This is a genomic window from Paenibacillus sp. 102 (assembly GCF_039549175.1).
Taxonomy (GTDB): domain Bacteria; phylum Bacillota; class Bacilli; order Bacillales; family Bacillaceae_G; genus Bacillus_A.
Genome location: NZ_JBCGHT010000003.1, coordinates 402005 through 459675 on the forward strand (window position 1 = coordinate 402005; position 57671 = coordinate 459675).

61 protein-coding genes and 3 pseudogenes (2 of these 64 running past the window's edge) are annotated in these 57671 nt (G+C 34.2%); 47 read left to right on the forward strand and 17 right to left on the reverse strand.

Features of this window, described 5'->3' with window-relative positions; translation table 11 throughout:
- From AAIE21_RS11230 to AAIE21_RS29590, 9 genes and pseudogenes are all read left to right on the forward strand, one after another.
- Nucleotides 1-344, forward strand: the 3' end of a protein-coding gene (locus AAIE21_RS11230) for an aminoacyl-histidine dipeptidase (RefSeq protein ID WP_343266836.1). The gene continues 1123 nt to the left of window position 1, outside the view; 344 of the gene's 1467 nt are visible here — the last part of the coding sequence; the start codon falls outside the window, past its left edge; its stop codon occupies nucleotides 342-344.
- A gap of 371 nt (nucleotides 345-715) precedes the next feature.
- A complete protein-coding gene (locus AAIE21_RS11235; protein WP_343266837.1) occupies nucleotides 716-994 on the forward strand; it encodes an ArsR/SmtB family transcription factor in 279 nt (92 codons plus the stop codon).
- A 109-nt stretch (nucleotides 995-1103) separates the two neighbouring features.
- Nucleotides 1104-1487: a VOC family protein gene (locus AAIE21_RS11240; protein ID WP_343266838.1), complete on the forward strand. Its 384-nt coding sequence runs from the start codon at nucleotides 1104-1106 to the stop codon at nucleotides 1485-1487.
- A gap of 1089 nt (nucleotides 1488-2576) precedes the next feature.
- A complete protein-coding gene (locus AAIE21_RS11245; protein ID WP_343266839.1) occupies nucleotides 2577-2828 on the forward strand; it encodes a hypothetical protein in 252 nt (83 codons plus the stop codon).
- Nucleotides 2829-3027: 199 nt separating this feature from the next.
- Nucleotides 3028-3753: an ABC transporter ATP-binding protein gene (locus AAIE21_RS11250; protein ID WP_343266840.1), complete on the forward strand. Its 726-nt coding sequence runs from the start codon at nucleotides 3028-3030 to the stop codon at nucleotides 3751-3753.
- Nucleotides 3750-4769, forward strand: a complete 1020-nt coding sequence (locus tag AAIE21_RS11255; RefSeq protein ID WP_343266841.1) for an ABC transporter permease — start codon at nucleotides 3750-3752, stop codon at nucleotides 4767-4769. The genes AAIE21_RS11250 and AAIE21_RS11255 overlap by 4 nt, the downstream gene beginning before the upstream one ends.
- A 24-nt stretch (nucleotides 4770-4793) precedes the next feature.
- Nucleotides 4794-5453 carry a TetR/AcrR family transcriptional regulator gene (locus tag AAIE21_RS11260; RefSeq protein ID WP_343266842.1) on the forward strand — a complete coding sequence of 220 codons (660 nt, stop codon included), beginning with the start codon at nucleotides 4794-4796 and terminating at the stop codon, nucleotides 5451-5453.
- 409 nt (nucleotides 5454-5862) lie between these two features.
- Nucleotides 5863-6450, forward strand: coding sequence for a hypothetical protein (locus AAIE21_RS11265; RefSeq protein WP_343266843.1), 588 nt, complete (start codon nucleotides 5863-5865; stop codon nucleotides 6448-6450).
- Between the two features lie 92 nt (nucleotides 6451-6542).
- Nucleotides 6543-6717 (forward strand): annotated as a pseudogene (locus AAIE21_RS29590) (N-acetylmuramoyl-L-alanine amidase); the annotation flags it as partial.
- Nucleotides 6718-6913: 196 nt separating this feature from the next.
- Here the strand turns inward: AAIE21_RS29590 and AAIE21_RS11270 are convergent.
- The 3 genes and pseudogenes from AAIE21_RS11270 to AAIE21_RS11280 form a co-directional block, all read right to left on the reverse strand.
- The gene (locus tag AAIE21_RS11270) at nucleotides 6914-7129 is read right to left on the reverse strand and encodes a bacteriocin immunity protein (protein ID WP_343266844.1); all 216 of its coding nucleotides are present in this window, start codon (nucleotides 7127-7129) and stop codon (nucleotides 6914-6916) included.
- A gap of 12 nt (nucleotides 7130-7141) precedes the next feature.
- Complete coding sequence (locus AAIE21_RS11275) at nucleotides 7142-7453, reverse strand: colicin (protein WP_343266845.1); 312 nt, start codon at nucleotides 7451-7453, stop codon at nucleotides 7142-7144.
- Nucleotides 7440-7532 (reverse strand): annotated as a pseudogene (locus AAIE21_RS11280) (TIGR04197 family type VII secretion effector); the annotation flags it as partial. The pseudogene AAIE21_RS11280 and the gene AAIE21_RS11275, both read right to left, overlap by 14 nt.
- Nucleotides 7533-7965: 433 nt before the next feature.
- Here AAIE21_RS11280 and AAIE21_RS11285 point away from each other — a divergent pair.
- From AAIE21_RS11285 to AAIE21_RS11330, 10 genes are all read left to right on the forward strand, one after another.
- Nucleotides 7966-8934: a YbgA family protein gene (locus AAIE21_RS11285; protein WP_343266846.1), complete on the forward strand. Its 969-nt coding sequence runs from the start codon at nucleotides 7966-7968 to the stop codon at nucleotides 8932-8934.
- 215 nt (nucleotides 8935-9149) lie between these two features.
- Nucleotides 9150-10295, forward strand: coding sequence for an acyl-CoA dehydrogenase (locus tag AAIE21_RS11290; protein WP_343266847.1), 1146 nt, complete (start codon nucleotides 9150-9152; stop codon nucleotides 10293-10295).
- Between the two features lie 14 nt (nucleotides 10296-10309).
- Nucleotides 10310-11647, forward strand: coding sequence for an acetyl-CoA carboxylase biotin carboxylase subunit (locus AAIE21_RS11295; protein ID WP_343266848.1), 1338 nt, complete (start codon nucleotides 10310-10312; stop codon nucleotides 11645-11647).
- A 27-nt stretch (nucleotides 11648-11674) separates the two neighbouring features.
- Nucleotides 11675-11890 (forward strand): acetyl-CoA carboxylase biotin carboxyl carrier protein subunit, encoded by a 216-nt coding sequence (locus tag AAIE21_RS11300; protein ID WP_002056745.1) that lies wholly within the window; start codon nucleotides 11675-11677, stop codon nucleotides 11888-11890.
- A 22-nt stretch (nucleotides 11891-11912) separates the two neighbouring features.
- On the forward strand, nucleotides 11913-12824 hold the full coding sequence (locus AAIE21_RS11305; RefSeq protein WP_343266849.1) for a hydroxymethylglutaryl-CoA lyase: 912 nt from the start codon (nucleotides 11913-11915) through the stop codon (nucleotides 12822-12824).
- 4 nt (nucleotides 12825-12828) lie between these two features.
- The gene (locus AAIE21_RS11310) at nucleotides 12829-13617 is read left to right on the forward strand and encodes an enoyl-CoA hydratase (protein ID WP_343266850.1); all 789 of its coding nucleotides are present in this window, start codon (nucleotides 12829-12831) and stop codon (nucleotides 13615-13617) included.
- A gap of 2 nt (nucleotides 13618-13619) precedes the next feature.
- Nucleotides 13620-15161: an acyl-CoA carboxylase subunit beta gene (locus tag AAIE21_RS11315; RefSeq protein WP_343266851.1), complete on the forward strand. Its 1542-nt coding sequence runs from the start codon at nucleotides 13620-13622 to the stop codon at nucleotides 15159-15161.
- 48 nt (nucleotides 15162-15209) lie between these two features.
- On the forward strand, nucleotides 15210-17150 hold the full coding sequence (locus AAIE21_RS11320; RefSeq protein ID WP_343266852.1) for an AMP-binding protein: 1941 nt from the start codon (nucleotides 15210-15212) through the stop codon (nucleotides 17148-17150).
- Nucleotides 17151-17302: 152 nt separating this feature from the next.
- Complete coding sequence (locus tag AAIE21_RS11325) at nucleotides 17303-17476, forward strand: hypothetical protein (protein WP_343266853.1); 174 nt, start codon at nucleotides 17303-17305, stop codon at nucleotides 17474-17476.
- Nucleotides 17477-17493: 17 nt separating this feature from the next.
- Nucleotides 17494-17667, forward strand: coding sequence for a hypothetical protein (locus AAIE21_RS11330; protein ID WP_343266854.1), 174 nt, complete (start codon nucleotides 17494-17496; stop codon nucleotides 17665-17667).
- Nucleotides 17668-17727: 60 nt separating this feature from the next.
- On the opposite strand, the gene AAIE21_RS11335 is transcribed toward AAIE21_RS11330, so the two are convergent.
- Complete coding sequence (locus tag AAIE21_RS11335; protein WP_343266855.1) at nucleotides 17728-18408, reverse strand: ArsR/SmtB family transcription factor; 681 nt, start codon at nucleotides 18406-18408, stop codon at nucleotides 17728-17730.
- Between the two features lie 95 nt (nucleotides 18409-18503).
- Here AAIE21_RS11335 and AAIE21_RS11340 point away from each other — a divergent pair, with 95 nt between their 5' ends.
- The 5 genes from AAIE21_RS11340 to AAIE21_RS11360 all read left to right on the forward strand — a co-directional run bounded on the left by AAIE21_RS11340 (nucleotide 18504) and on the right by AAIE21_RS11360 (nucleotide 21693).
- A complete protein-coding gene (locus AAIE21_RS11340; RefSeq protein ID WP_343266856.1) occupies nucleotides 18504-19124 on the forward strand; it encodes a flavin reductase family protein in 621 nt (206 codons plus the stop codon).
- Nucleotides 19125-19170: 46 nt separating this feature from the next.
- Complete coding sequence (locus AAIE21_RS11345; RefSeq protein ID WP_343266857.1) at nucleotides 19171-19695, forward strand: GNAT family N-acetyltransferase; 525 nt, start codon at nucleotides 19171-19173, stop codon at nucleotides 19693-19695.
- A 219-nt stretch (nucleotides 19696-19914) separates the two neighbouring features.
- On the forward strand, nucleotides 19915-20649 hold the full coding sequence (locus tag AAIE21_RS11350; protein WP_343266858.1) for an alpha/beta fold hydrolase: 735 nt from the start codon (nucleotides 19915-19917) through the stop codon (nucleotides 20647-20649).
- Between the two features lie 15 nt (nucleotides 20650-20664).
- Nucleotides 20665-21129: a DinB family protein gene (locus AAIE21_RS11355; RefSeq protein ID WP_343266859.1), complete on the forward strand. Its 465-nt coding sequence runs from the start codon at nucleotides 20665-20667 to the stop codon at nucleotides 21127-21129.
- 36 nt (nucleotides 21130-21165) lie between these two features.
- Nucleotides 21166-21693, forward strand: coding sequence for an AAA family ATPase (locus tag AAIE21_RS11360; protein ID WP_343267003.1), 528 nt, complete (start codon nucleotides 21166-21168; stop codon nucleotides 21691-21693).
- A gap of 83 nt (nucleotides 21694-21776) precedes the next feature.
- Here AAIE21_RS11360 and AAIE21_RS11365 read toward each other — a convergent pair whose 3' ends face one another.
- Complete coding sequence (locus AAIE21_RS11365; RefSeq protein ID WP_343266860.1) at nucleotides 21777-22787, reverse strand: D-alanyl-D-alanine carboxypeptidase family protein; 1011 nt, start codon at nucleotides 22785-22787, stop codon at nucleotides 21777-21779.
- Between the two features lie 346 nt (nucleotides 22788-23133).
- Here AAIE21_RS11365 and AAIE21_RS11370 point away from each other — a divergent pair, with 346 nt between their 5' ends.
- Entirely contained in the window at nucleotides 23134-24501 is a 1368-nt protein-coding gene (locus AAIE21_RS11370; protein ID WP_343266861.1) for a short-chain fatty acid transporter, read from the forward strand.
- A gap of 183 nt (nucleotides 24502-24684) precedes the next feature.
- Nucleotides 24685-25002 carry an antibiotic biosynthesis monooxygenase family protein gene (locus AAIE21_RS11375; protein ID WP_343266862.1) on the forward strand — a complete coding sequence of 106 codons (318 nt, stop codon included), beginning with the start codon at nucleotides 24685-24687 and terminating at the stop codon, nucleotides 25000-25002.
- A 106-nt stretch (nucleotides 25003-25108) separates the two neighbouring features.
- On the opposite strand, the gene tatC is transcribed toward AAIE21_RS11375, so the two are convergent.
- From tatC to AAIE21_RS11395, 4 genes are all read right to left on the reverse strand, one after another.
- Nucleotides 25109-25852, reverse strand: a complete 744-nt coding sequence (tatC, locus tag AAIE21_RS11380; protein WP_343266863.1) for a twin-arginine translocase subunit TatC — start codon at nucleotides 25850-25852, stop codon at nucleotides 25109-25111.
- Between the two features lie 56 nt (nucleotides 25853-25908).
- Nucleotides 25909-26112: a twin-arginine translocase TatA/TatE family subunit gene (locus AAIE21_RS11385; protein ID WP_343266864.1), complete on the reverse strand. Its 204-nt coding sequence runs from the start codon at nucleotides 26110-26112 to the stop codon at nucleotides 25909-25911.
- Between the two features lie 183 nt (nucleotides 26113-26295).
- Entirely contained in the window at nucleotides 26296-27705 is a 1410-nt protein-coding gene (locus AAIE21_RS11390; RefSeq protein WP_343266865.1) for an amidohydrolase family protein, read from the reverse strand.
- Between the two features lie 126 nt (nucleotides 27706-27831).
- Nucleotides 27832-29052, reverse strand: a complete 1221-nt coding sequence (locus AAIE21_RS11395) for an amidohydrolase (protein ID WP_343266866.1) — start codon at nucleotides 29050-29052, stop codon at nucleotides 27832-27834.
- 187 nt (nucleotides 29053-29239) lie between these two features.
- Between AAIE21_RS11395 and AAIE21_RS11400 the strand changes: the two genes are divergently transcribed.
- Entirely contained in the window at nucleotides 29240-30121 is an 882-nt protein-coding gene (locus AAIE21_RS11400; protein ID WP_343266867.1) for a LysR family transcriptional regulator, read from the forward strand.
- Between the two features lie 465 nt (nucleotides 30122-30586).
- On the opposite strand, the gene AAIE21_RS11410 is transcribed toward AAIE21_RS11400, so the two are convergent.
- Nucleotides 30587-31744, reverse strand: coding sequence for a sensor histidine kinase (locus AAIE21_RS11410; RefSeq protein ID WP_343266868.1), 1158 nt, complete (start codon nucleotides 31742-31744; stop codon nucleotides 30587-30589).
- The gene (locus tag AAIE21_RS11415; protein WP_343266869.1) at nucleotides 31734-32429 is read right to left on the reverse strand and encodes a response regulator transcription factor; all 696 of its coding nucleotides are present in this window, start codon (nucleotides 32427-32429) and stop codon (nucleotides 31734-31736) included. The genes AAIE21_RS11410 and AAIE21_RS11415 overlap by 11 nt, the downstream gene beginning before the upstream one ends.
- A gap of 171 nt (nucleotides 32430-32600) precedes the next feature.
- On the opposite strand from AAIE21_RS11415, the pseudogene AAIE21_RS11420 reads away from it, so the two are divergent.
- The 6 genes and pseudogenes from AAIE21_RS11420 to AAIE21_RS11445 all read left to right on the forward strand — a co-directional run bounded on the left by AAIE21_RS11420 (nucleotide 32601) and on the right by AAIE21_RS11445 (nucleotide 39640).
- Nucleotides 32601-33023: pseudogene (locus AAIE21_RS11420) on the forward strand (DUF3885 domain-containing protein).
- Between the two features lie 69 nt (nucleotides 33024-33092).
- Entirely contained in the window at nucleotides 33093-33800 is a 708-nt protein-coding gene (gene mtnN, locus AAIE21_RS11425; protein WP_343266870.1) for a 5'-methylthioadenosine/S-adenosylhomocysteine nucleosidase, read from the forward strand.
- Nucleotides 33801-33829: 29 nt separating this feature from the next.
- The gene (locus tag AAIE21_RS11430; RefSeq protein ID WP_343266871.1) at nucleotides 33830-34465 is read left to right on the forward strand and encodes an SDR family oxidoreductase; all 636 of its coding nucleotides are present in this window, start codon (nucleotides 33830-33832) and stop codon (nucleotides 34463-34465) included.
- A 26-nt stretch (nucleotides 34466-34491) separates the two neighbouring features.
- On the forward strand, nucleotides 34492-35343 hold the full coding sequence (locus AAIE21_RS11435; RefSeq protein ID WP_343267004.1) for a GNAT family N-acetyltransferase: 852 nt from the start codon (nucleotides 34492-34494) through the stop codon (nucleotides 35341-35343).
- Nucleotides 35344-35505: 162 nt separating this feature from the next.
- Complete coding sequence (locus tag AAIE21_RS11440; protein WP_343266872.1) at nucleotides 35506-36003, forward strand: SRPBCC family protein; 498 nt, start codon at nucleotides 35506-35508, stop codon at nucleotides 36001-36003.
- Between the two features lie 466 nt (nucleotides 36004-36469).
- Nucleotides 36470-39640 (forward strand): ATP-binding cassette domain-containing protein, encoded by a 3171-nt coding sequence (locus AAIE21_RS11445; RefSeq protein ID WP_343266873.1) that lies wholly within the window; start codon nucleotides 36470-36472, stop codon nucleotides 39638-39640.
- Nucleotides 39641-39865: 225 nt separating this feature from the next.
- Here AAIE21_RS11445 and AAIE21_RS11450 read toward each other — a convergent pair whose 3' ends face one another.
- Both AAIE21_RS11450 and AAIE21_RS11455 read right to left on the reverse strand, forming a co-directional pair.
- A complete protein-coding gene (locus AAIE21_RS11450) occupies nucleotides 39866-41551 on the reverse strand; it encodes a M3 family oligoendopeptidase (RefSeq protein ID WP_343266874.1) in 1686 nt (561 codons plus the stop codon).
- A gap of 17 nt (nucleotides 41552-41568) precedes the next feature.
- Nucleotides 41569-42507, reverse strand: a complete 939-nt coding sequence (locus AAIE21_RS11455; RefSeq protein ID WP_343266875.1) for a DMT family transporter — start codon at nucleotides 42505-42507, stop codon at nucleotides 41569-41571.
- Nucleotides 42508-42631: 124 nt separating this feature from the next.
- Between AAIE21_RS11455 and AAIE21_RS11460 the strand changes: the two genes are divergently transcribed.
- From AAIE21_RS11460 to AAIE21_RS11475, 4 genes are all read left to right on the forward strand, one after another.
- Nucleotides 42632-44005 carry an aminotransferase-like domain-containing protein gene (locus AAIE21_RS11460; protein ID WP_343266876.1) on the forward strand — a complete coding sequence of 458 codons (1374 nt, stop codon included), beginning with the start codon at nucleotides 42632-42634 and terminating at the stop codon, nucleotides 44003-44005.
- A gap of 22 nt (nucleotides 44006-44027) precedes the next feature.
- Nucleotides 44028-44369 carry a hypothetical protein gene (locus tag AAIE21_RS11465; protein ID WP_343266877.1) on the forward strand — a complete coding sequence of 114 codons (342 nt, stop codon included), beginning with the start codon at nucleotides 44028-44030 and terminating at the stop codon, nucleotides 44367-44369.
- An 18-nt stretch (nucleotides 44370-44387) separates the two neighbouring features.
- Complete coding sequence (locus tag AAIE21_RS11470) at nucleotides 44388-45266, forward strand: SDR family oxidoreductase (protein WP_343266878.1); 879 nt, start codon at nucleotides 44388-44390, stop codon at nucleotides 45264-45266.
- A gap of 209 nt (nucleotides 45267-45475) precedes the next feature.
- Entirely contained in the window at nucleotides 45476-45715 is a 240-nt protein-coding gene (locus AAIE21_RS11475) for a DUF3947 family protein (protein WP_343266879.1), read from the forward strand.
- Between the two features lie 31 nt (nucleotides 45716-45746).
- On the opposite strand, the gene AAIE21_RS11480 is transcribed toward AAIE21_RS11475, so the two are convergent.
- Nucleotides 45747-45962, reverse strand: a complete 216-nt coding sequence (locus tag AAIE21_RS11480) for a spore germination protein (protein WP_343266880.1) — start codon at nucleotides 45960-45962, stop codon at nucleotides 45747-45749.
- A 327-nt stretch (nucleotides 45963-46289) separates the two neighbouring features.
- On the opposite strand from AAIE21_RS11480, the gene AAIE21_RS11485 reads away from it, so the two are divergent.
- Nucleotides 46290-46721, forward strand: coding sequence for a CHRD domain-containing protein (locus AAIE21_RS11485; RefSeq protein ID WP_481858671.1), 432 nt, complete (start codon nucleotides 46290-46292; stop codon nucleotides 46719-46721).
- Nucleotides 46722-47061: 340 nt separating this feature from the next.
- The gene (locus tag AAIE21_RS11490) at nucleotides 47062-47616 is read left to right on the forward strand and encodes an undecaprenyl-diphosphatase (protein ID WP_343266882.1); all 555 of its coding nucleotides are present in this window, start codon (nucleotides 47062-47064) and stop codon (nucleotides 47614-47616) included.
- Between the two features lie 198 nt (nucleotides 47617-47814).
- Here AAIE21_RS11490 and pdxR read toward each other — a convergent pair whose 3' ends face one another.
- Nucleotides 47815-49257 (reverse strand): MocR-like pyridoxine biosynthesis transcription factor PdxR, encoded by a 1443-nt coding sequence (gene pdxR / locus AAIE21_RS11495; protein WP_343266883.1) that lies wholly within the window; start codon nucleotides 49255-49257, stop codon nucleotides 47815-47817.
- Between the two features lie 147 nt (nucleotides 49258-49404).
- Between pdxR and AAIE21_RS11500 the strand changes: the two genes are divergently transcribed.
- The 3 genes from AAIE21_RS11500 (at nucleotide 49405) to AAIE21_RS11510 (ending at nucleotide 51748) form a co-directional block, all read left to right on the forward strand.
- On the forward strand, nucleotides 49405-50322 hold the full coding sequence (locus AAIE21_RS11500) for a DMT family transporter (protein WP_343266884.1): 918 nt from the start codon (nucleotides 49405-49407) through the stop codon (nucleotides 50320-50322).
- A gap of 220 nt (nucleotides 50323-50542) precedes the next feature.
- Nucleotides 50543-51073: an isochorismatase family protein gene (locus AAIE21_RS11505; RefSeq protein ID WP_343266885.1), complete on the forward strand. Its 531-nt coding sequence runs from the start codon at nucleotides 50543-50545 to the stop codon at nucleotides 51071-51073.
- 210 nt (nucleotides 51074-51283) lie between these two features.
- Nucleotides 51284-51748, forward strand: coding sequence for a GNAT family N-acetyltransferase (locus AAIE21_RS11510; RefSeq protein WP_343266886.1), 465 nt, complete (start codon nucleotides 51284-51286; stop codon nucleotides 51746-51748).
- 192 nt (nucleotides 51749-51940) lie between these two features.
- On the opposite strand, the gene AAIE21_RS11515 is transcribed toward AAIE21_RS11510, so the two are convergent.
- Nucleotides 51941-52585 carry a YczE/YyaS/YitT family protein gene (locus tag AAIE21_RS11515; RefSeq protein ID WP_343266887.1) on the reverse strand — a complete coding sequence of 215 codons (645 nt, stop codon included), beginning with the start codon at nucleotides 52583-52585 and terminating at the stop codon, nucleotides 51941-51943.
- 114 nt (nucleotides 52586-52699) lie between these two features.
- Here AAIE21_RS11515 and AAIE21_RS11520 point away from each other — a divergent pair, with 114 nt between their 5' ends.
- From AAIE21_RS11520 to AAIE21_RS11530, 3 genes are read left to right on the forward strand one after another with little or no spacing between them, the layout of a single operon-like run.
- Nucleotides 52700-53152, forward strand: coding sequence for a MarR family winged helix-turn-helix transcriptional regulator (locus AAIE21_RS11520; protein ID WP_343266888.1), 453 nt, complete (start codon nucleotides 52700-52702; stop codon nucleotides 53150-53152).
- 25 nt (nucleotides 53153-53177) lie between these two features.
- A complete protein-coding gene (gene paiA / locus AAIE21_RS11525) occupies nucleotides 53178-53696 on the forward strand; it encodes a spermidine/spermine N(1)-acetyltransferase (protein ID WP_343266889.1) in 519 nt (172 codons plus the stop codon).
- 22 nt (nucleotides 53697-53718) lie between these two features.
- Nucleotides 53719-54342 (forward strand): FMN-binding negative transcriptional regulator, encoded by a 624-nt coding sequence (locus AAIE21_RS11530; RefSeq protein WP_343266890.1) that lies wholly within the window; start codon nucleotides 53719-53721, stop codon nucleotides 54340-54342.
- A gap of 326 nt (nucleotides 54343-54668) precedes the next feature.
- On the opposite strand, the gene secY is transcribed toward AAIE21_RS11530, so the two are convergent.
- Nucleotides 54669-55973 (reverse strand): preprotein translocase subunit SecY, encoded by a 1305-nt coding sequence (gene secY / locus AAIE21_RS11535; protein ID WP_343266891.1) that lies wholly within the window; start codon nucleotides 55971-55973, stop codon nucleotides 54669-54671.
- Nucleotides 55974-56505: 532 nt separating this feature from the next.
- Here secY and AAIE21_RS11540 point away from each other — a divergent pair.
- Both AAIE21_RS11540 and AAIE21_RS11545 read left to right on the forward strand, forming a co-directional pair.
- Nucleotides 56506-57501, forward strand: coding sequence for a phosphotransferase enzyme family protein (locus AAIE21_RS11540; protein WP_343266892.1), 996 nt, complete (start codon nucleotides 56506-56508; stop codon nucleotides 57499-57501).
- A gap of 77 nt (nucleotides 57502-57578) precedes the next feature.
- Nucleotides 57579-57671 carry the 5' end (the start) of a hypothetical protein gene (locus AAIE21_RS11545; RefSeq protein WP_343266893.1) on the forward strand. 666 nt of this gene lie beyond the right edge of the window, so the window shows 93 of its 759 coding nt (coding positions 1-93); its start codon is at nucleotides 57579-57581; the stop codon falls past the right edge of the window.

Consider the following 57671-nt stretch of genomic DNA (forward strand, 5'->3'; position numbering starts at 1 on the left):
AGCACATTACAAATGAGATTAAGTATATTGCAGAATTGGTTGGTGCAAAGTTTGAAAAGGAATCAGAGTATCCAGAATGGCCGTATAATCCAAATTCACCAATTCGTGATTTATTTGAAAACGTGCATAAAGAAAAATATAACAAAGATGTTGAAATTTTTGCGGTACACGCCGGTATTGAATGTAGCGTATTCGTTCAAAAAATGCCTGAATTAGATGCGATCTCATTTGGGCCAGATATTTTCAACGTGCATACACCAGATGAGCATATTAGTATTTCATCAGTTATAAATAATTGGGGATTCTTTGTTGATGTAATGAAAGAAACGAAATCATTAGCGTAAATAAGAATGAGCGGAACTGCCTAAGAGGAACCTTAGGCAGTTTTTTGTTGTAGCTTTATAAAAAAGTTCGATTATTGAAAATAAAGATTGATAATTTATAATAAAGTTTTTTTCTTTAACTATAGAAGTAGGATAGTTGAATAAGAACGTGTTAAAAATAAAAGACATACAAGATGCTTATAACTTTAACTTGATCCCCATTGAGGATTGATGCACTTTTTTGTTGAAATTCAGTTTATATTTCTGTAATGGTTAAAAATTACAATTACGTGACTTTAACTTGTTAAGATTGCATAATACCGTTCCTTTTTCATGCAACTATACAGTTGCTTATCATTGACAGCAACTATATAGTTGCTTATACTTGATATATGAATTGGGACAAAGACGCTATATTCAAAGCACTTGGCGACTCGACTCGGCGGCTTATATTAGATGAACTATCCGAACGCAACGAGCTGACGTTGTATGAACTTACGGCACGTCTTATTATGAAGCACGACCTTTCCATTTCGCGACAGGCGATTGCTAAACATCTTACTACATTGGAAGATGCAGGGCTCGTAAAATCAATGCGAAAGGGAAAATATCGAGTACTTATGTTTAACAACGAACCACTTAAAAACTTACTGGAAGGGTGGATAGAGTAATTTTATAATATCGTAACAGGACTTTCTGACGAATGTGTGGGTTGTTTTGCGTGCAACTAGATGTTAGCACAGCACCATGCGTCATAAATAAAAAGGGAGGCAAAACAATATGAAAATTATTGTTACCAGTCTATTCGTACAAAATCAAGACAAGGCACTGGAGTTTTATTCAGAAAAGCTAGGGTTTGTAAAAAAGGAGGACGTTCCCGTCGGAAAATTTAGGTGGATAACGCTTGTTTCTCCCGATGATCAGGGCGGTACTGAGCTTTTACTCGAACCGAATGAACATCCTGCCGCCAAAGAGTATCAAAAGAAGATAGTTGCTGAGGGCATCCCAGCAACAATGTTTGGCGTTGCAGATATTTATAAAGAGTACAAACGATTATTGGAAAAAGGCGTGAAGTTTACTATAGAGCCGACAAAAATGGGCGAAGTCACAATAGCTGTCTTCGACGATACATGCGGCAACCTTATTCAGATAGTGCAGAAGTAACTTCATGACGAAGTAACCTAGTACTAAACGAATTTATTGGCAAGTTTTAAGTTAGGTGAAGTGTTTTTTATCAAAAAATAAAAATACTTATGTTAACCCTGTCCTACTTTTAGGATGGGGTTATATGTTTATAAGGTCTAAAATTAAATGAGGTTGTTATCATTCCACAATGGAAATGTAACATTGTGAATATGTTCACTTCAACTTACGACCCCGTTAGTTGAACAAGGAACATCAAAATAATCAAACTTTTTATAAAAGAATGAACCAACTGAAAATATTAAGAGCGTGTTTTGATCAATCTTTTTTTCAAAACATGCTCTTTTCTATGATCGTTTATCAAGGTTAGTAGTATCAATTTGATCAAACTTTATTTTATCTATACCGCAGCAACAAATGTTGCTGCGGTATAGATAAAATAAAAAAACTTACAGAGCGACAATGCAGTTGGTATCTGCAATTTTAGTTAAGGAGGAAGGAAATACAAGAAATTTCATGTACCGTATTAAAAAGAAAAATAAAAAAATACAAAATAAAACATTGGATGAAATGTAAATAACATAATTAAAAAGAAGTGCTAAAAATATATTTAATAGAACTTTTATAAGGAGTTTTAACAAACTAAAAATAGTAGTCGTGCAATTAAATTAAGTTGCACGACTCTTTTATTTATCTAATGCAACTATTTTGATAGAAAATAAAAACCAAAATATATTAGTAAAAGGAACTATTTATCCCGCATTAACGGGCAGTAAGCCCCCCACTTCAAGATTCAGAAAGAAACAGGAAAGATAGATGGGAATCAACTACCCGTAAAAGCCCGATTCGTGAGGGCTAATAATCAGTGGGGGATGAAGAAAACCTTCACTGATTAAAGTTTCACTTTATATGAAAAATAGGTGTTTTTAAGTACAAGTATCCATTACAATTTTGTTAAATTTGTTCTACACTACATAAAATAACAAATTTTGACGTCCTTCCTTTGATATAGTGTAAATAATTAAAATACTCAGTTTTTATCAGTTTTTAATTGAATTAGAATGTTTATGGTTTGTGCATATAAAAAACTTTTTATAAAGGAGTGTACACATGCATAAAGAATTTGAAATTGAGGAATACACAGCAATTGAAGAACAAATTCATTATTATAGTCAGTGTTTATTGGTAAATCACCCTGAACAAATTGTAAAGTACTTAGAAATAAGGTTAGAAAAGTATACAGAAACATTGAAATACGCGCATTTGTATCCTGAAAAAATCATTTTGCCTATACAACAATTAGTAATTGAGTATTCTTTTGATCTTGCTAGGATTAGAAAGTATTTAAATTTAGAAACATAGCTTATAAATAATGTTTAAAATGAAACAGAGTCGGCAATAAGAAATTTATTCTATCGTCGACTCTGTTTCATTGTTGTATGCCGAAGTTAGCTGTTAGAAATAAGAAAAAAATAATACTTATAAATAAAGTTTGACATATAATACTCCAAGAGTACAATAAAAGTGAGTACTCACTCATTTCGAAGAGGAGGAGATTTTATTGCAACAACCTTCTGTTATTTTGCAAGATGTATCAAAAAGTTTTGGTAAAAAAGAAGTATTACACAATATTTCACTATCTGTATCAGACAAAGAGATTTTTGGTTTAGTAGGTCCCTCGGGTTCTGGGAAAACGACACTTATTAAAATGATTGCTGGTATTAGTGAAGCAACGATTGGTAGTGTAATAGTTTTAGGAACGAAAATGCCTAACTTAAATGGTATGAGGCAAATAGGGTATATGGCACAGGCAGATGCGCTGTATGAGGAGTTATCAGCTTATGAAAATGCAGATTTTATCGCAACGATGTATGGATTGAAAGGCAAGCATAAGAAAGAGCGAATTGAAGAAATTCTTACATTAGTTCAATTATCACAGCATGCTAAAAAACAAGTACAGCATTTTTCCGGTGGAATGAAGAAACGTTTATCACTTGCTATCGCACTTCTACATGAGCCTAAATTATTGATTTTAGATGAACCAACTGTTGGAATTGATCCAGTTCTTCGCAAATCTATTTGGGAGAAATTTTATGAGCTCAAAGAACAAGGAACAACGATTATTGTGACAACACATATTATGGACGAAGCTGAATTTTGTGAACGTCTTGGATTAATTAGAGATGGGAAGTTAATTGCGACAGGAACCCCAAATGACTTGAAAGAACGAACTTCATCGGGACGAATTGAAGATGTTTTTCTATTGGCAGGAGGGGTTGAGTCATGAGAGTCAGCGGTGTAATTATTCGGATTATTCGTCAGTTTCTTCGAGATAAACGATCACTGGCAATGATGTTTGGCGCTCCCATGTTACTTCTTTGGTTATTATCACTTGTGTTTACACAAAAGGACTATATACCTCAGATTGCATTAGTAGATGTTCCAGCACCTATAGTGGAATCAATGAAAAAACAAGATGCTACCATCTATGAATATGGTAAAGAAGATGCACGTTCTAAGTTGGAAAATCAACAGATAGATGCCATTATAACTTTAGAAAATGGAAAAGTAAATGTATTACTGGAAGGTAGCGATTCTTCAAAAAATCGTGCCGTACTACAAGTACTGCAAAAGGGTACAGAAAAAAATGAAATGCCTGGTTTGAAAACAGAAATTGATTTTTTACATGGTTCCGCAGATTTTACGATGTTTGATGGACTCGGACCGGTATTAATTGGCTTTTTCACATTCTTCTTTGTCTTTATTTTATCAGGAGTTTCTTTTGTCCGAGAACGTTTAAGTGGGACATTGGAAAGACTGCTATCTACTCCAGTGCGCCGCTGGGAAATTGTTGTTGGTTATATAGTTGGATTTGGTATTTTTGCGTTTTTACAGTCTGTTATTATTGTAAGTTTCTCTGTTTATATTCTTGATTTATATGTAGCAGGATCACCGTGGCTTACGTTACTGATTACGTGTATGCTTTCACTAACAGCATTAACACTAGGTACTTTTTTATCGGCATACGCCAATAACGAGTTTCAAATGATTCAATTTATCCCACTTGTCATTGTGCCGCAAATTTTCTTTTCAGGATTGTTTCCAATGGAATCAATGAATAAGTGGCTACAAATGCTCGGGAAGTTATTCCCGCTCACATATGGTGCTGATGCGATGAGACAAGTGATGATTCGTAATCAAGGATTTAATGAAATTGCAAGCGATCTTGGTGTGTTACTTCTTTTTGCGCTATTATTTGCAGTAGGGAATGTATATGCTTTGAGGAAACATCGCAGAATATAATTTTTATAAAAAGGGGCATGATGAATGAAAAAAGATTGGTTGGAAGAGTTAATCGCTAGTGCAGATACAGATAAGCGTAATGAACGACAGATGCGTATATTAGAAGCGGCGGTTGATATGTTTGGAGAAAAAGGATATGCATCCACTTCAACAAGTGAGATTGCAAAGCGTGCCGGTGTAGCGGAAGGAACAATCTTCCGCTACTACAAGACGAAAAAAGATTTACTATTGGCGGTTGTCATGCCAACTTTAACAAAGTTTGCTGCACCATTTTTTGTACAAGCTTTTGCAAAAGAAATCTTGGAGAAGACGTATGCAACGTATGAAGAATTCTTAAGAAAAGCAATTCGAAATCGATTTGAATTTGCTAGAAAACATTTTCCGATGTTAAAAATTTTAATACAAGAAGTACCGTTTCAACCAGAATTAAAAAATGAAATACAACAATTAGTAGAGAAAGAACTTTTTTCTCGCTTTAAAAAATTAATTGTACATTTTCAGGAACAAGGACAAATTATTGAAATGCCAACACCTTCAGTTATCCGCTTTACTTTATCAGCTATAATGGGGTTAATTTTAACTCGATTTTTATTATTACCTGAAGAAAAATGGGATGATGAAGTGGAAATTGAAAATACAATTCAATTTATATTATACGGATTGACGCCACGAACGTTGCTATAATAACGTTTGTTGGTCTTTATTTTCGTATTTGCAAACATTGACTATCCAAAGGTAATTTTTCTGAAAGTTTTAACGGCTTCTTCTTGCATGTTGGGTAACACATGAGTAACACATGAGAGTAAACTCTTCGCAGCATGGCTAGAGTTTCTTCCTTTATTTAAGCTCACGAATAATTAGTGTTACAAAGCGAGAAAAAATACCGGCTCTTATGAGTCGGCTTTTTTCTTGTGTGTTTGTCCACGCATAGGGATTATGAATATTATATACATGTGAGTTTGATATAACACCTCATTATCAAAAGTAAATAAATTATCTAAAGTACTCTATAAATGGGACAAGTATAAGAAGCAAAATCTTCATTTTTGCATTAAATATAATAGTATAGATATAGATAAGTGAGGTGAATTTTTTGTACCCATTTAATAGAAAAAATTGCAGACCTCGTTCTGTTTCTTATCCTACTCCTTGCATCGTTTCCACAGCTACATTTAGTAATTTGTCTCCAATTGTTATACCATCCGAAGGTCTAGCAACACCATATCCATCTAGCATTAATGTTACAGGTTTATCTGGTGGGGTTGCTCAAGTTACAGTGACATTAATCGGTTTGACTCATCCATTTCCTGATGATGTTGATATTTTACTTGTAGGACCACAAGGACAAAACGTTATTCTTATGGCAGATGCGGGAGATGGGTTTGGTGTCAATAACGTTATATTAACTTTTAACGATTTTGCGCAATCTTTACTTCCTGATAACAGTCAAATTGTCTCTGGTACATTTCAACCAACTAATTATCTCGGGATTGATCCTATACTTATAGATACTTTTCCCTCGCCAGCACCATCACGACCATATGGATCGGCTTTAAGTGTTTTCAATGGAATAGATCCAAATGGTGTATGGAACCTTTTTGTATTTGATGATTTTGTTGTGTTTGATGGTTCTATCATGGGAGGCTGGACACTAAATATTACTACTACTATTTGTTCTTAAAAAATCGTTATATGGTAGTAGATGCAAAATGAACCCGTTTTTCTTGTATGTTTACCTCGTTATAGAAGGGAGAACTTCTGGCTTGTAGATGACGAATCTATGATTCTCCATCTTGGCAGAGTAAAGATGTTGTTGATACTTTAGATGCAGGATTAGGATTTACAATCGATACAAAGGTAACTGTTAATGGATCACCACAGTACAAAGTACACAACAGTAAAGGCATACTATGTTACTGCAAACGAAGCTTATGTACATGTGAGGTGAATAAAAAAAGCCAGTTCATAAGAATTGGTTTTTTGTTATATTTTGGATTTTATTTTTGATTACAATTTCCACTTAGGGGAAAGGTAGTAGAGTGTTTTAAACCATTTTTACTGAATGTATAACTCTTCTAATTTTTATCTAATAAAGCATTAACTTTATTGTTATTTATGCAACAAGAGTAAGACATTATTAAATTTTAAAGCTGTATTGGTTTATATGCTAGTGCTATATCTACTATTTGTTCTGGAGTAAGATCTTCATCATTCCAATATAGTAAATCACTTACTTCTGGATGTGGAACATTTCTTTCTACAACTTCTATCATTTCATCAATCTCTTCTTTAGTTCCTTCACATTCTACAATTTTACTCACTAGATTTATCAGTTCTTCTCTTGTTAATTTTTTTAACATATATTTCACTCCTTATTTATTAAAATGGAATCCCTTACTTAAAATTTCTTGATGCATTCTTGGAGAAGATATTACTATATTATCTAAATCATAAACGCCTCCTCCATTGTGAATAGGATTCCTATGATGTAAAACATAACTTGTTTGTTTTCCATAATATTGTGATTTTGGAGCTTTTGGTGCTAATCCGTTACTCATTCTCTTAATGTTAGATTTACTAAACTCATTTGCATAACTTGACTTTGAATATTCTTCCCAGAAAGCTTTTCTAAATGCCTCAAAATTACTAAATTCTCTACCTCTTAAGTTATCTATTTGTCGCACTTTGGATTGTATCCGAAGCATTTCTCATCTGCGTAGCGATTTGTTGTGCCGCTTGAAAATTACTTTAAAATTGTCCCATCGCATTTACCCTTTCTATATTTCTATGAACGTATTAAGGAAGGGGAGTGCCTAGTATGTATGCCCATTATTTTACTGTTCTTCATAGGAACACTCCTGGAAAAAATACTACGGATATAATTATAATAATAAATGGTTAAAGTTTCCTTGGAAAAATACAGTTTATTCCATATGTGTTTCTCGTAGTTTTTAACAGGCTGCTAAGATAATAGAGGTAAAAAGGGAGAAAAGAATATATAAAGAAGAAATATAAAAAAGTGCTAACAAGTTTGCAAACGAACTTGCTAACACTTATATGAAATAGATATAAATTATCGCTGATATGTCACTGATATATAGTCATAATAAAAAGAGACAATACAAACTAACCTTGCTTAGAATACTCATCGTAGTACAATTTATATTATACGGATTAACGCTGCGGAGGTAATAAAATGCGACAATTTGCAAAACCAACAGTTGTTGTAAGTAAATGCCTAGAATTTGATGCTTGTCGTTATACTGGGGAAATGATTTCTGATGTTACAATTCGAAATTTACAACCGTTTGTTACATTTATTCCAGTATGTCCTGAAGTAGAAATTGGATTAGGAATCCTTCGTGAAACGATTCGAGTTGTTGAAGATAGCGGAATTCACAAACTTGTACAACCTTCAACAAAAGAAGATGTAACAGAGAAAATGCAAAGTTTTTTTGATCAATTTTTAAATTCTTTACCAGATGTTGATGGTTTTATTTTAAAGAATCGTTCTCCAAGTTGTGGAACTAGAGATGTGAAAATTTATACAGGATATGAAAAATCACCAGTAAAAGAGAAGGGTGCTGGTTTGTTTGGTGGCGCTGTATTAAAAAAATTTTCGCATATTGCAATAGAGGAAGAAGGTAGATTGTCGAATTTTATTATCCGCGAACATTTCTTTACTAGGCTGTTTACAATCGCTAATTTTAAAACATTAAAACATAATAGAGACTTGAAAGATCTCATTAATTTTCAGTCTGCTTATAAATATTTATTTATGGCATATAATCAAGTGAAACAGAAAGAATTAGGGCGTATTATCGCGAATCAGAAAAAGGAAAAGGTTGAAGTTGTTTTTGGAAATTATGAGAAGACTTTGCATGAATTGTTAATGCACACACCGCGCTATACATCGAATATAAATGTATGTGAGCATATTTTTGGATACTTTAAAACGAAGTTAAAGAGACAAGAAAAAGAGCATTTTTTGGAATTACTTCACAAGTATGCTGAAAAGAAAATTCCACTTAGCAGTTTGCTTGCAATCTTAAAATCATGGGCGATTCGATTCGAAGAAAATTATTTATTACGACAGACATATTTTGAACCGTATCCAGAAGCATTAGTAGAAATATCAGATTCAGGTAAAGGCAGAGATTATTAAAGAAAAATCGCATAATTCGACACGATTATTCCTATGTTGTTGTAGAACAATGTAGGAATTTTTTTGTGCATGAGTACAGAATCTGTTTTAAAATTAAGTTATGACAGAATTATAACAATTATCTAACTACTATTCTTGTCTTTTAAAAAGCAATGTTTGTTGTACAGGCTCGTACGCTGTCGAAACTCAATATTCGATAAGGGGTGTATAGCGGAATGGAATTTACTCTAACTCGCGAAAAACAAATGATTAAAGAAATGGTACGTGACTTTGCTGAAAAGGAAATCGCACCAAAAGCTGTGTATTATGACAAAACAGCCGAATTTCCATATGAAACGTTTCAAAAAATGGGCGAACTAGGTTTGTTAGGAATCCCATTCCCAGAAGAGTATGGAGGTTCTGGTGGCGATACTTTATCGTACGCATTAGCTGTTGAAGAAATTGGCCGTGCTTGTGGCGGTACAGGTTTAAGTTATGCCGCAACTATTTCATTAGGTGCTTCTCCAATTTATTACTTTGGTACAGAAGAACAAAAGCAGAAGTATTTAGTTCCAATGGCATCAGGAAAAACATTAGGTGCTTTTGGTTTAACAGAGCCGAATGCTGGATCCGATGCAGGTGGCACACAAACAAAAGCGTTTTTAGATGGTGATGAATATGTGATTAGCGGTGAGAAGTGTTGGATCACAAATGCTGAGTATGCAAATACAATTATTGTAACCGCTATCAACGGTGTCGAAGGAAATGGAAAAAAACGTATTTCCGCATTTATTGTACCAACAACAAGTGAAGGATTAACGATTTCAAGTCCATACGATAAGATGGGTGTTCGCGCTTCTAATACTTGTGAAATCGTACTTGATAGCGTTCGTGTACCGAAAGAGAATATTCTTGGTGATGTAAATAAAGGCTTTAAGCAATTCTTATATACACTTGATGGAGGGCGTATTTCAATTGCAGCATTAGCTGTAGGGATTGCACAGTCTGCTTTTGAGCGTGCACTTCAATATGCAAAAGAGCGCCAACAATTCGGAAAAACGATTTCTAATTTCCAAGCGATTCAATTTAAACTGGCAGATATGGCTACTGAAGTGGAATTGGCGCGTAATTTAGTACATAAAGCAGCTTGGTTAAAAGATCATGATAAACCTTTTGGTAAAGAAGCGGCTATGGCAAAATTATTTGCATCTGAAGCAGCAAGCCGTATTGCGAATCAAGCCGTGCAAATTCACGGTGGATATGGTTATATGCGTGAATATGAAGTAGAGCGTCATATTCGTGATGCAAAACTTTTAGAAATTGGTGAAGGAACTTCTGAAATTCAACGTCTCGTAATCGCAAGACATTTAGGGTGTAGATAAAAGGAGGACTCACTATGTTTCAAAAAATATTAATTGCGAATCGTGGAGAAATTGCAGTTCGAATTATAAAAACTTGTCGAAAGCTTGGAATTCGTACCGTTGCTATTTATTCCGAGGCAGATGAAAATGCTCTTCATGTAAAACTAGCAAATGAGGCGTATTTAGTTGGTGGCCCGCGTGTTCAAGAGAGTTATTTAAATCTTGAAAAGATAATTGAAATTGCTAAGAAAACAAATGCGGAAGCGATTCATCCAGGGTATGGATTATTGTCAGAAAATCCTTCCTTTGCGATTCGCTGTAAAGAAGAAGGAATTGTATTTATCGGTCCTTCTGAAGAAATTATTGCTAAGATGGGAAGCAAAATTGAATCACGTTTGGCAATGCAAGAAGCAAATGTTCCAGTTGTACCAGGTATTACAACAAATATTGAAACTGCTGAAGAAGCAATTGAAATCGCAAAACAAATTGGTTATCCATTAATGTTGAAGGCATCCGCGGGCGGCGGAGGCATTGGAATGCAGTTGATGGAAACTGAGCAAACGCTCACCAAGGCGTTTGAAAGTAATAAAACGCGTGCGCAAAACTTCTTTGGTAATGGTGAAATGTACTTAGAACGATATATTGCAGATGCACATCATATTGAAATTCAGCTTTTAGCTGATACTCATGGAAATACAGTGTACTTATGGGAACGGGAGTGCTCTGTACAGCGCCGAAATCAAAAAGTGATTGAAGAAGCACCGTCTCCATTTTTAGATGAAGAGACACGTAAGGCAATGGGAGAAGTTGCTGTACAAGCGGCAAAAGCTCTTGGTTATACAAATGCAGGTACTGTTGAATTTCTTGTAGATGATAAGAAAAACTTCTATTTCTTAGAAATGAATACAAGATTACAAGTGGAGCATCCTGTTACAGAAGAAATTACTGGACTAGACCTTGTAGAACAACAATTACTCATTGCATCTGGTGACAAACTCTCCTTTACACAGGAGGATATCAATCTTAGCGGTCATGCCATTGAAGCACGTATTTATGCGGAAGACCCAAAAACATTCTTTCCATCACCTGGGAAGATTACGGATCTAACGTTACCAGAAACTGTGCGCATTGATCACTTTTTAGAAAATAATGTGACAATTACACCGTTTTATGATCCGATGATTGCAAAAGTAATTGCTCATGGTGAAACGCGTGAAGAAGCAATTAAAAAATTACAGGATGCACTTCAAAACTTGAAAGTAGCAGGTATTAAGACAAATACATCCATGCTATTGCAAGTGCTAGAAGATGAAGTCTTCCAAAGTGGTATTTATACAACAGGTTTTGTAACAAAACAACTTGTAAAAAAATAAGGTTCATGAATATTAAAGGGGGAAAAAATGATGACAAAAGTGTATGCATCGATGGCAGGAAATGTTTGGAAGATTGTTGTGGGAGTAGGAGATACAGTAGAAGAAGAACAGGATGTCGTCATTTTGGAATCTATGAAAATGGAAATTCCAATCGTTTCAGAAGAAGCTGGCACAGTCATGAAAATTAATGTGCAAGAGGGCGATTTTGTAAATGAAGGAGATGTATTGGTAGAGATTGAATAGGGAGAAGAAGGGGTGAAATGTATTGAAGCTACCAACTTTTGCTGTCATTAAAGAAGTGGGACCACGTGATGGTTTGCAAAATGAAAAGAAAATTGTTAGCACAAAAGATAAAGTGAAATGGATTCAATTACTTTCAGAAGCTGGATTATCATATATTGAAGTTTCCTCTTTCGTTCACCCAAAATGGGTTCCTGCTTTAGCTGATGCGGGTGATGTATTTGCAGAGTTAAAGCGGAATTCAGATGTTACATATGCTGCGCTTGTTCCAAATCAAAATGGTTTGGAACGAGCTCTTTTGCAAAATGTAGATGAGGTGAATGTTTTTTTATCAGCAAGTGAGTCACATAATAAAAGTAATATCAATAAGTCTATTAATGAAGCATTATCTGTCGTGCAAGATATTACAAAGCAAGCTCAGTTCGCAGGTAAAAGAGTAAGAGGTTACGTTTCTACTGTTTTTGGTTGTCCTTATGAAGGAGACGTGAGCATTGATGCTGTAGATGAACTATGTAATCAACTCTTTTCATACGGTATTTATGAAGTTTCTCTTGGAGATACGATTGGTGTAGCAAATCCATTGCAAGTAGAGCGTGTACTAGAACAATTACTTAAAAAATATGATTCTTCTCAATTTGCGATGCATTTTCATAATACGTACGGGATGGCACTTGCAAATGTCGTTCAGTCATTGGAATACGGTGTTACGACATTTGATAGTTCTTGTGGCGGTCTTGGTGGTTGTCCTTATGCACCAGGAGCATCAGGAAATGTGGCGACGGATGATTTAGTACATATGCTCCATAAAATGGGCGTACAAACAAATATAAATGAAGAAAAGCTATTAAAGGCTAGTCAATTTATACAAAGTAAGTTAAATATTCAATTGCCAAGTCATGTGTATAAAGCATTGCAACATAAAACAATAAGTAGGTGATAAAATGCTACAATTACAAAACATTTCAGTAGATTATGTAACACCGCATATCGTAAAAATAACATTAAATCGCCAGCGACAAGCAAACTCGTTATCTCTTGCATTATTAGAAGAATTGCAGTCTACATTAAGCGATTTAAATGAAGAGACTAATGTTCGTGTCATTATTTTAACGGGGGCTGGTGAAAAATCATTTTGTGCCGGAGCTGATTTAAAAGAACGTGCCAATATGAATGAGGAGCAAGTACGCCATGCAGTTGGAATGATTCGTTCTACAATGGATATGGTCGAGCAATTATCACAACCTGTTATTGCTGCAATAAATGGAATTGCACTTGGTGGTGGTACCGAATTAAGTTTAGCGTGTGATTTTAGAATTGCAGCAGAAACAGCAAGCCTTGGACTTACTGAAACATCTTTAGCTATTATCCCAGGAGCTGGTGGTACGCAGCGTCTGCCAAGACTAATTGGTGTCGGCAGAGCAAAAGAATTAATCTATACAGCGAGACGTATTTCAGCGTATGAAGCAAAGGAATATGGAATGGTAGAGTTTGTGGTACCAGCTAACTTACTAGAAGAAAAAGCAATTGAAATAGCAGAACGCATTGCTAGTAACGGCCCGATTGCTGTTCGATTAGCAAAACAAGCAATCTCAAACGGTATACAAGTAGATTTGCATACCGGATTACAAATGGAAAAGCAAGCATATGAAGGCGTAATTCATACGAAAGATCGATTAGAAGGATTACAAGCATTTCAGGAAAAACGTAAACCGATGTATAAGGGGGAATAAATGTGCTAGATCAAAAACAACAATCGAATTCGTTTACAGAACGTGTTGAAACAATTAAACAAGGCGGAGCACCGAAATATCATGAGCAAAATAAAGCGAAAGGAAAAATCTTTGTTCGAGATCGCTTAGCTCTTCTATTTGATAATGGTGAATATGTAGAAGATGCATTATTTGCAAATTGTGAGCAAACAGGCTTACCGGCGGATGGTGTTGTAACAGCAACAGGAAAAATACATGGCCGTACTGTATGTGTTATGGCAAATGATTCAACAGTTAAGGCAGGATCATGGGGTTCTCGCACTGTTGAAAAGATTTTACGGATCCAAGAAACAGCTGAAAAATTACGTGTGCCACTTTTCTATCTCGTTGATTCTGCAGGTGCGCGTATTACTGACCAAGTTGAAATGTTCCCAGGCCGCCGTGGCGCAGGACGCATTTTTTATAACCAAGTGAAGCTATCAGGTAAGGTACCACAAATTTGTTTACTATTTGGTCCATCAGCAGCTGGAGGTGCTTATATTCCTGCTTTCTGTGACGTTGTCATGATGGTGGAAGGAAATGCTTCTATGTATTTAGGCTCTCCGCGTATGGCTGAGATGGTTATTGGTGAAAAAGTAACACTAGAAGAAATGGGTGGCGCTCGCATGCATTGCTCCGTATCAGGATGCGGTGATGTTTTATGTAAGACTGAAGAAGATGCAATCGCTCAGGCAAGACAATATATTTCTTACTTTCCAAGTAATTATCAAGAAAATGCTCCTAAGGTAACACCTCAAGAACCAAAGCAGTTCGAAAAAACGTTAGAACAAATTATCCCAGAAAATCAAAATGCACCTTTTAATATGAAAGATCTTATTAATCGTATTATCGATGAAGGTTCTTTCTTTGAAGTGAAAAAATTATTTGCACAAGAACTTATTACAGGATTAGGAAGAATCGATGGGAACCCTATTGGTATCGTCGCAAACCAACCACGCATGAAGGGCGGCGTATTATTCCACGATTCTGCCGATAAAGCAGCGAAGTTTATTAATTTATGTGATGCGTATCATATTCCATTATTATTCCTTGCCGATGTACCTGGATTTATGATTGGAACGAAAGTTGAGAGAGCCGGTATTATTCGTCACGGTGCGAAAATGATTTCTGCAATGAGTGAAGCGACAGTACCGAAAATTTCAATCGTTGTTCGTAAAGCATATGGTGCTGGTCTATATGCAATGGCAGGCCCAGCTTTCGAACCTGATTGCTGTCTTGCATTGCCGACGGCTTCTATTGCTGTAATGGGACCTGAAGCTGCCGTTAATGCGGTATATGCAAACAAAATTGCAGCGTTGCCAGAAGAAGAACGTGCAAGCTTTATCGCAGAAAAACGTGAAGAGTATAAACAAGATATTGATATTTACCGTTTAGCATCTGAAATGGTGATTGATGGTATTGTTCATCCGAATGATTTACGCGAAGAGTTAAAGAAACGCTTTGACATGTACATGAGTAAATATCAAGTGTTTACAGATCGAAAACATCCAGTTTATCCAGTATAAAAGCCCTATTTAGGACTTTCTTGTTCGAAAAATGAGGAGGGGAAAACATTGAAGCAAGCCGTTTGGTTTCCAACAGAAGAATATAAAGATAAAACACGTTTATACGGGTGGATGAAATCGCTTGGTTATGAAGATTATGAAGCATTTTATGATAAGTCAATTGAAGAAACTGCATGGTTTTGGGGAGAAGCAGAACGTGCAGTTGGCTATCAATGGATGAAACCATATACAGAAGTATTAGATTTAGCAAACGGTACACCGTTTGCACAGTGGTATAAGGATGGGACATGCAATGTGGTAGAATCTGTATTATCTCGTTGGCTTGCAGATGAAGAGACAAAACAACAACCTGCCCTCATGTATGAAGGGGAAAACGGAACAACAAAATCATTTACATATGAAGAGCTTGATAGCTGGGTGAGCCGAGTTGCTAATGGACTCAAGCATTCTGGAATTGAGAAAGGTGACCGTGTAACGATTTATATGCCGATGATCCCAGAAACAGTTGTTGCCATGCTAGCAGTAATGAAAATCGGTGCGATTATTTCCCCGATTTTTTCTGGGTTCGCATCTGATGCAGTCATGACGCGTGTACAAGCTGCAGGATCAAAAATGATTATTACAGCCGATGGATTCTCACGCCGCGGTAAAGTTGTTTCTTTGAAAGATGAAGTAGATAAAGCGTGTGAACAATGTCCATCTGTTGAGAAAGTTGTTATTGTTCGCCATGCTGGAAATGATTTTACACCTCATCATTATGACATTTCATGGAGTGTTTTAGAAAAAGAAAAACCATTTACACATGCTGAAGAAATGAAAAGTGATGACCCGCTTATGCTCATTTATACATCTGGGACTACTGGTAAGCCAAAAGGAACGGTTCACACGCATGCTGGGTTCCCTCTGAAATCGGCATTTGATGCAGGATTTGGTATGAATATTAAGCAAGGTGACCGTGTATTATGGGTGACTGATATGGGCTGGATGATGGGACCGTTTTTATTATTCGGCTCTCTTATTAATGGGGCTACAATGGTCATGTACGAAGGGGTTCCTGACTATCCGGAAGCAGATCGCTTATGGGAAACGGTTGATCGATACCAAATTACGCACCTTGGAATTTCACCAACATTAATTCGAGCACTGATGGCAAAAGGTGATGAATATGTAAAGAGACACGCTCTAGAAAGTTTAGAAGTATTCGCATCAACGGGTGAACCTTGGAATCCAGATCCTTGGATGTGGCTTTTTGAAACAGTTGGAAAAGGGAAAGTGCCAATTTGTAACTATTCAGGTGGAACAGAAATTTCTGGAGGAATATTTGGGAATGTCCTAGTTAAACCAATTGCACCGATTAGTTTTAATGCACCTTTACCTGGAATGGCAGCGGTTGTATTAGATGAACAAGGTAGTCCAATCCGTGATGAAGTTGGAGAATTATGTTTAGAAAAACCATGGGTTGGAATGACGAAAAGTTTCTGGGAAGATGACGAACGCTATGTCAATACGTATTGGTCACGTTTTGGAAATAAATGGGTACATGGTGATTGGGTAATCTATGACGGAGAGCAATATATTATTACAGGACGTTCTGATGATACATTAAATATTGCTGGGAAGCGTATCGGACCAGCTGAATATGAATCGATTATTGTAAAGCACCATGATGTAATCGAAGCAGCAGCAATAGGTGTACCAGATGATGTGAAGGGCGAGGTTTGTCACTGTTTCGTTGTTTTACGAGAAGGGACAATATTTACAACGGAACTCAAAAAAGAGCTGATGAATTTAGTAAATTCACATATTGGAAAGGCGTTATGTCCAAAAGATATTCATGTTGTAGAAGATTTGCCGAAAACGCGCAATTCAAAAGTGATGAGACGAGTAATTAAAGCGGCGTATTTAGGAAAGGAACTGGGTGATTTATCTTCTTTAGTAAATCCAGAGGTTGTTTCATATATTCAAGGATTAAAAGCTAAACAAATATAAGAATAAAAAAATGAGTTCTTTATAAAGAGCTCATTTTTTTATTGTCTCTATTTTAAACAAAGTATAGGACAGTTGTTTGTTTTCTGGTATCTATGTGTTTGTCTCTATCACTTTATTTCTTTTTACATAACTTATAGTAAAAGGATAAAGGGGTGAAATTATGGGTTGTCGTGAAGGTTGGTATGAAAAAAAATATTCTAAGTGTAGCGATTCAAAAAGACATTCTTCATGTTGGAATGATCATGATGATGACTGCTGGAAAGAATTTAAGAAGTGCAAAAAGGATCAAAATGAAAAATGCGATTGTTGTTGCACAACAGGTCTAGTTAAGAGACTTAGAGCTTTGATAGGTACAGGTATTGTCGTAACAATTACTACTAAAAGTGGTGCTACAGTGACTGGTACTGTTGCGGCTGTATCATGTGACACTGTTGATGTTGTTGATGCTGCAACTACTACACGGACAACAGTTTCGGTTTGCGAAATTGAGTCGTTCTCAAGACCAAGTGCGATTTAGTTGATAAAAGGCTGCTCTACTTAGGGCAGCCTTTTAATAATTTGTAATGAGCACCAGACATTACATATGTATTGAAAAAGTCTCATATATTTTTCTCTTTCCTAATGGAGTGATGTGTATCGCTCTTGAGTGTTCAGCTCTAGCAATCCAATTTTCATTTAACATTTTCTCCAAAATCGCGTTCCCTAAAGATCCCGCTATATGATGCTGCCTTTCACTCCAGTCTAAGCAACATTTTGAAAAAAACCTTCTTTTTTTATGTAATGAATCTAAATCAATACCAAAACTTTCAAAGAATTCTTGTCCATTTTTCGTTACTTTAAATTGTAAACCATCTTTGATTAATATTTCATTGTCTAAAAGTGATTTTGTAATTTCAACACCTAATTTTCCAGCTAAGTGGTCATAGCAAGTTCTGGCATATTGAATTTCTTTAGACTCTTTTGATTGTTTAAAGGATCGAATGGGTTCTGGAGGGGCTAAATATAGTATTTTTTCTAGTGATTCTGCGATTTCATAATTGGCTATTTTGTAATAACGATGTCTACCGTGTTTTTCAATCTCAACAATCTGCGCTTCATATAATTTTTGAAGATGAAAACTGGCTGTTTGTGGTTTGATTTTCGCTATGTGAGCTAGTTCAGTAGCTGGATGTGGACGTCCATCCAAAAGTTGAACTAGAATTGTTGCACGTGATGTATCACTAATAAGAGCAGCTATTTTTGCTACATTTACATTCATTTGTATCACTCCTTATTTTACATCCATATTTCGATGATAATGGAATTATTTGTGTTTTACAATGTAAATGGAGTAATAAGAATAGGAGTGATTTTATGGATTTTACATTTCAACAAGGTTCCTGTAAAGAAATTAAACCTAAAATTTTATATTACGGAATGCCAATTTATTTATTATCAACATTAAATGAAGATGGAACAACAAATATAAGTCCAATGTCTTCTTCATGGGCTTTAGGTAACTATATTATTTTAGGTGTTGGACTTGGAGGAAAATCAATTGAGAATCTTGAAAGAAACAGAGAGTGTGTAATTAATTTACCTTCTTCATTGCAGTGGGAGCAAGTAGAAAAAATTGCGCCTTATACAGGAAAGGAAAATATCCCGGTCTATAAACAAGAAATGGGATATACATATCAAAAAGATAAATTTACAATAGCGGGTTTTACACCATTTGATTCACAATTCGTAAAGCCACAGCGTATTCAAGAATGTCCACTACAAATTGAAGCGAAGGTAAAAGATATTCGAATTCCTGAATATGATCCTTTCTTTGCAATTGTTGAAACCGAAGTTATTCGTGTACATGCACATGAAGAGATTATAAAAGGAGAAAATCATATAAACCCACAAAAATGGAGTCCGTTATTTTATAATTTTAGACATTATTTTTCAAAAGGAAAAGAGTTAGGGAAGAATTATCGAGCAGAAAGTTAATAATGCGTGTTTTCAAGTTACATGGAATGAAGAGGTGTAAGAGAAAATGATTGAACTTAAATATTTCGAAAGAAGCGATTTTAAACAATTAATAGATTGGATTGATTCAGAGAAATTTTTATTACAATGGGGAGGACCGGTATTTTCATATCCATTGCAGGAAAAACAATTAGAGAAGTATATAGAAAATGCAAATGATGAGAACGCAAATACATTTGTATATAAAGTGATAGATAAAGAAACCAGAAAGGTTATAGGACATATTTCACTTGGGAAAATTGACCGTGTAAATAAATCTGCAAGAATTGGAAAAGTTTTAGTTGGTGATACCAGTATGAGGGGGAAGTCTGTTGGGAAAAAGATGATGGAAGAGGTACTTAAAGTTGCCTTTGAACAATTAGATCTATATAGAGTTTCTCTTGGCGTATTTGATTTTAATGCATCAGCTATCGTATGCTATGAAAGAGTGGGTTTTGCAAAAGAAAGGCTATTAAAAGATGCTAGAAAAATAGGAGATGAGTATTGGAATCTTTGGGAAATGCGTATTTTAAAACATGAATGGTTTAACTAAGTTTCCGAATAGAATTCTCTTACTTCAAAATTCGGTTTCTTCTAAAGTATTAGGTATAAAAATATAGCTATCTTTAAAGCGAATATTCCGTTGTTATGTTCTTAGATAGCACCTTTATAGATAATAGTATTATAAATTAAAAGAATTTTCTGTGTAAGTGATATCACGGTATTGACTGGGTACGTATAAAAAAGGAGATGTTCTAGTAAGAAAATGAATATGAGCAAAGAATACGAAAAATATGTAAATATAGATGGGGTTGCATTATATACAAAAGTAATAAAAGGGAAGAAGGATAGTCCAGTAATTATCATGGATGCTGGATACGGTGATTATTCAAAAGCTTGGTATCAAGTTGCGGAGAGAATTATAGAATACGGGACAGTACTTTTATATGACCGAGCTGGTTTAGGGAAAAGTGAAAAAAGTCCAAATGCACGTATTAGCTCTGAAATGGTAAAAGAATTAAAAGAGTTATTGCAACAATTACAGTTAAAACCACCCTACATACTTATAGGGCATTCGTTTGGTGGCATCAATGTAAGGTTATTTGCTTCCTTTTATCCAGAAGAAACTGCAGGGTTAATATTAATAGATTCAACGCCGGAAAACTATAGAGATGATTTTTTACCCATAATGTCACCTGAATTTCAAGAAGCATATTATAAACAATTTATATATGAAGGCACTTATGAAGAGTTTATGAGCAGCTTATATGAGGCAGGTCTTCATTGTAAATCAATAGGGAATATTCCACTCGTTATAGTTGCTGCTGGAAAAAAAGCATTTTATTCTTCTGAAGCTCAAGTAAAGTGGTTACAAATGCAAAAAGAATTATTACAATTATCAAATAACCATAGATTGATTATTGCACCTAATAGCGGTCATTATATTCAAAGAGATGAGCCTGAGTATGTGATAGAGGCTGCTAGGTGGGTACTATCTCATATGTAAAAGGAGCGAATTTGATTGAAAACTTTATTTCGATACAATTGGCAAGTAAGAGATCAATGGTTTGAATGGTGCAAACACCTTTCGGAAGATGATTTACTCTGTAAACATGTTGGAGGAGTAGGGAGTATTTTCGAAACTTTGTTTCATATTGTAGATGTAGAATATAGCTGGATACGTGCTCTTCAAGGAGAAGATGATTTGGATCTGCAATTTCAAGACTATCAATCACTTGAAAAAGTGAAGGAACTTTCGGATTCCTTTAAAAATGAAATGAAATCTTTTTTACAAACATGGTCAAGTAATTTAGAGGATAAAATATTAACAGCCTCGTGGACTAATGAAACGTTTAAATACGGTGAGATAGTACGTCATGTAATTGCACATGAAATCCATCATATTGGTCAATTATCTATTTGGGCAAGAGAGTTGAATCTTCAGCCTGTTTCAGCAAATTTAATTAGAAGAGGTTTAATGGAGTAAACAGAGAAATCTATTTTGTGAAAAATTTGTAAAGTGGTGGTTGTCCTGAAAAGTATTATACCTAATAAAATTCATATCATCGGTTCTGTTGGAAGTGGAAAAACAACCTTAGCAAGAGGATTGTCTTCTCAACTAAATATTCCTTATTATGAGTTAGATAATGTTGTTTGGAGAAGGACTAAAAATGGAGATGTAAGAAATACACCTGAGGAAAGAGATGAACAACTTTCTACTATTGTACATTCAGATGCTTGGATTGTTGAAGGTGCCCATCATCAATGGGTATCGCAAAGCTTTCAAAGTGCAGAATTAATTATATTTTTAGATGTAAGTGTAGCTAAGAGGATAGCCAGAATAATAAAAAGATTTATTTTGCAGTTGCTTAATTTAGAAAAGGCTAACTATACACCTACATTTGAAATGTTTATGAAAATGTTTAAGTGGACAAATGATTTTGAAAAAAATAGTAAAAGAGAGATTTTAAATATGTTGAGACAATATGATGATAAATTATTTATATTAAAGGATAATACAGAAATTGAATTATCAAGAGTATGCAGATGAGTTCTATTAGGAAAAAGAAAAATAAGATAAACCGACTTGTTTTGAAAATATAAGTCGGTTTTTATGTAAAAGAGGGTTTGAAATTAAAAATCCTCTGAATCTTTTTTTCGTATATGTATAAATAGTAAAATAGCGATAACAAGAAAAATTGTTAGTGTTTGTAAAAATAAATTTTCAAACTGAAGCATAGATATCCAGGATTTCACATAATCTTTAACGGATTGAAGAGATGGAAGATGAGCTGGCTCGGAACCATAAGTAAATAGTTTTTTTGTTTCGATAAACACGCTATTTTCTCCGTTCGCCTCCATTACAATGGAAATAAATCTTTTGTTACCCTGTTTTACTGTACCAGCAAAACTATATCCAGTAGTATTTGAAAAACTAGTTTGTAAACCATCAACTCCTTTAAATTTTACATTGCTATCAAGTGAATACAACATTTTATTTGTATTGAAAACATGTATATCTTTGAAGGTGAATTGATAAGAAGTTAATTGAGCGATTTCCAATATCATAGGAAAATCTGTTATTAAATGCTGGGCTAATTGTGAGGCATCTAAGACTGTTATTTTAGATTTTTCTTCTTTATTCATTATGCCAGTTGCATTGGCGAAATAAGTTTTATTAGATAATCCCAATTGTACCGTTTTTTCATTCATTAAATTTGTAAAGTCTTTTTCGTTTTTGGAAACATGTTCTGCTAAAGATACGGCGGCACTATTGTCAGATGCAAGAACCATTGCATGAAACAAATCACGAACCGTTATGTTATCTTTAGTGGTTATTTCAATATTATCTTCTTCTGTTTGAATAGAAGATTTACTTATTTTTACAAGATCATCCCACTTGATTTTTCCTTTTTGTATTTCTTCTAACACAATGTACTCTGTCATCATTTTTGATAAACTTGCTGAGGAGAAAGGGGTATCTTCCTTTTTTTTATATACAATTTCTCCTGATTTTGCATCTATTAAAATAGCTGATTTCGCTTGAATTGAAGGTCCGTTTACATAGAAATAAAAATAAAACACAAGAATTGCAGTAATAAGAAAAGACAAGATAAGAAGCATCAAATTCTTAAAATGTTGCATAATCTATCCTCCTTGTATATCGATGTTACTAGTGTAATAATTAATAGTTAACTAGGAGGAAAGAAAAGTTAAAGAATTTCTAAAGAATTATAAGGAAAATATTAAGATTGGATAATTATGGTCGTGATGAAGGAGGGAGTGTACTTTCATTCACATTTAAACATTAAGAAGATTTGGCATTAGCAGACAAGAATAGAAGTAAATTATGAGATGGAAATAGTAGTTAGAGATGAAAATTCTCTTTAAGTCGAGTGGAGGAAGAATTTTCATGTGTAAAAGGATTTCATTTTCTTTTGTGGAATGTTAATCATATTTACCTTATTAAAATTTGGAAAGGAGAATATTTATGAAGCATTCCTTATTGGAGACAAATACAGATCCAGGAAAGAAAGAATCATTGCTTACACGGTGTGCAAATGTATTTTCGAGATGGTCCCAGAAATATGTCCCGGATGCCTTTGTTATCGCTGTGCTGCTCACTTTATTCACTTTCATGGTAGCCTTGTTGATGAATCCCACAAAGCCATACGCAATCGTAAAATCTTGGGGGGATGGTTTTTGGACTTATTTAACTTTTACAATGCAAATGGTATTGCTAATGGTTACAGGGATGACGTTAGCTTCCGTCCCTTTTATTAATAGAGGTTTGCAGTTTGTTGCCAAGTTAGCTGATACACCTCAAAAGGCTTATACGATGACTTTTTTGATCAGTGCAATTGCATACTATATAAATTGGGGACTAGCGGTAGTTGTGGGAGCGATTATTGCGAAGGAAGTGGCGAAAAAAAATCCAGATGCACACTTTCCATTACTCGTAGCAGCTGCTTATGCTCCGACAGCCTTATATAGCGCAGGTCTCTCCAGTTCTATTGGCTTGACAATTGCTACAAAGGATCATTTTCTTGCAGATATGATTGGAATTATTCCTACCTCGCAAACAATCTTTAGTTACTCTACTCTAATTATTTTTTTTACTCTATTCATCACGATGCCAATAATTATCGTACTTATGGCTCCAAAAAGCGGGATTATTAGGTATAAAGCACCTGAAATAGATACAAAGTCTTTTGTAAAACCTTCTCAAAAGGATTTAACCACTGCGGAAAAATTGGAATGGACACCGATTTTAGGAATAGTATTAGGTGCAATCGGCACGTTGTATTGTTTGTATGAATTCATAAACGGTCGCAGCTTAGATTTAAATATCATTAATTTGTTTTTCTTGTCACTTGGTTTACTATTACATGGTTCTCTTGGCAACTTTGCACAAGGATTCAAAGAATCCGCACAATCCATTTCTCCAATTATCCTACAGTTTCCGTTTTATGCAGGGATTATTGCTGTTTTAGGAAGTTCAGGATTGGGAAGCTCTATCATCGAATGGATGGCATCCATTGCGTCAAAGGACACATTTGATATATTTACATATTGGTCAGCGGGATTGGTAAACTTATTGGCGCCATCTGGCGGGGGGCAATGGGCTTTGCAAGGACCACTGCAGGTCCCGGCAGGGTTGAAGCTAGGTGTAGATCCCGCTACTATTGCTATGGCGGTAGGCTGGGGGGACGCATGGACAAATCTGATTCAGCCGTTCTGGGCATTACCTCTATTAGGAGTGCTAGGGTTGAAAATTAAAGATATCATGGGCTATTGTTTCATTCTCTGCATTTGGGTCGGGATTGTTACAAGTTTATTGATGCTATTTGTATATTAGCTTTAGTAGGAATACGCATTGCTATCAAGGTAAGGTCTTGAAATACCCTTAAAATGAAAGTAAAACGGATGTAAAAATACAGGAGGGCATTTATGAACACCCTAGATTTCAGTATCAACTTTCCGGATATCTACGGTATTCCATGTAGGAAAGGTAATTTTTAATTTCAAGGAGGGTATTTATATGGAATCTAGTAAAGCAATCGTGTGGATTAATGTATTTACTGCCAAACCAGATAAACTAGATGAATTAGTTGCTATCCAAGCTGAAGAACTACTTAATTTTAAGAGGAAAGGTATTCCTGGTTGGATTAGTAGTCGTTGGCATCGATCTGTTGATAATAATAAGGCAATTATGATGACTACTTTTGAGAGTATTGAATATCATAAAAACTGGTTAGAGAAAAATGACTTCTCCGAACATTTAAACAAGATTAAGCACTTAATTGAAGGAATAGAAGGTGGGTACTATACGTTAGTGGAAAACATTGAAAATATGTAAACCATTTATATTCTAGATCTTTATTTTTCACCTTGATAGTGAAAATTCGATATATTGGACATAAAAGCCCAAGGAAAAACTCCATGGGCTTCATCAAGTTGAAAAATTAAACATATTCGTATGCTTTTTTGGTCCTTTCTTTAGCTCTGATCTGCCGTTTGTATACAAATTTAGATAAGCTGACGCTTCCCTCATATAAGAGTAGTAACGGTATGGCTACAAGGAAATCTGATAGAAAATCCGGCGGCGTAATTAAAACTGCAACGATTATTAATAGAAAATAGGCGTATTTCCTAATTTTTTGCAGACGGTATGGATTGATAATTCCCAAACTTGTTAAAAACATAATAACAACGGGTAATTCAAATAGAAATCCAAAGGGCAATGTCATATGAAGCAAAAATTGGAAATATTTCTCCGCTGTAAAGAAAGTAGTAAACATATCATTTGACAGTGATATTAAAAAATTTAATACAAGAGGAAGTAAAATATAATAACCAAAACTAATCCCCAATAGGAATAGAATCAAAAGTGCTGGAATATAAGCGATCGTAACCTTTTGTTCTTTTGGTGTTAACGCTGGACGTACAAACAACCAAGCTTGATGTGCAGCAACTGGTATAGTAACTGTGCCGGCAGCGATGGCGGCAATTGTTAAATAAACGAGTAAGATATCACTCGGTCCTAACAGAGCCAGCTTAAATGGTAAATCTTTGACCAGCACATGGTAAATATCTTGCACATATATAAATGTCAGTATAAAAAACAGCAAAAAAACAATTAAAGTAATAATAATGCGTTTACGTAATTCTGCAAGGTGCTGAACGGTTTTCATATTTTTATCTTCCAATATTAATCACCCCATGAAATAGGAGATGTAAGACATACTCTACATCTCCTATTCATCTATTTGTCTAGTTTTTCTTTCTTATTTAGATTTTTTTGTAACTCATCTGTGTCATCCGCGATAAGATCTCTAGTAGATTTTTTAAATTCTCTTAATGTTGAGCCGAATGCTCTTCCGAGTTCCGGTAACTTAGAAGGGCCAAAAATAATCAGGGCTAGCATTAAAATGAGTAGTAATCCTGGGATTCCAATATTCTGAAACATAAGATCCTCCTTAGTATTGCGTTTTATAATTCCTTTTACATGCTTATAGCAATGTTAGGAAACAATTCGGAAAAAGCATCTTTAGGTCGAAATTTTCATGAGTTTTTTTGCTTTCCATTCAGTTTCATTTACTCAGTTGCACACCGAACAAATTTTTATCGATTTTACTCGTATTCGTAGCGATTAGTTTTTTGCTTTATCAAGAGAACCTGCAGCCAGAGTACCTTTATGTAGCACAGCAGCGCGCTTTGGCAGTCGTGCTACCGCTTCGGCCGAACAGCTTGCTGGAACGAGTACGGCGGTAGCAGCATCGCCAACTTTTGGCCAAACTTGCTTACCGGACTCATCTAATGGCGTAATGCCGCCGGTAGCAAGAGAAAGTGCGCGGGACAAGTTGTATTCGTAAGACCATCCATACAACTCTGCAGCAAGATGAGCTTTTTGCAGAGTGTCACCAATCCCGAGCGGGGACCAGTGATCCATTATACTATCATTACCAAGCATGACATTCACCTTTTGCTTCTGAAGCAGCGGAATCGGCATTGCATTTTTGCCAATTGGAACAGTTGACGCAATCGAGATGCCCAGTGAAGCAAGGCGGTTTGCCATTTCGATGTCGGCGCCGGCTGTCAGCGAGGCGAGCGAGAAGGCGTGGCTGATTGTCACTTTGTCCTGCAGACCGGCTTCTTCAGTCAAATCTGCCAATCGGCGAATTGCTTTCAAACCTGTTTCACCGCCTTCATGAAGATGGATATCAATGCCTGCTTTGTAGTCTACCGCAATTTGCACCATAGTTTGTAGCGATTTTTCCATATCTGCGTCAACCAAAGTTGGATCTAGTCCGCCAACATGTGTTGCTCCGAGCTGCATAGCTTCGCGCAGCAGTCCCTCTGAGTTGGAACGAAGTAAGCCGTGTTGGGGGAATGCGACAATTTCGTGCGATAGTTTATCTGAATAGTTCGCTAAAGCATGTTTTAAACTCTCTAGATTTTTGAGGCCGACGACGGGATCAATGTTGCAGTGGCTTCTGGCATATGTTGACCCGTAGCTGAGAATCAATTCAATTAATTTTTCCGCACGTTCCTGGGCAGTTGGCAGCAATTCAAGTAGCAACGTCTGCTCAACTTCAATCATGTCAAAAATGCTTTTTCTTTGCGATGCTGCTCTCCAAGGACCACCATAAAAGGTTTTATCCAAATGAATATGCATATCTTTAAAGGACGGAAGCAGCAGCATGCCTTTTGCATCATAGCGATCGATATTCTTTTTATAAGGAACTTTTGTATCTAATATTTTTGTAATAATACCTTTATCGATTTGAATATTGCAGAGTACGGTGTCTGTTGCGACAACCTGGCCATTTTCATATCTATATCCGCTTTCTAATCGCACATTCAACAGCATGTAGGAGCTATTTTTTTTCGGTTTTTTGATGTTGTGATCATCTTTCTTTTCTTTTGCGTCTGCGCTTACAGTTTCAGGAATAAATAATCCCATTGCGTCCGTGACGCCAAGAACTGCTGTAGCCCCTCCAATTTTGCAGGCGTTACCTAGAAACTTTCTGCGAGAAAAACCTTTGTTTTCTTGATCCATCTGGAATATCCTCCTCATATAAGCTTTGCATGGATTATAAAGCATGCGCTTTATAATCCAATATCTGCAGTTTACTTACTCTTTATCTTAATTTAAAAACTATCAAGACCTTGCCTCTTCTCTAGGTTAAAGCGAACCTGCAACGATTTTCCCTTTAAACATAGTGGCTACGCGCTTTGCTCTTCTTGCAATGGCTTCAGCGGAGCAGGATGCTTTGACAAACACGATATTTGCATCGTCTCCGACTTGGGGCCAAACTTGTTTCCCTTCATGATTGAGCGGTGTCTTGCCTCCCGTAATAAATCCGAGAGTTTGTGCCAAGGACCGTTCATCTACCCACTTTGAAATTTCTGCTAAACGGCTGGCGCGTTCGAGAATGTCACCGTTGCCAAATGGCGACCAAACATCAAAGATATTGTCACATCCGACGGCAATGTCCACGCCTCTACTATGTAATAACTCTACAGGGGGGAAACTTCTGTCAATTGGGACGCTCGTGATAATTGAAATTCCTGCATCAGCCAATAGTTCTGCCATCTCACTTGCTTGATGTAGCGGAATATCTCCTAGGCCAAATGCGTGGCTAATAGAGACTTTTCCTTGCAGACCGGCTTCTTTTGTAAGGATAGCTAGTCTTTTCATCGTTAAAATACCAAGATCATTGGCATCATGTAAATGTAAATCGATACCTGCATTTCCTTCAACAGCAATCTCAATCATTTCTTGTAATGATGATTCGATGTTCCCATCAACAGTCGCCGGGTCAACACCACCAACAAGAGAGGCACCTTGGCAAATTGCTTCTCTTACTAGATTCCCTGATTGAGTGCGCAATAAACCGTGCTGTGGGAAAGCAACAATTTCATAAGATAACTTGCCGTCAAATGTTTGTAATACCTTTTGAATAGCCTCTAAATTTTGCAAACCGATTTCTGGATAAATATCTACATGCGTACGAATATGGGTAGCTCCAGCTTTTAAGAAAGTCTCCAGTAGATGTTCCGCCCGCTCCTGAGTAGTAGTAGACAAAGAGGGAAGAACCTCTTTTTCCATTTCAAGTCGTTCAAAAATACTGTTTACAGGTGTTACTGCTCTCCAACGATCACCCACTATCGTTTTATCCAAATGACAGTGCTTTTCAATAAACGATGGAAGTATTAAAAGCTGCTTCACATCTACTTTTGGTAGATGATCTTGAAAAGGTTCGTCAGTCGTAACAATTTTTGCGATTTTTTCGTTGTCAATAAGAAGGTGGTAAGAGCCTGTTTTTGTTCCTATAACGGTCCCATTTTCAACGTGGTGGCTGTTTTCTAATTTGGCATTTATTAACCAAAAAGCGAAGCCCATAGTGTATCCCGTCCTTTCTTTTATAAATAATCAAAATGGTCTTTTTTTTCTTGTAAAATACCAATGAGTCAGGGGATATGAAAAAGATTCATAAGATTATGATAAACTAAAGGATGATATATGAAAAATATAAAAAAAATTAATTTCACTTAAGTTTTTCATATACAAAAAGGAGTGTTTTTTATTTATGGATATAAGACAACTACGTTATTTTATTGCGATTGTAGAGGAAAGACAAATCTCTGCTGCTGCTCATAGGCTTCATATTTCACAACCTCCACTTAGTCAACACTTGAAAGCGATGGAACAGGAACTAGGAACAAAATTGGTTGAAAGATCCGGGAAATTTTTAGAAGTAACGCAAGCAGGTCAAGCTTTATATAAATATGCATTAAAAATGACGCATTTATTAGAAGAAGCAAAATTGGAAGTAAAAGAAGTAGGAAATGGAATAACAGGTAAGCTGACACTTGGTGTCAATACTTTATCAGTAGTCGGATTACCTCAATTGCTGCAACAATTTCATGAAAAATTTCCTAGGGTCACGTATAAAATTCAACAAAATGAATCAGCTCAGCTTTGTCAACTAGTGAGAGACAGAGTAGTAGAGTTGGCAATCATTAGATTACCGCTCAAGTTGGACGACTTTTCTGTTATCCATCTTCATACAGAACCGTTTTATTTTATTACTTCAAAAAAACAGCAATTAGCTAATCATGAGGTTACTTTGGAGGGGATGAAAAAAGCACCATTAATCTTGCCTAGTACAGAGGGATTAGGGGTATATAATATGATTCTAGATGTATTTTCCAAATATCAGTTATGCCCGAATATCGTTGCTGAGTGCTCTGATATTTCTATTTTATTAGATTTAGTTGCATCTGACTTTGGAGTGTCCATCGTTCCAGAAACTGTAATTCAACGATATAAAGATTATTCTATACAAGCTTTTAAAATTGCTGATGCAGATTTGACTGCCTCAACAGGGTTAATTTGGTTGAAGCATCATGAATTATCAAGTATCGCTCAAAACTTTGTTAATTTATATAAGTCCATATTAAAAATTTGATCTCTGTGTAAAGAATTCCCATTAGGTAACATTGTGATTACAGTAAATAATGTTTCAGAGGTAATAATCCTACATATCCATATTTTACAATGAGGAGAAGGAATTATCATTTCTCCAAAAGCTGTAAGAGAAGATGATTTAAGAAAGAATGTTCGTAATTTAAGTGGTGGATAAGCAATCCGCATAGTATTCTATCAACTGTTTTTGGGAAGATACAATGTGCTAGTTTTAGATGAACTGACAAATTTCGAGGTGATGGCAGAGGGGAAAGTAAAGAGCATTTCCTTGAAATCGTAAAACGATATATATTAGATGATTCAGAGTATAAAAATGCCAGTTAGCATGATACTATCTCAAAATGAAATGATTCTTTTTGAGATAGTATCATTATTTTATTGTATTTAAAATACAATACTTTTCTTGGTTTAATAGAGAATTTATTTAGTTATTAAGACGAAATGTTTTTTATTGCTTATAAGGAATAAACTTTACAGTAAATGTTGTTTTTTCATCATTGCTATATACTTCAATGGTTCCATTATGAACCTCCACAATACTTTTGGCGATGGCCAAACCAAGGCCTGATCCTCCCGTATATGTAGAACGGGATTTTTCAACACGATAGAAACGTTCAAAAATATGTGGTAAATCTGTACTTGGGATAGGCTGGCCGTAATTGGTAATATCGATTGCAATCATTTTCCCGTTTTGATATGCTGCTATATCAATGAATTTCCCATCATTTCCATAAGTCATCGCATTCATAATTAAATTTTCAAATACACGTACCAACTTATCTCCATCAGCAAGTACCATTAGTTTTTCTGACGGAAATGAAGGTCTACATTCAATATTCGCTTCTTGAAATTGCATACGGAATTGAACCGATAGTTGACCAAGCAATTCAATTATATCAATAGGTACAGTATTTAGTTGTAACTCTTTATTTTGAACACGGGTATATTCAAACAAGTCATTCATTAACATGTTTAACCTAGTTACCTTATCATAAATAACTTGAATATAATGACGTAATTCTACTTCATCCCTGTAATTATCATGATGAATGAGATTAACATAACCAACTATGGACGTTAACGGTGTCCGTAAATCATGTGATACGTTTGTGATAAGTTCACTTTTTGCTTGTTCAGTTTGACGCTCTTCTTCAATAGAAACTTTTAACTGTTCTACAATGCGATTGACACCCGTTGCTAAATCTTCTAAATAATCATGTTGTAAAATAGACACTTTATGATTAAAATTACCATCTGCAATATAACGAATTTCTTCAATCATTTGCTTTATACACACTTCATAATATAGTTTTTTTTCGTGGCGATAAAAAATATAAACATAGAATGAAAAAATGGAAAATAAAAACAGATAGGATCCCATCATTGTCCAAAGAGACTCTTTTAATCCTCTATACTTTTCGTATCCGACAATCCTGACAAATTCTCCACTTAATGCTGTTAATGTAAGGGAACTATCAATTACACTTGTAAAAAGACGGGATATGACAACCTCGGTAATTGGTGTAAGTAAAATAGAAACTAAAAGCCAAAATGCAATTTTCCATTTTGGGATGACCTTCAATATATCAACCGTTTCATTTTTCAATTTTATAACCCACTCCCCAAACAGTATGAATGAGTTTTTCACCATTTATTCTTGTTTCAAGCTTATCCCTTAAGTTACTAATATGAACCATTACAGTTTTATTAGAACCATAACCATCTTCATTCCAAACACGTTCAAATATTTCTTCTGAACTAAATACTCTACCCGTATTACTAGCAAGTAAATATAGGATATCAAATTCAATAGATGTAAGTTTAATATACTCACCATTCACTTTCACAGTATGATTATGCTTATGTATTTCCACAGAACGAATCCGAATAATCCCATCTTCTTTTATTTGCGCCGCAGCATACTGGAAGGAAGATCTACGTAATAACGCTTTAACTCTAGCTATTAATTCTAATGGGTTAAAAGGTTTAATCATATAATCATCAGCACCTGTCATAAGACCTAGGATTTTATCCATATCTTCGACTTTTGCGCTTAGCATAAGAATAGGTACCGTATTTTCTTCTCTAACTTGCTGACAAACTTCTAATCCATTACGCTTGGGCATCATGATATCTAAAATCATAAGATCAATTTGATGAAGTGAGAGCATATGTAACGCTTCCTCACCATCATATGCTTTATAAATGTTGTAACCTTCATTTCGTAAATAAACGGCAAGTAACTCTACAATCTCTTTATCATCATCAATAATTAAAATATTTCTTTCCATCGTATATTTAATTCCTCTCTCTACATTTCATCATCATTAATATAATAACAAACATTTAGATGTTTGGGAGTTAAGATTATATACAAAATTTCATGTAACGTATTGAAAAGGATTTAAAAAACATATCACGAATAAAAATAAGAGGATCCTTTGTTTCTTATCCTATATAGAATGTCAGTTTTGTTAGGAGAGAGTAGCGTGTTACATAAAAAACTAACTACATTTGAACCAAGTGGAGATTGGGAAAAAGATATAAAATTTTTTTGTTAGAATATAATCATTTGTTTACTTATGAACATTCAGTGCGGGTTGCAAATGAGGCAAGGAAAATAGCAAAAAGATTTCAACTCAATGAAGAACAAGCTGCTATTGCTGGTTATTTACATGATATTAGTGCAATATACCCTAATAATGATGATTTCCCCTCACTTCATCCACGTTTAGGAAGTAAACGATAGAATTCCTACACAGATATATTTTTTTGTAAATGCAACTAAAGATATTATCACGTTTATTTACGATGATAGAGGATGTGAGGTGATTGCGAAGAATAAAGAAATGATACGAGATTTATATATAAAATACAGAGAGTGAATTCCATGTTATGAAAGGGATAGTATTAATGAATTATTCAAATGAACATGGGAGGAAGTGACAAGTGTAATGAAGCGTATTGCAATTGTATCAGCATGGGAACCAGAGCTTACATATCTGCATCAACATTATCCAAGTCATCGTGTAGAAAAACGAGCAGCTTGGGAATTTCATTTTCATTCTATAGATGAGGTAGAAGTAATATCTGTAATTACGGGCGTTGGAAAAGTAAGCTGTGCGAGTTGCGTACAGTTACTAATAAGTGAATTTAAACCTGAACAGTTATTTATGACAGGTATTTGTGGAAGTTTATCCGAAAAAGTAAAAAATGGTCATATTGTTGTTGCACTTAATACTCTACAGCATGATGTAACTGCTGCGGGAACAGGAACAGATAGTTTCGACTTATATACTGGCAGAACAGCTCCTATTGAAACAACGAAGCATCTCGTAAGACAAATAAAAAAAGTGCGTTCTTATGATCCAGTACACTTCGGGACCTTCATATCCGGAGATCAGCGTATTCGTAGTACGGAAATGAGATACTTATTACATACTGTATATGGTGCAATAGCTGTCGATCAAGAAGTAGCAGCTTTTGCATACGTATGTCATGTGAATAAAAAGCCTTTTCTTTGTTTAAAAGCAGCCTCAGATCAAGCGAATGATAGAACAGTAGAAGAACAAAAGATTTTTAAAATGTTCGCTTGTGAGAGGGCATGTGAATATTTGCTTGCGTTTTTACGTGTATACGAAGTAACGACAGCCCGTCAATAAATCCATGTTTTATTAAAGGAGTCCTAGTCATGCAAGTAATAAATAAAATAGCAATTATCGGAGCAAATGGAAAGGCTGGTAAATATTTTGTAACTCAAGCACTACAAGAAGGATACATTGTTCGTATTCTTACACGAAATCCACAAAAGCTTAAAATATCGCATAAACATTTGGAAGTTGTACAAGGAGATGCTCGCGATATTTCTGCCATACGTCAATTACTGCAAGGTTGCAATGCTGTTATAAATGCAGTGGGTCAACCTAAAAAAGAATCATATATATTTAGCACAGTTACGAATCACATTTTAAAAGTAATGGAAGAATACAGAATCAAGCGATATATCCTTATTTCTGGAGGATCCATGGATGTAAAAGGAGATGCTAAGAGTGTATCAAATAAAATAGGGGCAATGTTATTTCGTTTGTTTCTTTCGGATATGATGAAAGATAAGTATAAGGAACTGCAACTGATACGAGATAGTAATGTGAATTGGACGATTGTACGATTACCTTTTGTTATAGATGGAGAAGGGATCGGTAAAATAAAAGAGAGTCTCAGAGATTTACCTGGAATTAAGATTCAAAATGGAGATATTGCGCCGTTTGTTATTAAGCAAATTCATGATGAAATATATAGTAGGAAATGTCCGTTTATTTCAAATTAGTCGGAAAGGTAGATGAAGATTTTATGATGATTCATTATAAAAAATGTAGTGAAGTAAATATAGATTTCGTATACGAAGCTTTTCGAGATGGTTTCTCTGATTACATGATAAAGATGGAAGTTTCAAAAGAAGACTTTATAAAAAGATTTTTCGGTCCGGAAGGAAATAAACTTGAACACTCTCATCTAGCACTAGATGAAAAAAGGCCAATCGGAGTTATACTTGGTGGAATCAAAGACTATGAAAGTATAAAAACAATGCGATGCGGAACATTAGCGATTCATCCAGACTTTCGCGGGACTGGTGTTAGTCATACATTATTTGAACTTCATAAAGAAGAAGCGATAAAAAATGGATGTCAGCAACTTTTTCTTGAAGTCGTTGTCGGTAATGATAGAGCAATTCAATTTTATAAGAAGTTAGGGTATGAAAAAGTATATGACCTATCTTACTATAATTTAAAGGATCTTTCTCATTTGATAAGTAAGAGCCTACAAAATATAGAAATAAAGCAAATTAAGTTTGGTGAATTTCAAAATAGAATACAAAAATGGTTAAACTTCCATATAAATTGGCAAAATGATATCGATTATATGGAAAAAACTGAAAATAATACGTATTATGGAGCATATATTAACGATGATTTAAAAGGATGTCTATGTGTTAGTGACAATGGTAAAATTAGTTTATTATTTACGGATAAAAAATATAGAGGAATTGGAATGGCTACAAGTCTACTACAAACAGCAAGCAAAGAATTACAGCTTTCTAGTCTTTCTATTGGATTTCCTAATAATGGTTTACTCGAAGGGTTTGTAAAAAAGTGTGGATTCGAAAAAAGTTCGTTGGCTCAGTATGAGATGTATTATACATTGTAGCGTTTAGAGGGAAATAGAAAAATCTTTCAGCTTTATACTTTAAACGCAACTGAAGGATTCATATTTATATAGACATCATAAGTTTGTATTTGCTTTTTCATGTGTTTTGTGTGATATTAAAGATAGACGAACGTATGTTTTTGTTTAAGTGGAGGTGTGACAATGTTAGCCCTACTAGAGAAAATAGATAATGAATATGTAGTACAATTTAATCGTCCTCTACATTATTCAGAAGAAGAAATTTGGGCTGTATTAACAGAGAATGAGAAACTAGCAAGATGGATGCCGAACCTTCGCATAGAGGATTTGCGCAAGGGAGGTATGATAAAGTTTGATATGATGGATGGTTCTGGGCAATTTATTGATATCGATATTTTGGAATGTCAAATGAATTCCGTATTGGAGTTTACGTGGGGAGAAGATCAAGTTCGATTTGAAGTACATAAAAATCCTGATGGCTGTCTATTAATTTTAAAGGAGTTTATTCACGAAATAAATGATCACACACCAAAAGACTTAGCTGGATGGCATATATGTTTAGAAATGTTTTCTTCTATATTAGATGGACGTAATATGGAATTCCCAAAAGATGAGTGGGAAAAATGGTATGAAAGATATAAGTTAGTGGTTAGTAAAGTAGAAGATAACGATGCAGATTGATTATATTAGTATGTAATAATTACATACTAAAAATGTGTTTGTTGAGAAATTAAGTGCGGCTAGTAATATTCCCCAGTTGTTCTTTAAATGATCTTCTACAATCGGGCGCTTTTCCGGAACACGGAAAGCGTCATTTTTAATGGAATTAAAGGATAGAGTTAAATAACAAGTTTTGTAATAATTGTAATCTAGCAAACGTGGCAGGATGGTTGCAGAAGCTTTTATAATATAACTAAGAGTTAAGTAAATACTTTGTGGGCTTGCGTTGAAAAAAGGACCACTAATTGTTGAATTTGAGCCATGGAATTGTCTCTTTAAAACGGCATAAATGAATATGTAACAAGAAATTTAGAAATCTTCGTCTACAATTAGTATGAATTTGTCGATTCGAAAAAAACACAACAAATTCATTTGAAGTTTTACTAACAAGGCAATACTAAATTTAGAGAATGGAAAGGATATCACTATGAAAATAAATCAATTAATTGCGAACAATATTAACAAATTAGATGCAGTAATACCAGTAGATAAATCGTTAGGAATTGCTGGTTTGTCTGGATCTGGTAAAACAACTTTTTGTCAAACAATTGGTGAAGAATCCAAGAAGCGTCTCGTTTCCTTATTGCCAAAGGCTGAATATCAGTATTTATTTTCCAATATTATGGAAACTAATTTCAGTGCCATCAAGATGGAAGAAATGCCTTTAGTACTTTTTCTCGGAAAATCATCAATTTCTTCTAATCCGCGTTCAACGATTGGCACCCATACGGGTGTTTTCAAAGAGATTCGTGAGAGGCTTGCTGAAAAATTTAATCTTTCTCCAGAAGTTTTTTCATTTAATAATGCATTAGGCTGGTGTCCTGGGTGTAAAGGACGCGGTACTACCAAAAATGTCGAATGTAAAAAGTGTGAGGGCAGGCGCTATAATCCAGAAGTTGAGCAATATAAGATTGAATTATTGGATCAACCACATAGTATTTCCGATATCAACAACTTAAACATCGAATCGATTCTTTTCCTTGGAGAAGAATTACATATTAGTGAAGAGAAACAACATATTCTTAAAAATATTATTAATATGAATATTGGTTACTTAACATTAAATCGAATTATGGGTACATTGTCAGGTGGAGAATTAACACGACTTTACTTGGCCGAATTCATGGCAGTAAGTGAAAATGCCGTTATTATTATTGATGAAATCTCAGTGGGTCTTGATCACCAAACACTATTGAAAATTTTAGAACAGATTAAACAATTAGGCTATAAGAATCAAATTTGGCTCATTGATCATTCAGACACAGTGCTCGATACAACTGATGAGCCATTATTCTTTGGACCTGGTAGCGGGAAATATGGCGGAAAAATTGTTGAAAAATCACCACGTCCTCAACCAATCCATGGGGAACGAAATCAGGAAATACCAACAGAATACTATCAATTTCATGATCTATATTGCCGTAATGTTCAAATGGATGAATTTCAAATTCCCCAAAATAGACTTGTAACCGTTACGGGTGAGTCTGGATGTGGTAAATCTACACTTGTCAATGAATGTATAGCCAAAGATTTTCTGAAGCGATATCCAAAAGATAAACTGGTTATGGTAGGGCAAGATCGAAACCAATCGATTACCAGTCGGTCAACCGTGGCGACTTTTCTTGATATTAAAAAGAAACTCATAAAATATAGTGAAGATATTGATGATATTTTTCAACGCTCGATTGAAGATATTATTGATGAACTTCCAAATGAAGACATCGCTTATAAACGCTTGAGCTTATTAATCAAACTTGGACTTGGTTATTTGACATTAGAAAGAAAAACACAAACATTATCAACTGGTGAATTTCAATGTGTTCATTTAGTTTCGGAGCTGTTTGCTAACTCAAGAAACCCACATACGCTTTTTATTTTTGACGAGCCTTCAAAAGGTTTATCACAAAATATTTTAAACCAATTCATTGATAGTGTCAGGGTCATTCTGCAAGATGAATCAATTTCAATTATGATGATTGAACATAATACTTATATGCTAGAAAACTCTGATTTTATCGTTGATTTTGGTAAAAGACAGCGTGCACCTGTGGAGCATCTTGATGTTGTCAGTCATGATGATTATTATCGTCAAAAAAGCAGTGCAGATAGAGTTGTTCCATTGCAAATCTCCTCAACACTCAAGCAAAAAAATGGAATTAACTACTTAAAAGAAAATCATATTACCTATTTTAAAAATGCAGAAAACATTTATAAGGGTGGCATCTTAAAAAGCTTATCACCAATGGCCCGTTTGATTTATGGTGAATACGAATCTGAAACAATTGCACCCGTCATCGCCATTGATTTTGAAAGACATTTGTATAGTCAGTATAGTTTTCTCTATGAAATAGGTGGAGTAATCAACCATATTGTGGCTGCTCATTCAACCAATAAAGATACAAGAAGCTTCGATTTCTATTATCAAGAAAATCATTGTCCATGCTGCTCGGGTCGCCGGGTGATTGAAAAATTTGATATTAATGTTGTCATTCAAGACAAAACCGTACCATTCTGGGATGGTTTATTATATCCAGACGTAATGGAAGTATTAAAATATTATCAATATCCAAAATTGCAATTCCTTTTTGAAGAGATTAAGAATGAGCTCGGTCACGATATTAGTAAAAGCTATAATGAGATGACAGAAGCAGAGAAGCATACCTTTTTATACGGATATTGGGAAAAGTCATTCTATGATAAAGCAAGTAAGACACGGAGGACATGGGATGGCTTTAATAAAATCATTGGGGGGTATATGGTCATTTCGAAATCGATTATTAAAGAGCATATGAAAGCATCAAAAGAGATGGTTACCTGTCCGATTTGTGAAGGAACCGTGCTAAACCATCATAAAAATCTTAAATTTGGTGACACGGATATTCGAGAGATTATTCATCAGCCACTTGATCAAGTTATAAAAACAGTAGGGAAGTTACCGGAACTGGTAAAATTGAAATCGATTGTTGGCGGCGATATGGCTTTGACGGAAGATGTCTCCCTGTTGTCTAGGGAAACACAAGTCGCGCTGAAAATGCTTGAACTAGAACTAGCAAGATTTGTTGGTTATGAAATGGTTTTACAAAATGTCTTACCATTCTGGGACAGAATTGGAGGCAATATCGAATCCATCAGCAATAATAATCGGATTGCCATCTGTGATTTTGCCAATATCACTGAGACGAGAGAAACCATCATTGATAAGTATTTCACTAATGGAAAATACAAAAAACTAACGTATGTTTATGAAGCTTTTGGTTACAAAAAAATTGTTACCCAAATTAATAAGATTAAAAAAAGTCATCCATGCCCATTCTGTAAAGGGAAGAAATTCATTTCGGAAGATGGGCTCCATGATGGCGTGTATAAATTATCGGTACCATGTGTTAGTTGTTATGCAAGTGGCCTCAATGATGAAGGGCGTAAGGAGATCGTAGATGGTATAGACGTGCAAACCTGGCTAACAGGAAAAGTAAGGGATGTTGTGGCTGAAAGCTCACTAATAGGGGCTGTTACAGATATTCTAATATTTAATCGTATTCGTGAGTTGAATAAACGAGAGATGATGGCGGTTTATCAATGTCTTGAGCATAATGATTAAAATATACTGGCAGGATAGTTCTCCTGCGTAGTAACAAAAAAAGTCCAATTTCTCAATTTTAGTACTGAGAAATTGGACTTTTTAATATTGTAATTTCCTTAACGTTGTAAATCCGTATTTTCCTGACGCTACCTCTTCTAGGGGTAAGTTATATTTAAAATTCCATTTATTCTGAATGTTATTTAGTAAAGAGAAAGTAATTCCGTACAAGGTTTTCTTAATTACTTATAGTATCTCTAGTAACTTTAATTCTTCTTCTACAAAACTCATTACTTCTTTTATTGTTTTACTAGAAAAATCAAATTGAATTCCAGCGGCTTCATATATTTCTTTTACAGATTTAGAACTACCTAAAGATAAAGCTTTTTTATAGTTTTGCAATGCTTGCTGAGGATTTTCTTTATATTGTTTATACATTTGCAGAGCGCCAATTTGTGCAATTGCATACTCAATATAATAAAAAGGCACTTCAAAAATATGCAGTACAGATAGCCATTGTGCGACTATCCAACTTTCATACCCATCTGTATTTACTGTGCTTGAATTATATGTTGTAGAGAGCTCTAAAAACTTAGCATTTCTTTCTTCAGCGGTATGATTTGGATTCTCATACAACCAGTGTTGAAATTGATCAATGATTAGAGTAATTGGTAAATACTCTATAATTTGTGTTAATTGTTCTTGCTTAGCTTGCTTGAGATCTTCTTTATTACTATAAAAAACATCCCAGTTATCCATTGTGAATAATTCCATTGTCATACTTGCTAATTCAGCAGTCTCCATTGGTAAATGTTGATATTGGTGTATTAAAATATCTTTCATTAAATCATGATGAATACAGTGACCCATCTCATGTAAGAAAACAACAGCATCATCTTGTGTTTTTGTTAAATTCATAAAAATAAATGATAACTTAGATAGGGGCAAATATTCACAGAATCCACCTGGTGCTTTTCCTTTTCTACTTTCTAAATCTAGATGGTTATGCATCTTTTCTAGAAGAGCTGAAAAGCTTGAATCAAGCTTAGTAAAAAGCGCTTTACTTTTCTCTATTAATTCCTTTTCATTTTTTACAGGTTGTAAAAGTTTATGGTCTGCAGGTACAGCACGTATATCCCACGGACGTAATGTATCTACCTGAAGCTTTTTCTGTAATTCCTTATGAATTTTTTCTTGAAGCGGTACAACGTATTTACGAATAGATTCAGCAAATTGATTACATTGTTCAGCAGTGTAATCAAAGCGCTCGTATTTTTTAAACATGTAGTCACGATAATTATTTAAACCAGCGTTCCTTGCTTTTTTTGTTCGGAGTATAATTAACTGATTTAAGATTTCTTGAATTTCGTTCTCTACGGATAGAAATTTTTCAGAGATAGCAGTCATCGCCTTTTGACGAATGTTTCGATCTGGGTCCTGTAGATAGACACTTAATTCGGAAAGATTTACTTCTTCACCATTCCACATAGAAGTAAGGTTACTAGTGATTTCAAAATATCTTGTTATCAACTCATCTTCAGTAATTTCTAAACTAATATTTTCTTCGTTAAAGAGTTCTCTAGTATTTTTAATTTTTTCATCTAAGAATTCAAACTGAGAAGGGTTTAACTGTGAGCGGTAGGGTGAGTCATAATATTTTTGGTCTAATAGATTTTTATAACGTTTTAATATAGGCTGTACGTGCTTTTGATTAAAGTCAACAGTGTTTTTTGCCTCTATATCATTCGTATTTCGTTGAAAGGCGATATAATGTTTCATAAGTTGTTCATTGATAGAATTTAAAGTCTGTGATTGTTGTATTAACCAATTCTCAAGCTCTTGACTAGAAGATATTGATACATCTAATAGTACATCCAATTTTTTTATTAATTCATCTATATTACTAATATTGATAGGTATTGTCTGCTGCATGAAATATCCCTCACTTTTTATTTACTAATAGAGGTATTCTTTTCTTTCTTATAAATTCCTTTTTTACCCCAAAAGTTGGTGCCGACTATACCAAGGATGATCAGCATAGCTCCAACGATATGATAGTATGCGATTTGTTCGTGTAAGAATAATATCCCTGCAATAATCGTGATAAGAGTAGATAGATTACTAAAGACACTCATCTTAGCTGCTTCAATATAAGACAATGAATAATTGAGTAAGAATGCTGTTAGCAAGGAAGATAGTAATCCTAAATATAAAATGGATAAAAGAAATGTCCCGTTTGTAAATGGTTTAAAGTATACATTTACGGTGCCTTTATTTATATGCTCAATGATAGCTATTAAATTGAAGCTAAGAAAACCAATCGTTGTCATCATATATGTTAAGTCTATTAACTTAAATTTTTTTGTCATTTTCCTAGCTAATACATTGTAGCAAGCAGAGGATAATGCTGATAACAGAATAAGGATAATTCCAATAAAGCTAGTTTCATGCGTTTCCATACCATTCATTACAAATATATAAATGATGCCCATTACAGAAATGAGTACAGATATTTTTTGCCATATATTTGTATATTCTTTTAAAAAGTAAGAAGCTAAAATCATTGTAAATATAGGTATAGCAGCTTGTATAATTCCAGCTTCAGATGAGCTTGTATATACTAAACCGAAAGCTTGAAAAGCGAAAAATAGTGCTGGATAAAATATTGCTATTGGCAAAATTGCAAGTATGGTTTTGGATGAAATATTTAGCTTTACAAAACCAGATATGACAGGAATAGTCGTTATTAAAAAAGCAACCGTAAAACGATGAGCAAGTGTATCAAGCGCGCTTGTAACTGTTAATGCTAATTTCACAAACATAAATGAAAAACCAATAATAAATGCATATAGTAATGCGGCTAAATATGCTTTCGTTATATTTTTCATAATTTCACCTCATATAGTCAATTTGTTACTGGCCAGTATATGTACATGGTAATCTTTCTGAGTCAGTGCTACAATGTGAACAAATATAAACTGTACCGGTACAAAATAGACATGGGGGATAATCATGTATAAATATTTAAATATATTAAATGATTTAGAAAGCATGATCCAAAAAGGAGAGATAAAAGAAGGAAAGAAATTACCGTCGATACGCTCACTTGTGACACAATATCAGTGCAATAAAGCAACAATTATACGTGCGCTTCATGAATTAGAGAAGCGTCATATTATTTATTCCGTACCTCAAAGTGGCTATTATGTAGTGAAGAAAATGGCGGATTATGAAGTAGATGAAACGGGAAAAATTGATTTTGCTTCATCAGCTCCGGATCCTGATGTATTTCCTTACTTAGATTTTCAGCATTGTATTAATAAGGCGATTGATACGTATAAGAATGATTTGTTTATATACGGTACACCTAAAGGGTTACCATCTTTAATTTCAGTTGTACAAAAACAACTAGCAAATTATCAAGTTTTCACAAAAGAAGAAAACATCTTTATCACTTCAGGAGTCCAGCAAGCACTAGCAATATTAACTTCGATACCATTTCCAAATCAAAATAAAGCAGTACTTATTGAACAACCTAGTTATCATCTATACATTGAATATCTAGAAACAAATAGAATCCCTGTAATGGGTATAAAACGTACTGCTGAAGGTATTGATTTAATTGAGTTAGAAAGGATATTCGAAACGGAAAAAATTAAGTTCTTTTATACAATTCCAAGATTTCATCATCCACTTGGCACTTCATATTCTAAGACAGAAAAAGAAAAGATTATTTCTCTTGCAAAGAAATACAATGTATTTATAGTAGAAGATGATTATTTAGCAGATTTAGAACAAAATCAAAAGGAAGATCCACTATATAGTTACGATAATTCCTCACATGTAATATATCTAAAAAGTTATTCAAAGATTATTTTCCCGGGTTTACGTGTAGGCGTGGCAGTTATTCCTCCTTCTATTGCAGAAGCGTTTCATACATATAAAAAACTATTAGATATTGATAGTTCAATGATTTCGCAGGCTGCTTTAGAAATTTACATAAAAAGCGGGATGTTTGAACGACACCGGCAAAAAATTAGGTTGTCTTATTATGCTAGGTCTAAGGTATTATCTGAAATACTTGAAGAAATTTATAAAGAAAATCACCATCTATTTACGTATAAAAAAGGGAACAAAATAGGAATACATACGTGTTTATCATTACAAAAAAATATTGTTACGGAAACGCTTATTAAAAAATTAAGGCAGAATCAAGTATTTATAGAGACTGTTGATAAAAATTATTTGACTTCTTTCCATAAAGAAAAAATTTTAAAATTAAATGTATCGAATGTGAAAGAAGATAAAATTGAGGTAGGAATTCATAGAGTAATTGAGGAAATGAAACAAGTGAATGATGTGGATTTCCATTTTAAGAAAGATTAATCCTTCATATAGGAGGTTTATTATGAAGAAAAACATAATAGCCTTGTTGATATGTATTGTCGTAGGAACCGGAGCGATAGCAATTGTGATATACAATAAAGAAAGAGAACAATGTACAGCGGTTGCTATGCTTATAAAAGCAACTGTTGTAGATCATAACAACTTACCTTTAGCAGATGTAAAAGTTTATGAAGATTCGATTATAAATAAGGAACGTGCTATTTCAAATTCACAAGGCGAGTTCAAATTTTACACTGGTGTTTGTGGTAAGATTACACTACAATTTGTTACTCCAGATGGAGAGAAATATACAAAAAAATATGATCGAAAGCATGTATCTAAATTGATTCAATTAAAAAATTAACATTAAGGAGAATTTTATATGAAACCATTACAAGGAAAAGTGGCAGTAGTAGCCGGTGCAACACGCGGTGCTGGAAGAGGTATTGCAATGATGCTGGGTGAAGCTGGAGCAACTGTATATGTAACAGGAAGAAGTACAAAAGGTAATTTATCATCAATGGGAAGAACGGAAACAATTGAAGAAACAGCAGAACTAGTTACAAAACAAGGCGGAAAAGGGATTGCTGTTCGTGTAGATCATACAGTAGAAGCTGATATTAAAGTGCTATTTAATAGAATCCAAGAAGAACAAAACGGGAAACTTGATATATTAGTAAATGATGTTTGGGGTGGAGATCCGCTTACTGACTGGGGAACATCTTTTTGGGAGCATAACTTACATAACGGATTATTGATGCAACAACGTGCTGTCCATTCCCATATGATGACAAGTTATTATGGTGTACCGCTTATGGTGAAGAATAAGAAGGGACTCGTAATTGAAATTACAGATGGTGTAGATTATCAATATCGCGGTAACCTATATTATAGTTTAGCGAAAATCTCAACAATTCACTTAGCAGAAGCGATGGCGAAAGATTTAGAACAACATGGTATTACTGCTGTTGCGGTAAGTCCTGGCTTTCTCCGTTCTGAAGCAATGTTAGATTTATTTGGTGTAACAGAAGAAAATTGGCAAGAAGGAGCAAAGAAAGATCCACATTTCATCGCATCTGAAACACCTTTCTTTGTGGGGAGAGCAATCGCCGCTTTAGCAAGTGATTCGAATGTTCATAATAAAACAGGAAAAGCACTTAGCTCATGGGAGTTAGCGAGAGAATATGGATTTAAAGATATTGACGGAAGACAGCCTGATTGGGGAAAATATTTTGAAGAGAATGTTTTAAAAGGGCAATGAGTATTGTATAAAATAAAATGAAGGCTAAGAACTCTGTATATATCGGTTTTTAGTCTTCATTTTCGTTGTTATAAATGTTTTTACTGCATCTTCATTCTTTTCAACGGTGGACAAAAGACTGTTAGAGATGGCTATAGTTTAGAACTTTTTAAAATTCATATCCATACTATATAAAACAATGTATGGATAATGAGATAAGAGGGAGTTGCATGAATATGAATGCTCCGTATTTTAATAATGAAATTCGAAGCCCTGCTATAACATATACTGCAGCACAAAATACGCTTCAGTCTGTTCAGCAGGCTCTACAAATGCAGGTACACACCTTACAGGTGCAAGGTGTGCATTTTGACTACCCAGTTGCACCATATTATTATCCTACGTATATTATTACTCAAAATGGAATGTATTTTTCAACGATTCCATTTGGTGCTGTGTACAATTTATAAAAATTGATTTTATTCCTCCCTCTTCATACGATTAAGCTGTTCCAACTTGATTTTGGTCTGCAACATCAGAATCAAATGTATTTGTTGCACTTACACCGTTAAAAGTACTAGTAACAAAAGCAACATTAGATGATCCGGAGCCGTTATAGGCTTTTGTATTCTCTTTCGGAGAAACGTTATAGAAATCGCCTAAGTTAAAGGATCCGTTACTATTTTGAACGACAAGATTTCCGACAATGGAGGGCATATTCTTCACCTACTTTATTAGGGAATATTTAAAACACTATATGATTTATTTTTTTAAAAGTGAATCATAGTACCAGTGAGTTTAAGTGGAGAGAGCATTCTAGGCATTTTGAAAAGTCAAGAAGAATAAATTCAATCGCGGAGTGCTGCTTTTGAAAATGAAAGATGCTAAGAACCTTGAGATTTGATTTTAGAGGTGCAGTAACAATGGCAAAGTTTTATAAGCGTTATTTAGAAAGAGAACGTGTATGATTTGTATGTTCACATTCCTTTTATAGTGAAAATGAACAAGCTGATTTTTTATCTAATGAATAATATATAGCATCAAATGAATAAGGAAGTGAACCACGTTTTGTCCAAATGTTTTATTGCTAAATTAACAGGTCGAGAGGAAGTACCTCCTGTTTGTACAGATGCTTTTGGAATAGCACAATTTAGATTTAATAGTGATTTTACGAGACTTCCATTTAAACTGGTAGTACATGATATAGAACAGGTAACCGCTGCTCATATTCATTTAGGAAGAAGGGGAGAAAATGGACCTGTTGTTGTTTTTTTATTTGGGCCAGTTACACGCGGAATTAGCGTAAATAGAGGGGTCGTAACAGGAATAATTACAGAAAGTGATCTTGTTGGTCCTTTACAAGGTATGTCTTTATTAGAACTTGCAAGAGAGATGGATACCGGTAATACTTATGTAAACGTTCATACAGAAAAGCATCCAGCTGGAGAAATTCGAGGGCAAATAAAAAGGTTTTAAAATTTCTTAGCCATATGTACAGTTTATTTCTGCTTATAAGTATGCTGATAAAAACCTTTAGACATAATTATGACTAAAGGTTTTTGTTGTGGGGAAATGTATACAGAACCGACATTTTATAGGAGGTAAAATTCATGGAAAATAATAAAAAATCAATCCTCGCTTTTATCGTGTTAGTTTTAGGTTTAGTGTTCATTGTTGGAGGTATGGTTTATAGTTTGTGGGGGCCATTTTAAATTTATTTGTGACTAACTGACTCTAGGTAATCTAGTCATAAATTGCTTTTTATTAGTTAAGTTAAGGGACATTATATATTTCTGAAAAAAGGAGAATATCTGCAATGAATTATATGCTATTTAAAGCGATTAATCGTCTTGCTGGACGAGGAACTACTATGGATACGATAATGGTTTTTATCTCACAGAAGACTCGATATTTATACCTTTTCATATTAATATGTATGTGGTTTAAAAATAATTTCTACAAAAAAATTATTTTGTATGCAGGAATTTCAGCAGGAGTCACTTTATTTATAAACCGTATCATCCAATTTTTTTATTTTAAACCTCGTCCTTTTATTGTCCATCGCGTTCATTTGCTTATCTCATCAAAGAATAATTCTTCGTTCCCAAGTAAACATACTGCTTTAGCTTTCGCTGTAGCAACTTCCATTTTACTTCGTGAACGTTTCGTTGGTTCTATTATGTGGGTATTAGCAGTATTGACAGGCTTTTCACGTATTTGGGTAGGGCATCATTATCCATTTGACATAATCGGGAGTGCTGTTATAGGTAGTCTAACAAGCATAGTTATTGATAAAAATACATATACATTTCAATCTTTTATTACTTGGATCATAAAGATGTATTCATCATTTACAAAATTATTTAAATAAAAAAGGCAAACCATTCGTTTCTTTTGTTTAGTGGAGTGGAGTAAGAGAAGGGCAAATTGAAAATATCTTTTTGAATTTTGGAAATATAGTAGATAAATAAGGATTGGCTAGAATAACGAAAAACAAGTACATGCTAGGAAGGGCTAGTATATACTTGTTTTTCGTTTTTATATACTATGTGAACAATAAAAAATTTGATTAATAGTCATTTTGAAAATTGTATATTACTTCACGAAGTTTTTTTAATCCAATCAGAGTATCTTGTTCACTTAACATAGAATAGCTGATACGCAAATGATCATGTTTCGATTCATGAACAAAACAAGCAGTTCCAGGTAAAAAAGAAATATTAGCTCCATTTGCCTTTTTTAGTAATGCAAATGAATTTATTGAATCCGGAAGAGAAATCCATAAATTAAAACCGCCTTGTGGTTTTTGAAAGTGAATAGTATCTGTTAGAGGAGAAAGTATCTCTACTGCAGTATCGCGTCGTATTTGTAAGGCAGTACGCAATTTCTCTAAATGATTTTTCATTCTTTCAGTTCGTAAAAAAGGTTGAATAGCTTTTTGAGTTAACAATGGGCTTCCTATATCCATCAAGGATTTTACAGCATATAGCCAATCAAATACAGGGCCCTCCGCCGCTAATGCTGCGATACGCAGACCTGGTGCTAATGTTTTACTAAATCCTTTTAAGTAAATGACATGACCATTTGTATCAAAATATTTAAGAGGAGGAGGCAATTTGGCCTCATCAAAATAAATTTCACCAAAAGAATCATCTTCAAGAATAAAGAAATGATACAGTTCTGCTAGTTCTATAAGTTCCATTCTTCTTTGTTTGCTCATTACAGTTCCAGTAGGATTTTGAAAGGTAGGATTTACATATAACAAAACCGGCTGATTTTTTTGACAAACCTCATCTATTAAATCAGAACGAATACCCTGTTCATCAAGGGCAATTGGTATGATATGAACACCTTTATTCATAAATACATCAATGGCAGCGCCGTAGCAAGGACTTTCTATCATAACTGTGTCTCCCGGTTTTAATAATGTTTGCGCAACTAAGTCAATACCTTGCTGTGCACCACTAGTAATTAATAAATGATCAGGATCGACACTCAATTCTTGATATTCTTTTAAGTATTTTGTAATTTCTATTCGAAGTTCTTCATCGCCCTGAATAGGTCCGTAAGTGGCTAATATCATCTGATCTTTGTCCAGTATTTTTCGCATTTCACCTGATAGAAATGGATTAGGTAAAAGGCGAGGATAAAGAATTGCCCGAGAAAAATCATAATGCTGCTGATGTCGATTTATCACATATTGAGACCTTAGAACATTAACAGCCTTCGTATGCTGCCAATCATACGGTTCATGTTTTTGTAGAGTAGTATGTTTTTTCCCCTTGATGTAAACTCCTTTTCCAGGTTGAATATGCACAAAGCCTTTCATTTCGAGCCATTTATATGCTTTGCGAACTGTTAACACACTCACTTTTAAATCGTCTGCCATACTACGTAGAGAAGGGAGAGACGCACCTTCTGCTAACATCCCACTTTGAATACGCTGAATAATTTGTATGTAGATTTGTTGGTAGATTGGTATATTAGATTTTTTATGAAGTACAATTTTCATGATTTCACCTGAATTTCTTTTTCTTTTATTTAAACTGAAATAATATCTATAATCAACTGAAAATTCATTCGACTGTTATATACCTTGATATACTGTTATACACTGTTTCCTCTATACTCATTTCAAGAATTCAAAGGAGGAAACATAATGGTCATTTTTAATTATATTTTAATTTGTATTATTTTCGGGACAACATTTTTAACGATTAAAATTGGGATTGAAGCGGGGACGCCACCATTATTTTCAGCGGGAATCCGTTTCTTTTTGGCAGGCATTATTCTCATTATCATATTTTCTTTAAAACGGAAACAGGTCATGCCATACTTGTTATCTAAAAGAATTATGTACGCTGGTTTTTGTTTAACATTTATGACATTTGCAACTTTATATTGGGCAGAACAATATATTTCTTCTGGATTAGCAGCTGTTCTTTCTGCGACAGGGCCAATGATGATTTTGTTGTTACAAGTAAAAAGAAATAAAACAAAATTACAAAAGGAACAACTTCTTGCGCTAATCATAGCGCTTAGTGGTGTTATTTGTATTTCCTTACCAGGTATGCATCAACAATTTACTCTTATATGGAGTATTGCTTGCTTTGTCATATTAGTCGGTGAATTGTTTTATGGAATAGGTTCCATTCGTTCAAAAGAAATACTTTCGGATTTACCAAAAATATCACCGTTTCTTATCAATGGAATTCAAATGTTTTACGGTGGGATTTTCCTGCTGATTAGTTCTATTTTCATAGAACAGCCTAATCTAGCTATATTAACATCTTGGAGTGTACAATGGCCCATTTTGTATCTCATATTTGTTGGTTCAATTGGTGGGCATGGACTCTATTATTGGCTCTTATCAAAGACAAATCCGGTATTTCCATCAACTTGGCTTTATGTATCTCCATTAATTGCTGTTATTGCAGGATATATATTTTTAGGGGAACCACTTAATCCACTAATGGGAATTGGAGCGTGTCTCATCTTGATTGGTGTATTTTTAGCAAATCGCTCTACGCTAGGAGTGTACTTTAAACAAGGGAGATTATTGAAAAAAGAAATGTAACATGATTGTATTTTTGTTGTGGGATAAAAGAATCTTAATGCGCCTATAAATAACAGAAAAAACAAACTATTAAATAGAGTTAGAATTCTTTATATGTTATAATTATATATCATTTTCATAAAATAGCCCTGTATATGATAGGGCTATTTTCGAATTATAAAATAATACATATTAAGGGCAATCAAAATTTAAATTTAGCAAACGGATAGGAGAGGTTCACTTGAAACAAGCATTAATCGTTATCGATTTGCAAGAAATCTTTTTCTCAGAAGAAAAAAATTACTTATATCAGCATGAGCAGTTGCTTGAAAATGTGAATACAGTCATTAACTCGGCAAAAATAAAGAAGATACCAGTGGTTTTCATTCAGCATACAGATCAAAATCCATCAGATGAAATGGCGAAGGGGAAGTACACTTGGGAATTACATAAAGGGCTGTACCGAGAAAGTAATGATATTGTTATAGAAAAAATCACATGGGACGCCTTCTATCAAACTACTTTAGAGGAAACTTTAAAAAAACTGGGTATAGAGCAATTAATTTTTGTGGGTGCTCAAACTGAATTTTGTTTAGACACGACTATACGAATCGCATATAGTAAAGGATATCAACATAATTTGCTAGTAAAAGGCGCGCATAGTACTTTAAATAGCAATCAACTTAGCGCAGAGCAAATTATAGAGCATCATGAATCTGTATGGAATAACCGATTTGTACAAATACAGCCGCTTGATTTATATAAGTTATGAGAGGAATCATGAAGCTTTTCCAATCCCATTAAACAACTTTAATAAAAAAGAAAAATGCTAGATGTTATGATTTCCGGTATTAAAAAAGAACCGCTAGAGAATGACAATTGCTCCTCTTGAGGTTAGAGTGCAAGCACCAATTAAAAAAGTTAGTATGTTTGTGAACTTTAAAACAAGTACGAAAAAAATATTGATAGGAAGGGAAGTTTTATGGAGATAAAAATAGATGATTTAACCGGTACTGCAGTAGAAAAATTATTGATGGATCACCTACAAAGCATGGCACGACATTCTCCTCCAGAAAGCAGACATGCTCTAGATTTAGACGGATTGCGGAAAGAAGATATTACATTTTGGAGTGCATGGGAAGAAAATGATTTAGTTGGATGCTGCGCACTTAAAGAACTCAATAGTCAACATGGAGAAATAAAATCAATGAAAACATCTTCATTGCATTTAAGAAAAGGTGTTGCCAAGCGGCTTCTTCAACATATAATTGAGGAAGCAAAGCGACGTGGTTACCATAGGTTAAGTTTAGAAACAGGATCTATGGGTGTGTTCCAACCAGCTAGAAGTTTGTATACAAGTATGGGATTTCAATACTGCAAACCGTTCTCGGAATATAAAGACGATCCCAATAGTTTGTTTATGACAATGGAATTGATATGTAATTAAATCGTTTTTAATATGTATATTACTGTTTTTCAAATTTATATAGATTAAGTGTTAGTTTAAAGTGAATTTAAACGGGGTATAAAAAAGATTGATAATTTATAATAAAGTTTGATTGAAAATCCTGTTTTCGCAGGATTTTTTTCTTTAATATAAGGCCGGCAGGTTAGTTGAACAATAAAAATAAAAAGCATTCTATATTGAATGCTTTTTATTTTTATCATAATTTGGTGATGTACTAGAGTGTGTTAATATGCGGTCTAATACTTTTTTAATAAATGGTATAAAGTAATTAAGTATTAGTCCTCCTAAACAAACGGTTAATAAAGTTCCAACGCCAATTGGTCCATTTAAAATCATTGCCATTATCAAGAATACGAGGTAAATGAATGTTCTCGAAAAAAATATATTTGTTCTAGTTAATTCTTGTATGATTAATGTTAATCGGTCAACTGGAATCGGTGCAAAATTTGTGTGCAAATATGTTGCAGTTCCTAATCCTATAACAATTAATCCGATCCCAAAACAAACAACTTTGCTGTACCATAGTTCAGGTGTTATCAAATTATGCAATAAAAAAAGCCACATATCAATACCAATACCCGTTATAAATGCTGTTAACAACCCTAAAAATTCTGGTCTTTGTCTTTTTAAAATTGAATTACAACATATCAATATTAAAGCTATTATTATTTCCCAACTTCCCACAGTAAGCCCCGCATTTATGGACAGTCCTACCAAAAGTGCATCAAAAGGTGAAGTTCCAAGGTCTGATTGTATAGTGAAAGAAATACCAAGGGTTAATATTAAAATTCCTAATACATAAAAAACATATTTCACTTTACTCCCCCCCTTCACCATCATTTTTATTGCATTTGCAACAAAAATGATATACATTAAATTTAACCCGATTTTATTGCATTTGCAACAAAAATATATACTAAGGAGTTAATTATGAAGGAAATTCTTCGTGAAATTGGAATGATAGCAAGGGCATTAGATTCTATAAGTAATATAGAATTTAAAGAATATGACCTTACAAAAGGACAGTATTTGTACCTTGTGCGAATATGTGAAAACCCAGGAATCATTCAAGAAAAGTTATCTGAGATGATAAAAGTAGATCGAACAACGGCAGCGCGTGCTATAAAAAAACTTGAAATGAATGGATTTATTGAAAAGAAAGAAGATGAATATAACAAAAAAATTAAAAAGCTCTTTCCAACAGAGAAAGGGAAAAATGTTTATCCTTTTATAAAAAGAGAAAATGATTATTCCAATATCGTTGCATTAGAGGGATTTTCCGAAAGAGAGGTAGAAGCCATTTCCAATCTTCTTCAAAGAGTAAGGAAAAATATAGAAAAAGACTGGGAGTTCGTAAAAAAGGGAAACAAGAGAGAATATTGAGTATATAAACGAGAGGAATATTTAAATGACTACAAATATAAAAAAATGTACCCTTGAAGATGTACGCAAACTTCAAGAAATTAGCTATCAAACATACAATGAGACATTTAAACATCATAATACACCCGAAAATATGAATGCTTATTTAGAAAAGGCATTTAACTTAAAACAATTAGAAGGAGAATTATCCAATACTTCTTCGCAATTCTTTTTTGTTTATTTTAATAATGAAGTCGCCGGATATTTAAAGGTCAATACCAATGATGCTCAATCTGAAGAAATGGGTGATGAATCACTTGAGGTTGAGAGGATTTATATAAAGAACACATTTCAAAAACATGGGCTTGGCAAATATATGCTAAATAAAGCGATAGAAATTGCGATGGAACGTAATAAAAAGAAAATCTGGCTAGGCGTATGGGAGAATAATGAAAATGCTATTGCCTTTTATAAGAAAATGGGGTTTGTTCAAACTGGAGCCCACTCTTTTTATATGGGTAATGAAGAACAAATAGACTTTATAATGACCAAAACACTCATATAACTTTTTTGAAAGGGGGATTATTATGTATATTCCAAAGTATTTTAAGGTCAAAAATGTTGATGAAATTTGGGATTTTGTTCAAAAAAACTCTTTTGGCACGATTGTCACAACAGAACAAGGGAAACCAATTGCCACTCATTTGCCTTTGGGATTAAATAGAAAAGGTGATGATTATTATATTACTGGACATATTGCTTATGGAAATCCTCAGTGGAGAACATTTGAAACCTGTGAAGATGTGCTTGTTATGTTTCAGGGACCGTATGCTTACATTTCTTCTTCTTGGTATGGGCATGAAGAAGTTCCAACATGGAATTATCAAGCTGTCCATGTATATGGTAAAGTAAGCATTTTAGAGAAAGATGAATTAATAGAAGAATTAACAATGATGCTGGAAAAATATGAAGAAAATCGTGAAAATCCTGTTTTATGGGATAAACTTTCTCCTCATCTCTTAGAAAGTGAACTGAAAGGTATAGTTGGATTTAAGATTAAGGTGGAAGAAATTCAGGTTGCATATAAATTAAGTCAGAACCGAAATAAAACGGATTATATTAACATCATTGATAAATTACAAAATGAAGGAAATCCAAATTCGAAACAAATGGCAGAATTGATGGAAAAGAGATTAAAAAATCATATATAAGCCCACTTTTATTCAACCCTCAGATGCAAGAATTAAAGAACGGAACTGTCATATTGGCAGCTTCTCTTCAGCTTGTGAAAAATTGTACTTAAAGAAAACGGGCTTGAGTTGAAGAACATAGCACAAAAATGATCAAACTTTTTATGAGAACTAAATATAAATTTGTTAGAGAAGAATCCATTTTGATTAATCTTTTTTAAAAGAAAACAAAGCCTTTCTGATAACTCAACATTTATATAATTAAACTATTTTTTTAAGCACTATGAAAAACCCTCTCGTATATAAAACGAGAGGGCTTCATAGTGTTCAATTTGTATGTACAAAGATTAATTTACTTTTTTTATAAATCCTTTGTAATGACGTTTTACAAGCTGACTTTCTAACGTTTTCATTGTTTCTAATGCTACCCCTACAATGATGAGTAAGCTTGTACCACCAATTTGAGCGGAAGGCGGTAAAGTAGCAACCTTTGTAAACACGAGCGGTAAAATTGAAATAGCGCCTAAGAAGATAGCACCAATAAACGTTAAACGATATAGAATCTTTGTTACATATTGCTCTGTTGATTTCCCTGGTCGGATACCTGGAACATATCCATTTTGCTTTTTTAAGTTTTCTGCCATTTGTTCAGGGTTTACTTGAATAAATGAATAGAAGTATGTGAAAGCAATAATGAGACCAACGTAAAGTGTCATGCCAATTGGGTGTGCAAAATCTAGATTTGTACTTAACCATTTGGAAACACTAGAGTCCGGGAAGAGCTGTGCGATTGTCCGCGGCGTCATAAGGAATGCTGAAGCAAAGATTACTGGAATTACACCAGCACTATTTACCTTTAAAGGTAAATGCGTATTTTTTGCTCCTTGATATTGATTATTCCCTGAAACAGCTTTTGCATATTGAATAGGTATTTTACGAATTGCCTGTTGAATGTAAATAACACCCACAACGATTGCTAAAATGACTAATCCAATCAATACAATTTTTACAATATGCATAAAGAGTTGATCTCCAGCATTTTGGAATTGCTGTAAATAAATCTGATTTACGACATTTGGAATCGCTGCAACAAGTCCCGCAAAGATAAGCATTGAAATTCCATTTCCTACGCCATTTGCAGTAATTTGTTCACCTAACCAAAGTAAAAATGCAGTACCGGCAGTTAGCACTGTAGCGATAAATAAATAAGTAGTCCATCCTGGATTAGAAATTAATTGCCCGCCTGCTATATTGTTAAAGCCAATAGACATCCCTATGGCTTGAATGAATGCGAGAATGATTGTAAAGTATCGGGTAAATTGAGCTGACTTTTTGCGGCCCATTTCTCCTTGCTTTGCCCACTCTGTAAATTTTGGTACAACATCCATCTGTAACAACTGTACAATGATGGAAGCCGTAATGTATGGTGTGATACCTACAGCAAAGATTGAGAAGTTTTGCAAAGCTCCTCCGCCAAATACATTAAGCATACCTAAAACATTGGCTTGATCTTGTACTTTTAATACCTCTGCGTTAGTATGAGGAACTGGTATAAACGTGCCAATTCGAAAAACAATTAACATCGCAAGTGTAAAAAGGATTTTCCTTCTTATTTCAGCTACTCTCATAAAGTTTGAAATCGTACGAAACATCATGTCGCCTCCTGTATTTTTATCAGCTACCTAAAAGGGAAAACTGAACATTATATCCTGATAAATAAACCACAAACCTCCTTCCGTGTAGAATTCATTTGACAAATGAACGTTCAAAAATTTTGTAGTTTTATCATGGATATAAGAAATACAAGTATTTATATAAGCGATAGATGGATAATTGTAATCATTCAATAACCATAATATATCTAATAAATAAAAAAATGTACATAGATAAGACTGAAAAGAATGAAAAATTAACAGGAAGGGCAAGAATTTTCCTGTTTTTCATAAATAGTTGCTTATATAAATCAGTAATTGTTATAATTTTCTTAACAATAAAAAGGAGGTGAGTAGATTCCATGATGCATTTACTCAGTAAACGTGTGGAAATAAGCCTGGATCTTTCTCACTCATATAGATGGTGTAATAGTTTGTTTTCTAAAATACAATCCTGAGATTCATATGCATCATACATGAGATAGATACATTTTCACATCGTTTATGTAAAAAATAAAATGAGGTGGATTGTATGATGAAATTGAGTTCTATGCTAAAGGTAGTAGAAACTATTGATGATGAATGGAGAAGTTCGTTAGCAGAGCAAATTCTAGAGAGATGGGAATATGATAAGAAATCATTATATTATTTTCGTTCAAGTGCAAATTTCATATTTGTATTCAAAAAGGATGGAGAATGGCATTTTCTTAGATTTATAGAAAAGCAGGAAAGAAATATAGAGGCGCTTAAAGATGAAATAGACATTTTGTTTTATTTATCTCGTCATTCCATACGTGTCGCAGAACCAGTTCAATCAAAAAATAAACGTTATATTGAAGAGATTGAGACGGAATTAGGGTTTTTTTATGCAGTTGTTTTTAAAGGACTTGATGGTAAGCAATACGAGGTTGAAGAATTAAGAGAAGAGCAATTTTTATTATGGGGAAGAACTTTGGGTAAGCTTCATCGAACTTTGAAAAACATGCCAAAAAATTTATATCTAAATCGCTCAACCTGGAAAGATCATCTTAATTTTGTAAGAAGGATATTGCCTGAAAGTGAGTGGGCTGCCTATAAAGAATTAGAGGAAATTTCTACTTGGGCAAATAATTTATCTATTACCAGTGATAATTTTGGAATCGTACATTATGATTTTGAATTAGATAATCTCTGTATAAATAAAGACGAAGTTGGAATTATTGATTTTGATGATTGTGCTAACTATTGGTACGCTGCGGATATTGCATTTGCTTTACGAGACATATTTCATGAGAAAGTGGATATCAATCATCCGTCTTATCAAGTTTTTCTACAGGGATATACAATAGAAACATCAATTGATGAACATATTTTAAAAGATTTACCATTGTTTATGAGAATGCATCAATTAATTATGTTTACGAAAATACTCCGAACTGTTGATATTCCAGAATTAGAGGAATATCCGGAATGGTTACAGAATTTACGAAAGAATCTTGTAAACTATATACAAAAAACGAGAACAGAATTTAAAAAACTACACTCTTAAATTGTTATAAAAAGCGTGCTGGCAATTTGTCAGTATGCTTTTTTATTATATTGAAGATACTCGGATGGAGGAATAATATGAGCAACGATTTCTTTTTGAAGAAAGTAAAATTACTAGTACAGATGCATTCTGAAGGATCACTTGGTGGTGAAGTGATGCCTGAGGACGTT

Excerpts from the sequence above, each read along its gene's own strand:
- AAIE21_RS11345 (WP_343266857.1), top strand. The coding sequence starts at position 19,171 with ATGATTGAACTTAAATATTTCGAAAGAAGCGATTTTAAACAATTAATA.
- AAIE21_RS11465 (WP_343266877.1), top strand. The coding sequence starts at position 44,028 with ATGAAGAAAAACATAATAGCCTTGTTGATATGTATTGTCGTAGGAACC.
- AAIE21_RS11340 (WP_343266856.1), top strand. The coding sequence starts at position 18,504 with ATGGATTTTACATTTCAACAAGGTTCCTGTAAAGAAATTAAACCTAAA.
- AAIE21_RS11240 (WP_343266838.1), top strand. The coding sequence starts at position 1,104 with ATGAAAATTATTGTTACCAGTCTATTCGTACAAAATCAAGACAAGGCA.
- AAIE21_RS11450 (WP_343266874.1), bottom strand. The coding sequence starts at position 41,551 with ATGCAGCAGACAATACCTATCAATATTAGTAATATAGATGAATTAATA.
- AAIE21_RS11530 (WP_343266890.1), top strand. The coding sequence starts at position 53,719 with ATGTATATTCCAAAGTATTTTAAGGTCAAAAATGTTGATGAAATTTGG.
- AAIE21_RS11300 (WP_002056745.1), top strand. The coding sequence starts at position 11,675 with ATGATGACAAAAGTGTATGCATCGATGGCAGGAAATGTTTGGAAGATT.
- AAIE21_RS11540 (WP_343266892.1), top strand. The coding sequence starts at position 56,506 with ATGATGAAATTGAGTTCTATGCTAAAGGTAGTAGAAACTATTGATGAT.
- AAIE21_RS11445 (WP_343266873.1), top strand. The coding sequence starts at position 36,470 with ATGAAAATAAATCAATTAATTGCGAACAATATTAACAAATTAGATGCA.
- AAIE21_RS11520 (WP_343266888.1), top strand. The coding sequence starts at position 52,700 with ATGAAGGAAATTCTTCGTGAAATTGGAATGATAGCAAGGGCATTAGAT.
- AAIE21_RS11295 (WP_343266848.1), top strand. The coding sequence starts at position 10,310 with ATGTTTCAAAAAATATTAATTGCGAATCGTGGAGAAATTGCAGTTCGA.
- AAIE21_RS11395 (WP_343266866.1), bottom strand. The coding sequence starts at position 29,052 with ATGGGCTTCGCTTTTTGGTTAATAAATGCCAAATTAGAAAACAGCCAC.
- mtnN (WP_343266870.1), top strand. The coding sequence starts at position 33,093 with ATGAAGCGTATTGCAATTGTATCAGCATGGGAACCAGAGCTTACATAT.
- secY (WP_343266891.1), bottom strand. The coding sequence starts at position 55,973 with ATGTTTCGTACGATTTCAAACTTTATGAGAGTAGCTGAAATAAGAAGG.
- AAIE21_RS11435 (WP_343267004.1), top strand. The coding sequence starts at position 34,492 with ATGATTCATTATAAAAAATGTAGTGAAGTAAATATAGATTTCGTATAC.
- AAIE21_RS11350 (WP_343266858.1), top strand. The coding sequence starts at position 19,915 with ATGAGCAAAGAATACGAAAAATATGTAAATATAGATGGGGTTGCATTA.
- AAIE21_RS11270 (WP_343266844.1), bottom strand. The coding sequence starts at position 7,129 with ATGTTAAAAAAATTAACAAGAGAAGAACTGATAAATCTAGTGAGTAAA.
- AAIE21_RS11390 (WP_343266865.1), bottom strand. The coding sequence starts at position 27,705 with ATGGATCAAGAAAACAAAGGTTTTTCTCGCAGAAAGTTTCTAGGTAAC.
- AAIE21_RS11310 (WP_343266850.1), top strand. The coding sequence starts at position 12,829 with ATGCTACAATTACAAAACATTTCAGTAGATTATGTAACACCGCATATC.
- AAIE21_RS11365 (WP_343266860.1), bottom strand. The coding sequence starts at position 22,787 with ATGCAACATTTTAAGAATTTGATGCTTCTTATCTTGTCTTTTCTTATT.
- AAIE21_RS11370 (WP_343266861.1), top strand. The coding sequence starts at position 23,134 with ATGAAGCATTCCTTATTGGAGACAAATACAGATCCAGGAAAGAAAGAA.
- AAIE21_RS11385 (WP_343266864.1), bottom strand. The coding sequence starts at position 26,112 with ATGTTTCAGAATATTGGAATCCCAGGATTACTACTCATTTTAATGCTA.
- AAIE21_RS11455 (WP_343266875.1), bottom strand. The coding sequence starts at position 42,507 with ATGAAAAATATAACGAAAGCATATTTAGCCGCATTACTATATGCATTT.
- AAIE21_RS11290 (WP_343266847.1), top strand. The coding sequence starts at position 9,150 with ATGGAATTTACTCTAACTCGCGAAAAACAAATGATTAAAGAAATGGTA.
- paiA (WP_343266889.1), top strand. The coding sequence starts at position 53,178 with ATGACTACAAATATAAAAAAATGTACCCTTGAAGATGTACGCAAACTT.
- AAIE21_RS11400 (WP_343266867.1), top strand. The coding sequence starts at position 29,240 with ATGGATATAAGACAACTACGTTATTTTATTGCGATTGTAGAGGAAAGA.
- AAIE21_RS11440 (WP_343266872.1), top strand. The coding sequence starts at position 35,506 with ATGTTAGCCCTACTAGAGAAAATAGATAATGAATATGTAGTACAATTT.
- pdxR (WP_343266883.1), bottom strand. The coding sequence starts at position 49,257 with ATGAAAATTGTACTTCATAAAAAATCTAATATACCAATCTACCAACAA.
- AAIE21_RS11470 (WP_343266878.1), top strand. The coding sequence starts at position 44,388 with ATGAAACCATTACAAGGAAAAGTGGCAGTAGTAGCCGGTGCAACACGC.
- AAIE21_RS11480 (WP_343266880.1), bottom strand. The coding sequence starts at position 45,962 with ATGCCCTCCATTGTCGGAAATCTTGTCGTTCAAAATAGTAACGGATCC.
- AAIE21_RS11255 (WP_343266841.1), top strand. The coding sequence starts at position 3,750 with ATGAGAGTCAGCGGTGTAATTATTCGGATTATTCGTCAGTTTCTTCGA.
- AAIE21_RS11260 (WP_343266842.1), top strand. The coding sequence starts at position 4,794 with ATGAAAAAAGATTGGTTGGAAGAGTTAATCGCTAGTGCAGATACAGAT.
- AAIE21_RS11490 (WP_343266882.1), top strand. The coding sequence starts at position 47,062 with ATGAATTATATGCTATTTAAAGCGATTAATCGTCTTGCTGGACGAGGA.
- AAIE21_RS11375 (WP_343266862.1), top strand. The coding sequence starts at position 24,685 with ATGGAATCTAGTAAAGCAATCGTGTGGATTAATGTATTTACTGCCAAA.
- AAIE21_RS11430 (WP_343266871.1), top strand. The coding sequence starts at position 33,830 with ATGCAAGTAATAAATAAAATAGCAATTATCGGAGCAAATGGAAAGGCT.
- AAIE21_RS11475 (WP_343266879.1), top strand. The coding sequence starts at position 45,476 with ATGAATATGAATGCTCCGTATTTTAATAATGAAATTCGAAGCCCTGCT.
- AAIE21_RS11500 (WP_343266884.1), top strand. The coding sequence starts at position 49,405 with ATGGTCATTTTTAATTATATTTTAATTTGTATTATTTTCGGGACAACA.
- AAIE21_RS11510 (WP_343266886.1), top strand. The coding sequence starts at position 51,284 with ATGGAGATAAAAATAGATGATTTAACCGGTACTGCAGTAGAAAAATTA.
- AAIE21_RS11415 (WP_343266869.1), bottom strand. The coding sequence starts at position 32,429 with ATGGAAAGAAATATTTTAATTATTGATGATGATAAAGAGATTGTAGAG.
- AAIE21_RS11485 (WP_481858671.1), top strand. The coding sequence starts at position 46,290 with ATGAATAAGGAAGTGAACCACGTTTTGTCCAAATGTTTTATTGCTAAA.
- AAIE21_RS11335 (WP_343266855.1), bottom strand. The coding sequence starts at position 18,408 with ATGAATGTAAATGTAGCAAAAATAGCTGCTCTTATTAGTGATACATCA.
- AAIE21_RS11245 (WP_343266839.1), top strand. The coding sequence starts at position 2,577 with ATGCATAAAGAATTTGAAATTGAGGAATACACAGCAATTGAAGAACAA.
- AAIE21_RS11460 (WP_343266876.1), top strand. The coding sequence starts at position 42,632 with ATGTATAAATATTTAAATATATTAAATGATTTAGAAAGCATGATCCAA.
- AAIE21_RS11235 (WP_343266837.1), top strand. The coding sequence starts at position 716 with ATGAATTGGGACAAAGACGCTATATTCAAAGCACTTGGCGACTCGACT.
- AAIE21_RS11285 (WP_343266846.1), top strand. The coding sequence starts at position 7,966 with ATGCGACAATTTGCAAAACCAACAGTTGTTGTAAGTAAATGCCTAGAA.